The organism is Microbacterium testaceum (genome assembly GCF_001476285.1).
Taxonomy (GTDB): domain Bacteria; phylum Actinomycetota; class Actinomycetes; order Actinomycetales; family Microbacteriaceae; genus Microbacterium; species Microbacterium testaceum_B.
This window is the reverse complement of record NZ_LDRU01000054.1, coordinates 1-42,986: the sequence shown is the minus strand read 5'-3', so window position 1 is coordinate 42,986 and position 42,986 is coordinate 1. Positions and strand designations below refer to the sequence as shown.

The 42,986-nt window shown below is 70.0% G+C and carries 50 protein-coding genes; 31 read left to right on the top strand and 19 right to left on the bottom strand.

Translation table 11 applies throughout. The annotated features are described in order from the left end of the window. The first annotated feature begins 188 nt into the window (after window positions 1-188). On the top strand, window positions 189-701 hold the full coding sequence (locus NS283_RS09950) for a glycine cleavage system protein R (RefSeq protein WP_058596701.1): 513 nt from the start codon (window positions 189-191) through the stop codon (window positions 699-701). Window positions 702-729: 28 nt separating this feature from the next. On the opposite strand, the gene NS283_RS09945 is transcribed toward NS283_RS09950, so the two are convergent. After that, window positions 730-1,125: a DUF3054 domain-containing protein gene (locus NS283_RS09945; protein ID WP_058596700.1), complete on the bottom strand. Its 396-nt coding sequence runs from the start codon at window positions 1,123-1,125 to the stop codon at window positions 730-732. Between the two features lie 103 nt (window positions 1,126-1,228). Here NS283_RS09945 and NS283_RS09940 point away from each other — a divergent pair, with 103 nt between their 5' ends. Next, entirely contained in the window at window positions 1,229-1,681 is a 453-nt protein-coding gene (locus tag NS283_RS09940; protein WP_058596699.1) for a VanZ family protein, read from the top strand. A 19-nt stretch (window positions 1,682-1,700) separates the two neighbouring features. Here NS283_RS09940 and NS283_RS09935 read toward each other — a convergent pair whose 3' ends face one another. After that, window positions 1,701-2,816 (bottom strand): sensor histidine kinase, encoded by a 1,116-nt coding sequence (locus NS283_RS09935; protein ID WP_058596698.1) that lies wholly within the window; start codon window positions 2,814-2,816, stop codon window positions 1,701-1,703. After that, window positions 2,809-3,477 (bottom strand): response regulator transcription factor, encoded by a 669-nt coding sequence (locus NS283_RS09930; RefSeq protein ID WP_058596697.1) that lies wholly within the window; start codon window positions 3,475-3,477, stop codon window positions 2,809-2,811. Before NS283_RS09930 ends, NS283_RS09935 begins: the two co-directional genes overlap by 8 nt. A gap of 51 nt (window positions 3,478-3,528) precedes the next feature. On the opposite strand from NS283_RS09930, the gene NS283_RS09925 reads away from it, so the two are divergent. Both NS283_RS09925 and NS283_RS09920 read left to right on the top strand, forming a co-directional pair. Beyond that, a complete protein-coding gene (locus tag NS283_RS09925) occupies window positions 3,529-4,032 on the top strand; it encodes a metallophosphoesterase family protein (protein ID WP_081317362.1) in 504 nt (167 codons plus the stop codon). A gap of 67 nt (window positions 4,033-4,099) precedes the next feature. After that, on the top strand, window positions 4,100-4,702 hold the full coding sequence (locus NS283_RS09920; RefSeq protein WP_081317361.1) for a M15 family metallopeptidase: 603 nt from the start codon (window positions 4,100-4,102) through the stop codon (window positions 4,700-4,702). Window positions 4,703-4,764: 62 nt separating this feature from the next. Here NS283_RS09920 and NS283_RS09915 read toward each other — a convergent pair whose 3' ends face one another. Beyond that, window positions 4,765-5,859 carry a fatty acid desaturase family protein gene (locus tag NS283_RS09915; protein ID WP_440589444.1) on the bottom strand — a complete coding sequence of 365 codons (1,095 nt, stop codon included), beginning with the start codon at window positions 5,857-5,859 and terminating at the stop codon, window positions 4,765-4,767. Window positions 5,860-6,093: 234 nt separating this feature from the next. Beyond that, window positions 6,094-6,297: a cold-shock protein gene (locus NS283_RS09910; RefSeq protein WP_013583139.1), complete on the bottom strand. Its 204-nt coding sequence runs from the start codon at window positions 6,295-6,297 to the stop codon at window positions 6,094-6,096. Between the two features lie 530 nt (window positions 6,298-6,827). On the opposite strand from NS283_RS09910, the gene NS283_RS09900 reads away from it, so the two are divergent. Next, the gene (locus NS283_RS09900; protein ID WP_058596694.1) at window positions 6,828-7,178 is read left to right on the top strand and encodes a hypothetical protein; all 351 of its coding nucleotides are present in this window, start codon (window positions 6,828-6,830) and stop codon (window positions 7,176-7,178) included. Between the two features lie 53 nt (window positions 7,179-7,231). Then, entirely contained in the window at window positions 7,232-7,723 is a 492-nt protein-coding gene (locus NS283_RS09895; protein ID WP_058596693.1) for a pyridoxamine 5'-phosphate oxidase family protein, read from the top strand. Window positions 7,724-7,762: 39 nt separating this feature from the next. On the opposite strand, the gene NS283_RS19335 is transcribed toward NS283_RS09895, so the two are convergent. Continuing rightward, window positions 7,763-7,894 (bottom strand): hypothetical protein, encoded by a 132-nt coding sequence (locus NS283_RS19335; protein WP_275044576.1) that lies wholly within the window; start codon window positions 7,892-7,894, stop codon window positions 7,763-7,765. Between the two features lie 167 nt (window positions 7,895-8,061). Between NS283_RS19335 and NS283_RS19400 the strand changes: the two genes are divergently transcribed. Together NS283_RS19400 and NS283_RS09890 are read left to right on the top strand one after the other, a co-directional pair. Beyond that, a complete protein-coding gene (locus tag NS283_RS19400) occupies window positions 8,062-8,217 on the top strand; it encodes a DUF2256 domain-containing protein (RefSeq protein ID WP_081317363.1) in 156 nt (51 codons plus the stop codon). After that, on the top strand, window positions 8,214-9,653 hold the full coding sequence (locus tag NS283_RS09890) for a cryptochrome/photolyase family protein (protein ID WP_193752664.1): 1,440 nt from the start codon (window positions 8,214-8,216) through the stop codon (window positions 9,651-9,653). Before NS283_RS19400 ends, NS283_RS09890 begins: the two co-directional genes overlap by 4 nt. Before the next feature lie 114 nt (window positions 9,654-9,767). Here NS283_RS09890 and NS283_RS09885 read toward each other — a convergent pair whose 3' ends face one another. After that, window positions 9,768-9,983: a DUF2945 domain-containing protein gene (locus NS283_RS09885; protein WP_058596691.1), complete on the bottom strand. Its 216-nt coding sequence runs from the start codon at window positions 9,981-9,983 to the stop codon at window positions 9,768-9,770. A 182-nt stretch (window positions 9,984-10,165) separates the two neighbouring features. Here NS283_RS09885 and NS283_RS09880 point away from each other — a divergent pair, with 182 nt between their 5' ends. Then, window positions 10,166-11,695 carry a catalase gene (locus NS283_RS09880; RefSeq protein WP_058596690.1) on the top strand — a complete coding sequence of 510 codons (1,530 nt, stop codon included), beginning with the start codon at window positions 10,166-10,168 and terminating at the stop codon, window positions 11,693-11,695. Window positions 11,696-11,826: 131 nt separating this feature from the next. Here the strand turns inward: NS283_RS09880 and NS283_RS09875 are convergent, their stop codons facing one another. From NS283_RS09875 to NS283_RS09865, 3 genes are read right to left on the bottom strand one after another with little or no spacing between them, the layout of a single operon-like run. Then, entirely contained in the window at window positions 11,827-12,402 is a 576-nt protein-coding gene (locus tag NS283_RS09875) for a hypothetical protein (protein ID WP_058596689.1), read from the bottom strand. Between the two features lie 8 nt (window positions 12,403-12,410). Further along, the gene (locus NS283_RS09870; protein WP_153003327.1) at window positions 12,411-13,247 is read right to left on the bottom strand and encodes an endonuclease/exonuclease/phosphatase family protein; all 837 of its coding nucleotides are present in this window, start codon (window positions 13,245-13,247) and stop codon (window positions 12,411-12,413) included. Further along, window positions 13,247-14,020 carry a glycosyltransferase family 2 protein gene (locus NS283_RS09865; RefSeq protein ID WP_058596687.1) on the bottom strand — a complete coding sequence of 258 codons (774 nt, stop codon included), beginning with the start codon at window positions 14,018-14,020 and terminating at the stop codon, window positions 13,247-13,249. Before NS283_RS09865 ends, NS283_RS09870 begins: the two co-directional genes overlap by 1 nt. A gap of 87 nt (window positions 14,021-14,107) precedes the next feature. Between NS283_RS09865 and NS283_RS09860 the strand changes: the two genes are divergently transcribed. From NS283_RS09860 to NS283_RS09850, 3 genes are read left to right on the top strand one after another with little or no spacing between them, the layout of a single operon-like run. Beyond that, a complete protein-coding gene (locus tag NS283_RS09860) occupies window positions 14,108-14,854 on the top strand; it encodes a sulfurtransferase (RefSeq protein ID WP_058596686.1) in 747 nt (248 codons plus the stop codon). Then, window positions 14,854-15,807 (top strand): dipeptidase, encoded by a 954-nt coding sequence (locus NS283_RS09855; protein WP_058596685.1) that lies wholly within the window; start codon window positions 14,854-14,856, stop codon window positions 15,805-15,807. The genes NS283_RS09860 and NS283_RS09855 overlap by 1 nt, the downstream gene beginning before the upstream one ends. Then, a complete protein-coding gene (locus tag NS283_RS09850; protein ID WP_058596684.1) occupies window positions 15,804-16,310 on the top strand; it encodes a GNAT family N-acetyltransferase in 507 nt (168 codons plus the stop codon). The genes NS283_RS09855 and NS283_RS09850 overlap by 4 nt, the downstream gene beginning before the upstream one ends. Here the strand turns inward: NS283_RS09850 and NS283_RS09845 are convergent. Genes NS283_RS09845 through NS283_RS09835 form a run of 3 tightly spaced genes read right to left on the bottom strand, consistent with a single transcriptional unit; the run spans window position 16,307 to window position 18,350 of the window. Next, complete coding sequence (locus NS283_RS09845) at window positions 16,307-16,690, bottom strand: hypothetical protein (protein ID WP_058596683.1); 384 nt, start codon at window positions 16,688-16,690, stop codon at window positions 16,307-16,309. The genes NS283_RS09850 and NS283_RS09845 overlap by 4 nt on opposite strands. A gap of 24 nt (window positions 16,691-16,714) precedes the next feature. Continuing rightward, entirely contained in the window at window positions 16,715-17,950 is a 1,236-nt protein-coding gene (locus tag NS283_RS09840) for an NAD(P)/FAD-dependent oxidoreductase (protein WP_058596682.1), read from the bottom strand. Window positions 17,951-17,999: 49 nt separating this feature from the next. Continuing rightward, on the bottom strand, window positions 18,000-18,350 hold the full coding sequence (locus tag NS283_RS09835) for an ArsR/SmtB family transcription factor (protein ID WP_058596707.1): 351 nt from the start codon (window positions 18,348-18,350) through the stop codon (window positions 18,000-18,002). Window positions 18,351-18,450: 100 nt separating this feature from the next. Here NS283_RS09835 and NS283_RS09830 point away from each other — a divergent pair, with 100 nt between their 5' ends. Genes NS283_RS09830 through NS283_RS09820 form a run of 3 tightly spaced genes read left to right on the top strand, consistent with a single transcriptional unit; the run spans window position 18,451 to window position 20,644 of the window. Next, entirely contained in the window at window positions 18,451-18,858 is a 408-nt protein-coding gene (locus tag NS283_RS09830) for an arsenate reductase ArsC (protein WP_058596681.1), read from the top strand. After that, the gene (locus NS283_RS09825; protein ID WP_058596680.1) at window positions 18,855-20,153 is read left to right on the top strand and encodes an FAD-dependent oxidoreductase; all 1,299 of its coding nucleotides are present in this window, start codon (window positions 18,855-18,857) and stop codon (window positions 20,151-20,153) included. Before NS283_RS09830 ends, NS283_RS09825 begins: the two co-directional genes overlap by 4 nt. Then, window positions 20,120-20,644 (top strand): GNAT family N-acetyltransferase, encoded by a 525-nt coding sequence (locus NS283_RS09820; protein ID WP_241492225.1) that lies wholly within the window; start codon window positions 20,120-20,122, stop codon window positions 20,642-20,644. Before NS283_RS09825 ends, NS283_RS09820 begins: the two co-directional genes overlap by 34 nt. A 40-nt stretch (window positions 20,645-20,684) precedes the next feature. On the opposite strand, the gene msrA is transcribed toward NS283_RS09820, so the two are convergent. Then, window positions 20,685-21,239, bottom strand: coding sequence for a peptide-methionine (S)-S-oxide reductase MsrA (gene msrA / locus NS283_RS09815; protein ID WP_058596679.1), 555 nt, complete (start codon window positions 21,237-21,239; stop codon window positions 20,685-20,687). 41 nt (window positions 21,240-21,280) lie between these two features. Then, on the bottom strand, window positions 21,281-21,736 hold the full coding sequence (gene msrB, locus NS283_RS09810) for a peptide-methionine (R)-S-oxide reductase MsrB (RefSeq protein WP_058596678.1): 456 nt from the start codon (window positions 21,734-21,736) through the stop codon (window positions 21,281-21,283). Between the two features lie 188 nt (window positions 21,737-21,924). On the opposite strand from msrB, the gene NS283_RS09805 reads away from it, so the two are divergent. The 4 genes from NS283_RS09805 (at window position 21,925) to NS283_RS09790 (ending at window position 25,635) form a co-directional block, all read left to right on the top strand. Then, the gene (locus NS283_RS09805) at window positions 21,925-22,752 is read left to right on the top strand and encodes an SDR family NAD(P)-dependent oxidoreductase (RefSeq protein ID WP_058596677.1); all 828 of its coding nucleotides are present in this window, start codon (window positions 21,925-21,927) and stop codon (window positions 22,750-22,752) included. A gap of 104 nt (window positions 22,753-22,856) precedes the next feature. Further along, complete coding sequence (locus NS283_RS09800) at window positions 22,857-24,287, top strand: ferredoxin reductase family protein (protein WP_058596676.1); 1,431 nt, start codon at window positions 22,857-22,859, stop codon at window positions 24,285-24,287. Between the two features lie 11 nt (window positions 24,288-24,298). Continuing rightward, window positions 24,299-24,853, top strand: coding sequence for an FMN-binding protein (locus NS283_RS09795; protein ID WP_058596675.1), 555 nt, complete (start codon window positions 24,299-24,301; stop codon window positions 24,851-24,853). Then, complete coding sequence (locus NS283_RS09790; protein WP_058596674.1) at window positions 24,850-25,635, top strand: FAD:protein FMN transferase; 786 nt, start codon at window positions 24,850-24,852, stop codon at window positions 25,633-25,635. Before NS283_RS09795 ends, NS283_RS09790 begins: the two co-directional genes overlap by 4 nt. A gap of 37 nt (window positions 25,636-25,672) precedes the next feature. Here NS283_RS09790 and NS283_RS09785 read toward each other — a convergent pair whose 3' ends face one another. From NS283_RS09785 to NS283_RS09775, 3 genes are read right to left on the bottom strand one after another with little or no spacing between them, the layout of a single operon-like run. After that, on the bottom strand, window positions 25,673-26,641 hold the full coding sequence (locus tag NS283_RS09785; RefSeq protein WP_058596673.1) for a sensor histidine kinase: 969 nt from the start codon (window positions 26,639-26,641) through the stop codon (window positions 25,673-25,675). After that, on the bottom strand, window positions 26,638-27,315 hold the full coding sequence (locus tag NS283_RS09780; RefSeq protein WP_058596672.1) for a response regulator transcription factor: 678 nt from the start codon (window positions 27,313-27,315) through the stop codon (window positions 26,638-26,640). Before NS283_RS09780 ends, NS283_RS09785 begins: the two co-directional genes overlap by 4 nt. Beyond that, a complete protein-coding gene (locus tag NS283_RS09775; protein ID WP_058596671.1) occupies window positions 27,312-27,623 on the bottom strand; it encodes a hypothetical protein in 312 nt (103 codons plus the stop codon). The genes NS283_RS09780 and NS283_RS09775 overlap by 4 nt, the downstream gene beginning before the upstream one ends. A 167-nt stretch (window positions 27,624-27,790) precedes the next feature. On the opposite strand from NS283_RS09775, the gene NS283_RS09770 reads away from it, so the two are divergent. From NS283_RS09770 to NS283_RS09725, 10 genes are all read left to right on the top strand, one after another. Continuing rightward, window positions 27,791-28,783, top strand: coding sequence for a dioxygenase family protein (locus tag NS283_RS09770; RefSeq protein ID WP_058596705.1), 993 nt, complete (start codon window positions 27,791-27,793; stop codon window positions 28,781-28,783). Between the two features lie 25 nt (window positions 28,784-28,808). Beyond that, a complete protein-coding gene (gene tatA, locus NS283_RS09765; protein ID WP_058596670.1) occupies window positions 28,809-29,066 on the top strand; it encodes a twin-arginine translocase TatA/TatE family subunit in 258 nt (85 codons plus the stop codon). After that, window positions 29,063-29,878 carry a twin-arginine translocase subunit TatC gene (gene tatC / locus NS283_RS09760; RefSeq protein ID WP_193752663.1) on the top strand — a complete coding sequence of 272 codons (816 nt, stop codon included), beginning with the start codon at window positions 29,063-29,065 and terminating at the stop codon, window positions 29,876-29,878. The genes tatA and tatC overlap by 4 nt, the downstream gene beginning before the upstream one ends. After that, window positions 29,866-30,426 (top strand): hypothetical protein, encoded by a 561-nt coding sequence (locus NS283_RS18670; protein ID WP_058596669.1) that lies wholly within the window; start codon window positions 29,866-29,868, stop codon window positions 30,424-30,426. The genes tatC and NS283_RS18670 overlap by 13 nt, the downstream gene beginning before the upstream one ends. A gap of 9 nt (window positions 30,427-30,435) precedes the next feature. Beyond that, window positions 30,436-31,152, top strand: a complete 717-nt coding sequence (locus tag NS283_RS09750) for an NUDIX hydrolase (RefSeq protein ID WP_058596668.1) — start codon at window positions 30,436-30,438, stop codon at window positions 31,150-31,152. A 27-nt stretch (window positions 31,153-31,179) separates the two neighbouring features. Then, a complete protein-coding gene (gene pgi / locus NS283_RS09745) occupies window positions 31,180-32,895 on the top strand; it encodes a glucose-6-phosphate isomerase (protein ID WP_058596667.1) in 1,716 nt (571 codons plus the stop codon). A 350-nt stretch (window positions 32,896-33,245) separates the two neighbouring features. Further along, on the top strand, window positions 33,246-34,175 hold the full coding sequence (locus NS283_RS09740) for a hypothetical protein (RefSeq protein ID WP_058596666.1): 930 nt from the start codon (window positions 33,246-33,248) through the stop codon (window positions 34,173-34,175). Window positions 34,176-34,266: 91 nt separating this feature from the next. Continuing rightward, the gene (locus NS283_RS09735; protein ID WP_058596665.1) at window positions 34,267-34,845 is read left to right on the top strand and encodes a PadR family transcriptional regulator; all 579 of its coding nucleotides are present in this window, start codon (window positions 34,267-34,269) and stop codon (window positions 34,843-34,845) included. Between the two features lie 70 nt (window positions 34,846-34,915). Beyond that, the gene (locus tag NS283_RS09730; protein WP_058596703.1) at window positions 34,916-36,604 is read left to right on the top strand and encodes an ABC1 kinase family protein; all 1,689 of its coding nucleotides are present in this window, start codon (window positions 34,916-34,918) and stop codon (window positions 36,602-36,604) included. A 30-nt stretch (window positions 36,605-36,634) separates the two neighbouring features. Continuing rightward, window positions 36,635-39,523, top strand: coding sequence for a DEAD/DEAH box helicase family protein (locus tag NS283_RS09725; protein WP_058596664.1), 2,889 nt, complete (start codon window positions 36,635-36,637; stop codon window positions 39,521-39,523). Between the two features lie 3 nt (window positions 39,524-39,526). Here NS283_RS09725 and NS283_RS09720 read toward each other — a convergent pair whose 3' ends face one another. After that, on the bottom strand, window positions 39,527-40,519 hold the full coding sequence (locus tag NS283_RS09720) for a 16S rRNA pseudouridylate synthase (protein WP_081317358.1): 993 nt from the start codon (window positions 40,517-40,519) through the stop codon (window positions 39,527-39,529). Between the two features lie 401 nt (window positions 40,520-40,920). Between NS283_RS09720 and rpsA the strand changes: the two genes are divergently transcribed. Both rpsA and NS283_RS18905 read left to right on the top strand, forming a co-directional pair. After that, complete coding sequence (rpsA, locus tag NS283_RS09715; RefSeq protein ID WP_058596663.1) at window positions 40,921-42,375, top strand: 30S ribosomal protein S1; 1,455 nt, start codon at window positions 40,921-40,923, stop codon at window positions 42,373-42,375. A gap of 101 nt (window positions 42,376-42,476) precedes the next feature. Beyond that, window positions 42,477-42,650 carry a hypothetical protein gene (locus NS283_RS18905; protein ID WP_193751236.1) on the top strand — a complete coding sequence of 58 codons (174 nt, stop codon included), beginning with the start codon at window positions 42,477-42,479 and terminating at the stop codon, window positions 42,648-42,650. Window positions 42,651-42,986: the final 336 nt, after the last annotated feature.

Below are 42,986 nucleotides of genomic sequence, written 5' to 3'. Positions count from 1 at the left end.
ATCGCGACGGTGACGACGACGGCCGCGGCGAGGACCACGGCGAGCAGGGGAGCCCCGGTGCCGGGCGTGAGAGCGAGCTCGGCGGTCGCGAGGAGCAGGTTCAGCAGGGCGATCAGCGATGCGATCACGTGCGGCCTCCTCTCGACGTCTCTCCCACGCTAGCAGGGGCCGCTCGCTACGCTGGGGCCATGACCACCCTCGTTCTGACCATCGTCGGTGACGACCGCGCGGGCCTGGTGTCGTCCGTCGCCGACATCATCGACGCCCACGGCGGCAACTGGGAGAACAGCGAGCTCGCCGAACTCGCGGGAGCCTTCGCCGGCATCGTCGAGGTGTCGGTCGCCGCCGATCGGGCCGATGCCCTCCGCGGCGCCCTCGAGGGGCTGGCGGGTACCCTCGCGGTCACGGTTCACCTCGGTTCACCCGAAGGCACGGCATCCGCTCCGCACAGTGTCACCCTCGACGTCATCGGCAACGACCGTTCGGGCATCGTGCGTGAGATCACGTCGGCCCTCAGCGCGCGCGGAGTGAGCATCGAGCGCATGTCGACGCAGACGACGGATGCCGCGATGGCGGGCGGCCGTCTGTTCGAGGCGTCCATCACGGTGACGCTCGTCGCGGGCGTCGAGATCGATGACCTGGTCACCGAGCTGGAGCGCCTCGCGGCGGAGATCCAGGTCGACGTGTCGCTCGCGGACTGAGTCCCACGTCCGCGGGTGAATGCGTGCCTCAGGCCGCCCGGCGGCGACGTGACGCCAGCCGCGCGATCGCGCGCCAGCCCACGAGGAAGAGCGCGAGCGTGATCGCCGCGACGATCACGAAGGCGACAGCGACCCCCTGACCGCTCACCGCGCGCAGCACCATGCCGACGGCGACGGTCACCACCCAGACGATGAGTCCCGTGCGCACCGGAGCGAGGGGAGCGCGCCACCCGCGGCTGATCAACCACCCGAGGCCCAGCGCGACGACGAACGGCCACGCCGTGGTCGCCAGCCCCGATCCGGCGGGGCCGAGGACGTCACCGTCGTGGGTCGCGCGCCCGATCGCGGCGAAGACGACGACGAAGACGAGGTCGACGAGCAGGACGAGCGCGGAATGGATGCGGGAGGAGGTCACGGCATCCATTGTCCTCGTCCGGGCGCGGCATATCGTCCGCGTATCGGAAGGCGCAGACGCGCCGGCAACACCGCGGCGTGTGGGCTGGAGGCTCGATCATCCAGGAGACTCCATGCCGAACGCCCCGGTCCTCACCCCCGCCCGTGTCCTCGTCGCCGCCGCAGCGCTCGCCGTCGTCGGGGCGCTCACGCTCGCGCCGCGGGCGCTCATCCGTCCGTTCCAGGAGAGGGCGATCGACGCGTTCTTCCTCGTGACCGAGCGATGGGGCGGCTTCGCCCTGGCGTACGACAGCGATGTCGTGATGAACGTGGCCCTGTTCGTGCCGCTCGGGATCGCGGTGGCGGCGCTGCTTCCCCTGCGGTTCGCACCCGCCGCCGTGCTCTTCGGGGCCGCCGTCTCACTCGCGGTCGAGACTGCTCAGTCGTTCATCCCCGGTCGGGTGCCCGACGCCGACGACGTTCTTCACAACACCATGGGCGCGGGCGTGGGCACGGTGATCGTGATCGTTTCGCGGTTGGTGACGCTCGCAGCCGTCCGCGCGGGGGAATTGGCAGCGCGCGGGTGAGGAGCCTCGCGCGGATGGGTCACCGCTCGTGAACAGCGATCGGCCGGGGCAGGCGCACGCGCGCGTGCAGTCCGCCGCCCTCGCGCGGCCAGAGCTCGAGCGAGCCCTCGTGCACGCGCACGATCGCGACGGCGATGGCGAGACCGAGGCCCGTGCCGCCGTCCGCGGGGCGGGCACGCCCGGCCGCACGGACGAAGGGCTCGGGGAGCGTGGCCACCGTTTCACGGGACAGCACGGCGCCGGTGTTCGCGACGTCGATCACGACGCTGCGCGCGTCCGTCCGCACGGCGATCTGCACCTCGCGCGCAAGCTCGCCGTCGGGTGTGCTGTGGACGATCGCGTTGTGCACCAGATTCGTGAGCATCTGGCGGGCGAGCGTCTCGTCCGCGATCGCGACGGCGGGCGACGCGATGCGCGTGGTGAGCCGTGCAGACGTCCTCGTCGCGAGCGGAGCGAGCTCGCCGCACACCTCGGCGGCGAGGGTGTCGATCTCGACCTCGGTGCGCGCCACCACGCCGCCGTTCGAGGCGCGCGAGAGGGCGAGGATCGCCTCCGTCAGCCGGATCGCCCGCTCGTTCGTGTCGTCGAGGCGGGCGAGCAGCCGCTCGACGTCGACGCCCTCGGGATCGGCTTTCGCGACCTCGAGCATCGTGCGCATCGTCGCGTGCGGGGTGCGCAGCTCGTGCGACGCGTTCGCCGCGAAACGCCGCTGCTCCTGGACGGTTTCGGCGATGCGCGCGAGCATCGCGTCGAAGGTGTCGGCGAGGTCGGTCAGCTCGTCGCGTCGGCCGGGGAGGTCGACCCGGCGGTCCAGGCTTCCGTCGCGCACCGCCCGTGCGGCGTCGGTGATGCGGGTCAGCGGCCGGAGCATGAGACCCGCGACGATCCAGCCCCCGCCCAGGCCGATGACGGCGAGCCCGGCGACGGTGAACCACGCGTACTTGACGAAGACGTCGGCGAGGTCGCGCCGCGCGGGGGTGAAGAGGCCGCTCGTGGCGTAGAGGGTTCCCTCGGGCAGGAACCGCAGGACGAGGAACCCCACCGTGAACAGGGCGATCCCGACGATCACGACGAAGACCGCGTAGCTGAGCGTCAGTTTGATCCGGACCGACAGCCCGGTCGGGCGCTCACGCATCCGCGGGACCGATGCGGTACCCGACGCCGGCGACGGTCTGGATCAGCCACGGCTCGCCGAGGCGCTTGCGCAGCGTCGAGATCGTGATGCGGACGGCGTTAGTGAACGGGTCGGCGTTCTCGTCCCACGCGCGCTCGAGGAGGACCTCGGCGCTGACCACGCCGCCGCCCGCGGACATGAGTACCTCGAGCACGGCGAACTGCTTGCGGGTCAGCGAGACGTATCGGCCGTCGCGGTAGACCTCGCGCCGGAACGGATCGAGACGGATGCCGTCGAGCTCGAGGATCGGGGGAGCTCCGGTCGCGGGCCGCCGCGCAAGCGCACGCAGTCGCAGCACGAGCTCCTTCAAGACGAACGGCTTGGTGAGGTAGTCGTCGGCACCGCTCTCGAAGCCGGAGGCCTTGTCGTCGAGGCGGTCGGCGGCGGTGAGCATGAGCACGCGGGGAGCGGCCGGCTGGACCGCGAGGTGGCGGGCGATCTCGTCGCCGTTGGGTCCGGGGATGTCGCGATCCAGGACGACGACGTCGTACGCGGTGTAGCCGAGCTGCTCGAGCGCGGAGTCACCGTCGCCGGCGATGTCCGCCGCGATCGCCTCCAGGCGGAGTCCGTCGCGGATCGCCTCGGCGAGATAGGGCTCGTCCTCGACGATCAGCACGCGCATCCCGTCATCGTAGGCGGGCCGGTGTATCGCGAGCGTATGTAGCGTGGAGTGATGGCGATCCGACTGCTGCTCGTGGCCGATACGCACGTGCCGAAGAGAGCCCGGACGATTCCGGATGCCGTGCGGCGAGCGGCATCCGAGGTCGATCTGATCGTTCATGCGGGGGATTGGGTGAGCGAGGCGGTGCTGGACGAGTTCCTCGCCCTCGGGCCCGTGCTGGGGGTGTGGGGGAACAACGACGGTGCCGACCTGCGCGCTCGGCTGCCCGAGATCGCGCGCGCCGAGATCGAGGGGGTCCGCGTCGCCGTGGTCCACGAGACCGGTGCCGCGACCGGTCGGGAGAGACGGATGGATGCCGCGTTCCCGGACACCGACGTGCTCGTGTTCGGGCACAGCCACATCCCGTGGGACACCACGACCCCGGCGGGTCTGCGTCTGCTGAACCCCGGATCGCCGACGGACCGCCGACGACAGCCGCGGTGCACGATGATGACACTCACGCTGGCCGAGGGGACGATCCGCGATCTCGCCCTGCACGAGGTCGTTCGCGACTGACGGCGTATCGTCCGCGTATGCGTCGCGCGATACGGCATGGCAACGGCCGGCGCACTGGACTGCTGCCATGGCCGTCCCGTCGCACCCCCTGTCCCGTCAACGCCGGCTCGTCTCCCTGTTCGCGGTGGCCGGCGTCGTCGTCCTGCTGCTCGCAGCCGTCGTCACCCTGGCGGTGACGCTGACCTTCTCGTCCTTCGCGACGGCCGTCCGGCCCGCGGGGATCTTCGTCCCGACCGAGGCGGACGGACTCATCGCGGCCGATACGCCGTTGACCGTCGACGACGACACCCATCCCGCCCTGCAGCGGTTGGATCCCGCCCTCCTCGAGGCGTTGCGTTCCGCACAGGTCGCGGCCGAGGCCGATGGCATCCGGTTCGACATCACCAGCGGGTGGCGCAGCGTCGACCTCCAACGTCGCCTCCTCGCCGACGCGGTGCGCACCTACGGCAGCGAAGAGCTGGCGCGCGAGTACGTGGCGACGCCGGAGACGTCGAGCCACGTGACCGGTCGGGCGGTCGACATCGGAACGCTCGACGCCCAGTTGTGGATCATGGAGCACGGTCGCGAGTGGGGGCTGTGCCAGACGTACGCGAACGAGAGGTGGCACTTCGAACGTGCGACCGAGCCCGGAGGCGAATGCCCCGTGCAGAAGCTCGACGCCCGCGGCTGAGAGAGACGACAAGGGCGTTGCAACCGGCCTTCCGGTGCGACGCCCCTCCCGTGTGTCAGGTCTCAGACGCGGCGGGCCGCCGAGGTCAGCGGGCACTCGAACGGGTCGCGGGCGGCGAGGCCCACGCGGTTCAGGTACTGGATCACGATGCCGTACGACTGCAGCAGCGTCGTCTCGACGTAGGGCACGCCGAGGGTCTGGCAGTGCTCGATGACGATCTCTCGCGCGCGGCTCAGGTGCGGCCGCGGCATATTCGGGAACAGGTGGTGCTCGATCTGGTAGTTCAGTCCGCCCATGAGCCAGGTGGCCCACCAGCCGCCGGAGATGTTGCGCGAGGTCCGCACCTGCTTGCTGAAGAAGTCGAGCTTCGCGCCGGGAGCGATCACCGCCATGCCCTTGTGGTTGGGCGCGAACGAGGCGCCCATGTACACGCCGAAAACCGCGAGCTGGACACCGAGGAACGCGAAGGCCATGCCGAGGGGGAGGAACACGAAGACCGGGGCCACGAAGACCGTGAAGCGCAGGGCGATGAGTCCCAGCTCGGTCCAGCGACCCTTGACCTCGCCGCGCGAGAGCAGGTGGCGGATGGCCAGCACGTGCAGGTTGAGGCCCTCCAGCGTCAGCAGGGGGAAGAAGAGCCAGCCCTGCCGCTGGGTGATCCAGCGCTGGATGCCGCGGGCCTTGGCCGCGTCCTCGTCGAGGAACGAGATGGTGTCGATCTCGATGTCGGGGTCTTTGCCGACGCGGTTGGGGTTGGCGTGGTGACGGGTGTGCTTCGAGGCCCACCACGACTGGCTCATGCCGACGACGCCGTTGCCGATCCACAGCGCCAGACGATCGTTCGCGGGGCCCGAGGCGAAGATCTGACGGTGGTTCGCCTCGTGGGCGAGGAACGCCACCTGCGTGAACAGGATGCCAAGGGCTGCGGCGATCAGCAGCTGGAACCAGCTGTCGCCGAGGAGCACGAACCCGGCGATGCAGCCGGCGAAGGCCAGGACGAGGGCGGAGCCGACGAGAGCGTAGAACACGCGGGTGCGGACGAGGAGTCCGCTCTCGCGAACGACCTGGGACAGCTCTGTGTAGGCCTTCGCGATCGGGGGGAATTCAGTGGTGCCGGAGTAGGTCTGACGAACGGGGCCGAGACGGGACTCGACGATGGTGGAGGCGATGAACTGCTCCTCGTTTGAGGTGACCGGAGTCGGGATCCCGGGAGGTATCCTCGGGTTCGGCCAACCCTACGTGCCGACGTATGAGGGCTCCGGTATACGTCCACATGTGCAGGAGCCTCACGGGGAATACACATCTGCCGGACCCTCTCCGTTCACCTGCGAGCACAACGAAAGCCGGGCCGCCGCACGTGCGGCAGACCCGGCCTTCGGGTGTTGCGGAGCTTAGAGGGGGCGGATGTTCGCCGCCTGCATGCCCTTGGGGCCCTGCTCGGCGTCGAATTCGACCTTCTGCGCTTCCGTCAGCTCCTTGAAGCCGTTGCCCTGGATCGCGCTGAAGTGCGCGAACAGGTCGGCGGAGCCGTCATCGGGAGCGATGAAGCCGTAGCCCTTTTCGGAGTTGAACCATTTCACGGTGCCAGTGGCCATCGTGTTCTTCCTTTATTCATGTTGGGCCGCATAAGCGACCGTGGGCGCCGTTCCGACGAACGCGGAGCGGACGGGGACGCCGCGACACCGAGGTGGTGCCGCGTACGCGATGCCCGTCGACAGCGGCCTGAGCCGCCCCGACGGACGTGTGAATGCCGAGGTTCTCGCCGAGCGGACCCTGGGCTTCGAAGCCCGAGGTGGCCGCGCCGACGAAACCGGCATAGTCGGATCCGGCCGTCGCGACGAAGACGTCGAGATCGGCCTGGCGCCACGACAGTGGCGAAGGGTGAAGCGAAGACACAGAAACTTTCCGCGGGAGGCAGGCGATGACCGATGTCATCGAGCGTGCCGTGCGACGATGTAAGGAGGGACCACGGTGGTGAACGGCTCGGTGCCGTCCGCCCGACATCTCATCGATGAGGCGGGCGTCCATGAAGCAAATCCCAGAATTGATGATTCAACGGTAGCACGGATGCCCACGGGACGCCCGGGAGATTTTCGCGGACGTCGCCGGACGGTGGACTGGGGGCATGGCATCCGGGATCGACGACTCCACCGACGATGAACGCTGGCTCGTGATCGACGGTCGTCGATGGCGCCGCACGGATCCGGCGTTGCCGGCAGACCTCGCCGATCGGCTGAGATCCCACCTCGGACGCGCCCGCTCCGCGGTGCGGACGACGAAACGTGCGGGGGATGCCGACGGAACGGCCCAGGCCCGCCGCCGCGTCGGACTGGCCAAGGCGGGGCTCGGTGAGCGGGGCCCGCGGTGGTGGGAGGACGACGTGGTCGCCCGCATCGAGCGCGCCCGCGCCGCGATCGAGGAGCTCGACCGGCTCGCCCCGCCGAGAGCAGACCTCGGGCCCGACGTCAACGCGTAGCGCTCGTCGCGGCGACCCGGTGGGCTGGGGGTTCGTCAGAAAGAGGGAGTGTCATGACATCCACCGACACCGAGCTGGACACGCTCAACGACCTACTGAAGAAGTTCCGCTTCGCCATGGTCACCACGCGGGCCGAGGACGGCGCGCTCCACGCTCACCCGTTGACAGTCCAGGAGCGGGAGTCCGACGGCGACCTGTGGTTCATCGTCGGTACGCACGCCTCGGCCGTCGAGCATGTGCGGCGGGACCCGAAGGTCGGACTGTCGTTCAGCTCGGACAGCACGTGGCTGTCGCTCGCCGGTCACGCCGAGGTCGTCGACGACCTCGCGAAGCTCAAGGAGCTGTGGTCGACGACGGTCGAGGCGTGGTTCCCGGACGGCCCCGAGTCCCCGGGGGTCACGCTGCTGAAGGTCTCCGCGCTGACCGGCGAGTACTGGGGGAGTGCAGGAGGGCGCCTCGCGACGGCGATCGCCCTGGTCACGTCGAAAGTGACCGGCGAGCGTCCGAAGGGCGGCGAGAACGAGAAGTTCGATCTGACCGACTGATGCGACGAAGGGCCCCGCGCGCGGGGCCCTTCGTGTGCGTCATCCTCCGGAGGGGTTGTCGACGGGCTCGCCGTCGTCGTCGGTCGTGTCGGGAATCTCTGGCGCGTCGGCGGTCTCGAGCTCGTCGGGCTCGTCGGCGGTGTCGTTCGTACGGTCCGGTGTCGTGTCCATCGGGCGACCCGATCACGGACTCCCGCGATTGCGTGCGGGCCTTGCGCGTGCTCCCCGTGTGTGTCAGCGCTGCGGACGTCAGCGCCGGGCGGGAGCGCTTGTGTGAGCGCCCCGCGTGCCAGCGCAAGCCCCCGAGCGCGGGCGGTGCGATTTGCAACGATGACGCCATGTCACGACCCGAGGTGCGCTCCAAGCCGTGCGCTTACTGCGGACGCCCGTTCACCGATCGCAAGCGGTGGAGCGGACGTGACCAGTGGGACGAGGTCCTCTACTGCTCGCGTGGGTGTCGCGCCAACGCCGCGAGACAGAGGCGGCGCGCGTGAGGGCCGCACTGATCCTCGCGACGCAGCAGTTCGCCGAGCACCCCGCCTACGCCGACGACGATGTCGAGGAGTTCTTCTTCATCGAGTCGGCGCCCCGCTTCCGCAAGCTCCCGTACCACCGGCACAAGATCGTGCTGTTGATCTCGGCGATGCGGCACACCGCCGCCCGGCTCGAGGCCGAGGGGCGGACGGTGCGTCGGATCACCCTCTCCGACGACCTCGGCTTCAAGGCGGGTCTGGAACACCTGCTGCGGGAGCACCGCGTCACCGAGTTGACGTGGATGAGCGATCCGAATCGCCCGGTCGACGAACGGATCTCCCGCATCTGCGCCGATCACGACGTCGAGACCGACGTCCTCCCGGACGGGCTCTTCCTCACCCCCGAAGAAGAGGTCGACGGGTGGTTCGCCGAGCATCCGACCCCGCTCATGGAGGACTTCTACCACTGGCAGCGCCGGCGCACCGGCATCCTGATGGACGGGGGCAAGCCCGCGGGCCGGCGCTGGAACTTCGACGCCGACAACCGCAAGGCCCTGCCGAAGAAAGGTGTGGAGATCCCGCCCCTGCCTCAGCTCGAACCCGACGACATCACGCGCACGGTCATCGCCGAGGTCGACGAGCTGTTCCCCGAGCACCCGGGAAAGGCGGAGGAGTTCTGGCTTCCGGTCACCCCCGAGGACTCGCGCGACTGGCTCGACGTCTTCGTCGCCGAGCGGCTGCACGACTTCGGGCGCTACGAGGACGCGATGAAGGCCGACGAGCCGTTCCTCTTCCACGCGATCATCTCGCCGATGCTGAACATCGGGCTGCTCACCGTCGAGGAGGTGGTCGCCGCCGCGACCCGCACGGATGCCCCTTTGGCATCCGTCGAGGGGTTCATCCGTCAGGTGATCGGGTGGCGCGAATACATGCGCGGGATGTACCGGGCGCACCCGAAGCTCGAGCACGTCAACGCGCTGCATCTCGAGAAGCGGATCCAGAAGTACTGGTACTCCGGAGAACGGATGCCGAGCGACCTGCCCATCCCGGTGCGCACCGTGCTGGAGCGGGTGCACCGCTGGGGCTACGCGCATCACATCGAGCGACTGATGGTGCTGGGCAACTGGTTCCTGCTGCAGGGGTACGCGCCGCGTCAGGTGAACGCGTGGTTCCTGGCGCTGTTCGTCGACGCGTACGACTGGGTGATGGTGCCGAACGTCATGGGCATGAGCCAGTTCGCCGACGGCGGCTTCGTGGCCACCAAGCCCTACGTCTCGGGCGGGGCGTACCTGCAGAAGATGGGCTCGTGGTGGCCCTCGGCTCAGGATGCCAAGGAGTCGGTGTTCACCGACGCGTACTGGGAGTTCCTCGAGCGTCACGAGGACGTGCTGGCGGGCAACCACCGGCTGGGGCTTGCCCTGGCGCAGATGCGGAAGCGGCGGGACGCGCGGGCGTAGCCGTGGTCTCCGCGCGGCGCGGGCGAAACTCCTGAGAAAACCGCTCCGTCGTGGTGGCGCGCTCGGCTGAGACCGCGACGCCGCGGAGAAGTCAGGAGTTTCGCCCGGGAGGCGTCAACTCTTCAGCTTGTTCAGCGCCGACCCCTTGTGAGCCGCGGTCGACCCCGACTTCTCCGACTTCACGATGTAGGCCGGGTCGTCGTCGGATGCGGTGAACTTCTGGCTGTCGTGCTGGAAGTCCTTCGTCTTCTTCTCGACGACTTCGCCCTGCGTGCGCCCCTGCGGGGTGTCCCAGCTGACGCGGTCGCCCTTCGACAGATCCTTCGACATGTGCGGTTCCTCTCGTTCGGTCCCGCCATGCTCCCGACCCGGCCGGCCGGGGATCGGGGGATTGACAGGCTCTGGCCCCTACGTGGTCCGAGGACGAACCGCAATGCCTCGGCGATGTCGGAGCCCGTGCGTAGCGTCGTCCCTGGGTCTTTCGTTTCCCGGCCCACGACGTGAGGAGAGCCATGACCGAGCCGACCACCACGAACGGCGGCGCCCCCGTCGCCAGCGACGAGCACTCGCAGAGCGTCGGAGCCGACGGCTCCATCGCCCTGACCGACCACTATCTGATCGAGAAGCTCGCGCAGTTCAATCGCGAGCGGGTTCCCGAGCGCGTGGTGCACGCCAAGGGCGGCGGGGCGTTCGGCACGTTCCGCACGACCGGTGACGTCTCGGCCTACACGCGCGCGGCGCTGTTCCAGCCCGGCGTCGAGACCGAGATGCTCGCACGTTTCTCGTCGGTCGCGGGCGAGCAGGGGAGCCCCGACACCTGGCGCGACCCGCGCGGATTCTCGCTGAAGTTCTACACGACCGAGGGAAACTACGACCTCGTCGGCAACAACACCCCCGTCTTCTTCGTCAAGGACGGCATCAAGTTCCCCGACTTCATCCGCTCGCAGAAGCGCTTACCCGGCAGCCACCTGCGCGACAACACCATGCAGTGGGACTTCTGGACGCTGTCGCCCGAGAGCGCCCACCAGGTGACCTGGCTCATGGGCGACCGTGGCATCCCGGCCTCCTGGCGCCACATGAACGGCTACGGCTCGCACACCTACCAGTGGATCAACGCCGACGGCGAGCGCTTCTGGGTGAAGTACCACTTCCACACCGACCTCGGTCACAAGACCCTCACGCAGGACGAGGCCGACCAGATCGCGGGTCAGGACGCCGACTTCCACATCCGCGACCTGTACGCGGCGATCGAGCGGGGCGAGTTCCCGACGTGGACACTCAAGGTGCAGATCATGCCCTACGACGATGCGAAGACCTACCGCTTCAATCCCTTCGACCTGACCAAGGTGTGGCCGCACAGCGACTACCCCGAAATCGAGGTCGGCACGATGGAGCTCAACCGCAACCCGGGCAACTACTTCGCCGAGATCGAGCAGGCCGCGTTCGAACCGTCGAACTTCGTGCCCGGCATCGACGGCAGCCCCGACAAGATGCTGCAGGCGCGCATCTTCAGCTACGCCGACGCGCACCGCTACCGCGTGGGCACGAACTACCAGCAGCTGCCGGTCAACCGTCCGCACACCGAGGTGCACTCGTACTCGAAGGAGGGCGCGATGCGCTACGAGTACAACCCGCCCGAGGTGCCCGTCTACGCTCCCAACTCGGCGGGTGGCCCCGCGGCCGATCCTCGTCGTGCCGGTGACGGCGGATGGCAGAGCGACGGCGAGCTCGTGCGGTCGGCGGCGACCCTGCACCCCGAAGACGACGACTGGGGACAGGCCGGTGCTCTGGTGCGCGAGGTGATGTCAGCCGAGGAGCGCGATCGTCTCGTCGAGACCATCACCGGACACGTGGGCGGCGTGACGCGCAAGGACGTCCGCGATCGTGCCGTGCAGTACTGGAAGAACGTGGATGCCGAGATCGGCTCTCGCGTGGAAGACGGGCTTCCGCCGCTCGAGGAGACGACCTCTCCCGGCGAGCAGCTCAGCGAGCCGAATCCGGACGGCGACCTCGTGGGCCGCGACGTCGCGGGCAAGATCTGACGGCTGCCCCACGGGGCGGGGAGTGCCGGTTCCGGTACGCCCGCCTCGTCGGGGCCGGTTCCGGCACGTCCGCCCCGTGGGGGCGCTTCGGCGGGGAACGCATCCGTCTCGGCGGGGAACGCGTCGCGGGTCTACAGCCGCGCGCGGTCGGTTCGGGTCAGGCGGAACCGGGATGCCAGCACCCCGGCCACGAGTGCTCCCGCGCCGCCGGCCATCATGTCGCCGATCGTGTCGTCGTAAGTCACGAAGATGGCATCCGTGATGAAGCGATAGCCGAACCACTCGACCATCTCCCACGCGGCGCTCAACGCGAGCCCGGTGATCGTCGCGATGACGATCGGGATGCGGCGGCGGCCCGTGGGGGCGATCACGCGCGCATCCTCGAGGAGAACCAGCGCGACAGCGGCGAGCACGCCCGTGCACGCGAGGTGCACGACGAGGTCCCAGCCCGTCCAGGCGCGGTACAGGTCGATGACGTTGCTGCCGGCGGCGACGAACACCGTGACGCAGGTGATGAGGTCGAGACCCGAGCGCAGTCCGATCATCCGCGACAGCATGACCGCGGGCAGCGACATCGACAGCACCGCGAAATCCGTGAACGGCAGGGTGAACAGGGACACGATGACGACGACGATCGCGACCGCCCGCACGAGGTCGGCCAGCCAATCGGTCACGCTGCGCGGGGGACGCTGGAGATTCGCGTACATGGCCCGGATCATCGCGGGCCCCCCGACGGGTGGATGCGCAGCACGGCCTGCACCGGCAGGTGATCGCTCGGCCACTGCGTGCCCGTCGGGCGCGGGTCGATGCCGACCGCGCGCACGCCCACGTCGGGGGTGACGAGGAGCGCGTCGATGCGCCGTGCGCCGACACGAGGGGCCGCGTAGTTGTTGAACGTCCCCCACTCGGCGGTCCGGCGCGCCGGGGCGTACGACCAGGTGTCCACCAGGAGGCCGTCGGCCAACATGCCCGCGAGCTCGGCCGAGCGGATGTGCGCGTTGACGTCGGCGGTGAAGACGAGCGGGAGTTCGCGCCGGGCGACGAGGTCGTGCAGCCAGGTCGCCGAGCGGCGCCGCGCCCGCCGAGAGAAGGCGTCGAAGTGCGTGTTGACGAACGTGAACCGCGCGTCCGTCGCCCGATCGCGCAGTCGGGCGATGACCGCGACGCGGGGGATCGTATTGCCCCAGCCCGTCGACCCCGGGACGTCGGGGGTGTCCGACAGCATGACCTGCTCCCAGTCCTCGACCTCGATCCGGTCACGGTCGTAGAACAGGGGAGTCCCCTCGCCGTCGCGGTTCTTTCCCCGGCCGAGTCCGATCCGGCCGTACTGCGACCCGAGGGACGCCTGCACCCAGGAGGCCTGATCGGGCATCGCCTCCTGCGACCCGAGCAGGTGCGGGCGATTCGCGCCGAGGAAGGTGCGCAGCCGCTGCTTTCGCATCGGCCACCGATCGGCGGGCGGCCAGGTGATCCGGTCGAAGCGTCGTCGGATGTTGAAGCTCATCACGTGCAGGTCCGGCGCCTCGACGTGGGGGAAGAGGATGCCGGCCATCAGCGCCCGGCCCCGATCCGGGCGGCGCGGCGTCGCGCTCGCGCCACCCGTGCCCACCGCACGGGCGGGACATCCGCGGGCCAGTGCGCGAAGACGGTCCCCGCCCCGCGGCGGAAGCAGCGCGCGAACCGCCGCGGCTCCACCGTGCGGGAAGAGACCCGCATGTGCCGCCCCGGCACGTACCGGATGCGGTGGTCGACTCCCAGGTGATAGGCGAGGTCGAGGTCATCGTGCAGTTCGGGGTCGAGGTGGACGCGGTCGCGCACCGCCTCCCACGCCGCGCGGCGGAACGCCATGTTCGATCCCCACAGCGGCGTGTGCCCGAGCGCGGGGAACGCGAACGTGTTGTACGTGCCGAGGAACACGCGGGCCATCAGCACACGCCGGGAAGCGGGACCGTCATGGAACACCGCACCGCCGGTCACGGCATCCACCTCCGGATCGGCGAGGGCTTGGACCATGCTTGCGATCCAGGTGGGAGCAGGAAGGCTGTCGGCATCGAGACGCAGGATGAGCTCCCCGCGCGCGGCGTCGTATCCGGTCGAGGCCGCGGCGGGAATGCCGCGCTCGCCGCAGAAAACCACGCGAGCTCCGGTGGCGCGCGCGATGTCGGCGCTGTCATCGGTCGAGCCGTTGTCGACGACCACGATCTCGTCGGCCGCGAGGGTCTGCGCGGCCAACGCCCGCAGGCATCGCCAGAGGTGCGGCCCGTCGTTCCGCACCGGGATGACGACCGACACGCCGACGACCGGATGAGGGGGTCTTTCGGGCACGACGAACTCCAGACGACGAGTGATCCTCCACGCTAGGCGATCGCTTCCCCGACGCTCGGAGGCTTGACGCTTTCGTACGCTGGAGACATGGCATCCGTCCTCAACGTCTCGGCGTATCTGTTCACGCGCATCGACGACCCCGCCGCCCTCCGCGTCACGCTGCGCGAGCGGGCGCTCGCGGCGGCTCTGCGCGGAACGATCCTTCTCGCCGAAGAGGGCATCAACCTCTTCCTCGCGGGAGAGACCGACGACCTGCGCGGCTTCGTGGAGGAGCTGCGCGCCGACCCGCGCTTCGCCGCGCTCGAAACGAAGGACAGTTGGTCGGATGCCGTGCCCTTCGGCAAGCTCCTGGTGAAGGTGAAGCGCGAGATCATCCGCATGGACCGGCCCGAGGTGCGCCCTCAGGACGGCCGGGCTCCCGCCGTGAGTCCCGACACCCTGCGCCGCTGGCTCGATCGCGGCACCGACGACGAGGGACGCGAGGTCGTGCTCGTCGACACCCGCAACGCTTTCGAGGTCGATTACGGCACCTTCGCCGGCGCGAAGGACTGGCGCATCGAGCGGTTCACGCAGTTCCCGGATGCCGCGAGCTCTCACCTAGATGAACTCGCCGGGAAGACGGTCGTGAGTTTCTGCACGGGCGGGATCCGCTGCGAGAAGGCCGCGCTCTACCTTCGCGGCGAAGGCGTCGACGCGTACCAGCTCGACGGGGGGATCCTGGGGTGGTTCGCGGCCCAGGGCGACGCGCACTGGCAGGGTGACTGTTTCGTGTTCGACGGGCGCGAAGCGCTCGACGCGGGGCTCGCGCCGGCGGGCTCCGCTGCGGGCGCCTGATGCTCTGGGACCAGCACGCGTGCGTCGAGCTCGTCGAGACCGCCGACATCGGCGACCTGCGTCGCTATCGCGATGCCGGAGGCGGCTTCGTGTCGCTCAACGTCGGCTACGCCCCGCACGGGCCTGAGCTCACGGCATCCCTTCTGCGTTCCTTCCGCGCACAGGTGGACGCGATCGAGGGCGTCGAGCTGGCCTCGACGGTCGCGGACATCGACCGCATCGCCGCCCGCGGCGACACCGCCGTCGCCTTCGACCTCGAGGATTGTGCGCCTCTCGGAGGAGATCTGGATGCCGTCGGCCTGCTCGTCGCGCAGGGCGTGCGGACGCTCGGGCCGACGTACAACCACGCCAACCGCGCCGGCGGGGGCTGTCTCGACGCGACCGACGACGGACTCACCCCCTGGGGGCGAGATCTCGTGGCCGAGATGAACCGGCGCGGGATGGTGCCGGACGGCTCGCACGTCGGCGCCCGCACGACGCTCGACATGTGCGCCGTATCGACCCGGCCCGTGGTGTTCAGCCACTCGAACATGCGCGCGGTGTGGGATCACCCCCGCAACATCACCGACGACCAGGCGCGAGCGGTCGCCGACACCGGGGGAGTCGTCGGCATCACCGGTGTCGGCATCTTCCTCGGACCCAACACGCCCACGCTGGATGCCATGGTTCGGCACCTCGAATGCGCCGTCGAGGTCGTCGGCATCCGGCACGTCGGGGTCAGCACCGACTTCTCGTTCGACTGGCCCACGTTCCGCGACACCGTCGCCGCGTCTCCCGAGCTGTACGACGACAGCTACACGCGGTGGGGACCCATGGAATGGATGCCGCCCGAGACCTTCGTCGGCCTCGGCCCCGCGCTCGCCGCGAGAGGATGGACCGACGCCGACGCCGCCGCAGTGCTCGGCGGGAATTTCCGCCGTGTGGCGGCCGAGAGCTGGGAGCCCCTGCAATGACCGATCTCCGAGACGGGGCCGTTCTGCGCCCCGCCCGTGCGGGCGACGAAGAGGGCATCCTCGCGTGCATCCAGGCGCTCGCCGACTACGAGAGAGAACCGGATGCCGTGGACAACACGGCCGAGATGATCCGCGCCACGCTGTTCGGCGACGATCCCCGCGCGTTCGCGTTCGTCGTGGAGCGGGAGGGGGAGATCCGCGCGGTCGCCATCTGGTTCCTCACGTACTCGACATGGACCGGCCGTCACGGCATCTGGCTCGAAGACCTCTACGTGCACGAGCAGTACCGGTCGTCCGGCTACGGCGTGGCCCTGTTGGCCGCGCTCGCCGCCGAATGCATCGACAAGGACTACTCGCGCCTGGAGTGGACGGTGCTCGACTGGAACGAGCCTGCGATCGGCTTCTATCGCGCGCTCGGCGCCGAGGCGATGGACGAGTGGACGACGAGGCGCGTGACCGGCGACGCCCTGACCGCGCTCGCCGCCCGCGGCGCGAGCCGCTAGTCCGCGACGACCTCGACCTTGAAACCGGCCGTGTTCTCGAGCCACCCCGCGTAGTGCTGCGGGCCGCCGGCGTGCGGATAGCGGTCGACGTACAGCGGTCCCCACCCGTGCGCGGGGGCGTCGGTCATCAGCCGGTCGACCTCGGCCGGTGCTCCGCCCTCGAACGCGAGATGATTCACGCCGGGTCGGCGGCGGTCGTGTGGGGCGTCGATCGTGTTCGGGGTCGTCGTCACCGAGATGTACGCGCCGCCCGCGGTGAAGGTCGAGCCTCCCGGCCACTCGGCCTCGGTGGTCCATCCGAGGCGGGTGAGGAGCCAGATCCAGTCGGTCAGGTCGTCGGGGTGGGCGATCCAGATGTCGAGGTGGTGGAGGCCGGGCATTCGTCCAGTCTGCCGGGAGTCCGCTCAGCGCGCGAGGTCGGCGAGCACCGCTTCCGCCGCGCGCTGGCCCGAGACCAGGGCGCCCTGGATCGACGCGGTGTCTCGGTGATCACCCGCGATGTAGCGCCCGTCACCCAGGCGAACGGGCCGTCGCAGGCGCAGCGGCGGGTCCTGCGCGGGGAGAGCGTGGGCGATGTCGTCGCGCCGGAGGAGTCGCCACGGTCGGGTATCGGTCTCCCAGATCTCGGCGAGCTGGCTCCGGATGCCATCCTCCGTCGCCGCGGAGGGCATCACGCAGGTCGCCTGGACGAGGTGCTGTCCCCGCGGAGCGTAGGTCGGGGCGGTGTTCGTCATGATCGCGGTGTTCACGATCGGGCCGCGTCGTCGCCCGTCGATGCGGAGCGCAGCGTCCTCGCTCGGTGCGTCGTCGGTGGCGAACCACCACGTCTGCAGCCCTCGGGGCCGGGGGAGCGGGACGTCGAGCGCCGGGTCGAGCCCGGTCGCGATCACCACGGCGCGGGCGGTGACGGCATCCCGTCCCTCGATGCCCACGTGCCAACCGGACGCCCGGGGCCGGGTGGAAACCACCCGATGACCGACCCGGATGCCGGCCCCGGCGCGGCGCGCCGTGTCGGCGAGCTGCGCGGGAAGAGCGCCGATCCCCGCGGCGGGGACCCCCGGACGGCCGATGGCGAAGCTCCGGACGAGCAGCCGCACGAACGCGTCGGAGGTCTCCTGCCGGTCGTCTGCGAGCACGCCGGCGAGAAACGGCTCGAGCACGCTCTCGCGGAGGGGCCCGCGTAGACCCGCGCGATCCCACGCTTCTTCGAGCGTGCGGTCGGTGCCGGCCTTCGCCGCGCGGGCCGAGACCACGGTCGGCGCCGCCCAACGGGCGAGCGCGGCGAGATCGGCGGGCCGCACGAGCCCGCTGGCCAGTGTCTCGGGGAGAGAGAAGGGGTGTCGCACGGGATGGGTCAGACGGACGACCCGGTCCTCGAGCCGCACGCCGACCGCGACGGGGAAGCGCCGGAGCGCGAGCGCGTCGACATCGACCCACCGACGGATGGCCGGGTACGCCGGATTGAGCACGTGGAAGCCGAGGTCGAGGCGGAAGCCGTCCACGATGTCGGTCCGCTCACGTCCGCCGACGGTCTCGCCCGCCTCGAGGACCACGACATCGCGGCCGGCGTGGGCGAGGCGGGTCGCGCAGCGTAGCCCCGCGAGCCCCGCGCCGATGACGATGACGTCGTACGCGCTCATGGGGCGAGCCTAGGCATCGCCCTGCCGGCGGAAGCGGGGGTTGCGCGCGTCAGGGCCGGGGCGCGATGGCCGCGGCGACGCGGTCGAGCGCACCCGGCACGAGGGAGAAGTACGCCCAGGTGCCGCGCTTTTCGCGGGTCAGGATGCCGGCATCCACCAGCACCTTGGTGTGGTGAGACACCGTCGGCTGCGACAGGCCGAGCGGCTCCTGCAGGTCGCACGCGCACGTGGCGCCAGCATCCTGAGCGGCGATGATCGACACGATCCGCAGGCGGGCGGGATCGGCCAGCGCCTTGAGCGTCTTCGCGAGGGTCTCCGCCTCTGCCGGTGCCATCGCGGCATCGCCCGACGACACGCAGCACGGGGCGTCGAGCAGGGGCAGGGCGGTACCGGGAGTCATGGCATCCATCATTCTCAGAATATCGAGGAACGTCAATATTGACGTGCGTCGATGTTCTGCGTCATGCTGTTCCCGTTCGTCCCGACCCGAAGGAAAAGCAATGTCCGACACCGCCACGATCCTCTTCGTCTGCGTGCACAATGCCGGGCGCTCGCAGATGGCCGCCGGCTACGCCCGAGCCCTCGGGGGCGAGCGGGTGCGCGTGCTCTCCGGTGGCAGCGCCCCAGGTGACGCCCTCAATCCGATGGCTGTCGCGGCAATGGCTGAGGAGGGCATCGATATCAGCGCGGAAGTGCCGCAGCTCCTGCTCACCGACGACGTGCGTGCGTCCGACGCGGTCATCACGATGGGCTGCGGAGACGCGTGCCCGATCTTCCCCGGCAAGCGCTACGAGGACTGGGAACTGACCGATCCGGCGGGCAAGGGCCTCGACGACGTTCGCCCGATCCGCGACGACATCAAGGCGCGTGTCACCACGCTGCTGCGTGAGCTGGGGGTCGAGGCGTGAGCCTCACCCTCACGGTCCCGCCGCGGCCGGAGGTCGACCGTCGCGCGGGCCTTCCGATCGCGGTCATCGGTGCGGGCCCGGTCGGCCTCGCCGCGGCCTCCCACCTCATCGAGCGCGGGCTCCCGGTCGTCGTCTTCGAGGCGGGCGACACCGTCGGCGCGGCCGTCCGCGAATGGGGTCACACCCGACTGTTCTCGCCGTGGCGCTACGTCGTCGACTCGGCAGCGCAGCGGCTGCTCGAGGCCGAGGGGTGGACCGCTCCGGATGCCGAGGGCCTGCCCACCGGGGACGAGCTGATCGACCTCTACCTCCAGCCGCTCGCTCGCACCGCCGCCCTGGCATCCGTCCTCCGATACGGGGCGCGCGTCGAGGCCGTTTCCCGCCAGGGGATGGACCGCACGCGCTCGGTCGGCCGTGCGGCCGCCCCCTTCGTCCTTCGACTGCGCACGGCGGAGGGGACCACGGATGTCATGGCCCGGGCCGTCATCGACACCTCGGGCACGACGAACTCGCCGCGCTCACTGCTGTCGTCCGGCCTCGCCCCGGAGGGCGACCTCGGCGATCGGGTGACGACAGCGCTCCCCGACGTGGGGCGGCGGGACCGCGCGCGCTTCGCCGGTCGTCGGGTGCTCGTCGTCGGCGCGGGCCACTCGGCGGCCAACACCCTCATCGCCCTCGCCGCGCTCGCCGAGGAAGAGCCGACGACACGCGTTTCGTGGGCTGTCCGCAACGAGGGAACCGCGCGCCTCGCCGCCGACGCGGCCGACGACCTCGCCGCCCGCGGGCGCCTCGGTGCGGCGGTCCACGGCCTGGTGACCGCGGGCCGTGTCGAGCAGATCGCCTCGTTCGAGATCGATGATGTTCGGCTGTCCGACGCCGGAGTTCGCGTGAGCGGTCGACGCGCAGGCGAGGCGTTCGCGGTCGCGGTGGACGTGATCGTCAATGCCACCGGATTTCGCCCCGACCTGTCGATGCTGGCCGAGATCCGCCTCGGTCTCGACGAGATCGTGGAGGCGCCGCGTGCCCTCGCCCCGCTCATCGACCCGAACGTGCACTCGTGCGGGTCGGTGCCGCCGCACGGCGTCGCCGAGCTCACCCACCCCGAGCCCGACTTCTACCTCGCGGGCATGAAGTCGTACGGTCGAGCGCCCACATTCCTGCTGCTCACCGGGTACGAGCAAGTGCGATCGATAGCCGCCGAGCTCGCAGGTGACCGGGTGGCGGCGCGGCAGGTCGATCTCGTGCTGCCCGAGACGGGCGTGTGCACGACCGACGCGGGGTCCTGCTGCGCGTGAGCACGACGGTGCGCCCGTTGGCCGAGGCGGATTGGCCGGAGGTGCATCGCATCTACGCGGAGGGCATCGCGACCGGTCACGCCACGTTCGAAGCGGCACCCCCGGCGACCTGGGTCGACTTCGCGACGGGAAAGCTCGACGCGCACCGCTTCGTCGCGCTCATCGACGGTCGAATCACGGGCTGGGCGGCTGTGTCGGCCGTGTCGTCACGGCCGGTCTACCGCGGGGTCGTCGAGCACTCCGTCTATGTCGAGGCCGACGGTCGAGGACAGGGAATCGGGCATGCACTGCTCGACGCGGTCATCGATTCGACCGAGGCCGACGGTATCTGGACGATCCAGGCGTCGATCTTTCCTGAGAACACCGCGTCGCTCGCTCTTCACGCCCGCCACGGCTTCCGCACGGTCGGAACGCGCGAGCGGATCGGTCGAGACGTGGCCGGCCGCTGGCGCGACACCGTGCTCATCGAGAGGCGCAGCCACCGGGTATGACAAGGGCCCGGATGCCATGGCATCCGGGCCCCGGAAACGCTTACGCGGAGGCTTCCTCGCGCTTGGGCAGCACCCAGCCGGGGCGCACGAAGTGGCACGTGTACCCGTTCGGGATCCGCACGAGGTAGTCCTGGTGCTCGGGCTCGGCCTCCCAGAAGGGAGCCTCGGGCTCGATCGTCGTGACGACTTTGGCGGGCCAGATGCCGGACGCGTCGACGTCGGCGATCGTGTCGCGCGCGACCTTCTCCTGCTCGGGGGAGAGCGGGAAGATGGCCGAGCGGTAGCTCGTGCCGATGTCGTTGCCCTGACGGTTCAGCGTCGAAGGGTCGTGGATCTGGAAGAAGAACGCCAGGATGTCGCGGTACGACGTCCGGGTCGGGTCGAAGACGATCTCGACGGCCTCCGCGTGACCGGGGTGGTTGCGGTAGGTGGCGTGGTCGTTCTGTCCGCCGGTGTAGCCGACGCGCGTGTCGAGCACGCCGGGCTGACGGCGGATCAGGTCTTCGACGCCCCAGAAGCAGCCGCCGGCGAGGACGGCGGTCTCGGTGCCGGGGCGGCGGGTGATCTCGCCGGTGTCGGTGGGTCCGCTGGTCATGGTGTGGCTCCTTTTGCGGTTGCGGAAAGAGAAGAGGTTCATCAGGCGCGGCTCCCCGGGAACAGCGCACGGTAGGCGCCGTATCCCTGCGCCTCGAGCTCGGCGACGGGCACGAATCGGAGGGCGGCCGAGTTCATGCAGTATCTCAGCCCGCCGGCCTGTCGAGGGCCGTCGTCGAAGAGGTGGCCCAGGTGGCTGTCGGCCCCCGCCGAGCGCACCTCGGTGCGCGTCATCCACAGACTCCGATCCGTCTTGGTCACGACGGCGGCATCGTCGATCGGCTTGGTGAAGCTCGGCCAGCCCGAGCCGCTCTCGAACTTGTCGGTCGAGGAGAACAGCGGCTGTCCTGATACGACATCGACGTAGATGCCGTCCTCGTGGTTGTCCCAGTACTCGTTGCGGAACGGCGGCTCGGTGGCGTCGTCCTGCGTGACGGCGAACTGGCGGTCGGTGAGGCGGCCCAGCGCCTCCGACGTCTTCCGGTACTCCGTGCTCACGGTTCGTATCCTCTCGTCTCGACACTCCGAAGCGGGCGTCACAGGAGAGAACGCGGCGCCCGCGCTTTTTGGTCCCGCGGGGCTGGGAGCGGGCTGTGAGTTCTCAGGAGTCCCGGATGCCGAGGGCAAGCCCCGCTGTTCTCATCGGCGTGCGCATTAGCGTTCAGCTCATCGACCAGGAGGTACGCATGACCCGCACCATCGTCATCACCGGCGCCAGCGACGGCATCGGTGCCGCGTCGGCGAAGCAGCTGAACGATCTCGGCGAAGAGGTGGTGGTCGTCGGCCGCAATCCCGAGAAGACCGCCCGGGTCGCGCGGACTCTCGGTGTCGATTCCTTCGTCGCGGACTTCACCGACCTGTCGCAGGTGCGGGAGCTCGCGGCATCCCTTCTCGAGCGATACCCGCGCATCGACGTGCTGGCGAACAACGCCGGGGGAGTGTTCGGCCGGCGTACCCTCACGGCCGACGGGTACGAGACGACGTTCCAGGTGAACCACCTCGCTCCGTTCCTGCTCACGAACCTGCTGCGGGAGCGCCTCATCGAATCCGGCGCCTCGGTGATCCAGACCTCGAGCGCCGCGGCCAAGCTCTTCCCGCGCTTCGATCTGAACGATCTGCAGGGAGCGAATCACTTCTCCTCGACGACGGCCTACGGCAACGCGAAGCTCGCGAACGTTCTCTTCACGAAGGAGCTCAACCGACGCTTCGGCGATCGGGGGCTGTCCGCGGTGGCCTTCCACCCCGGCGTGATCGCCTCGAACTTCGGATCGACGAGCGACGGGCCGTGGAAGTTCCTGTACGGCGGCCCGCTCGCTCAGCGTCTGATGACCTCGACCGCGGTCGGCGGTGCACGGCTCACCTGGCTCGCCCTGGGCAAGCCCGGGGTCGACTGGCAACCGGGCGGGTTCTACGCGAACAACAAGCCGGCGCGGACCAACCGTCTCGCGGACGATCCGGCGGTCGCGAAGGCGCTCTGGGAGCGCAGCGCCGTGCTGGCGGGTGTCGACGACTGACCGCGGGCCGAAAAAGCTTGGTCTTTCCTTTGGATCGACCATGGAGGTGACCACCACGCGGTTTTCTTGGAGCCGTCTGGGGAGCGCCTGGGCATCGTGAGGGCATGACCGCAGCACCCGCCCTCTCCGCCCCGCCCGTGGCAGCCATGCGCCGCGCTCGCTCCTCCCCGCGGAGCGCGGCGCGCACCCGATCGCTCTGGAACCTCGCGGCGATCGTCGTCGTCTGGGCGACGAGTCTCATCGTCGTGGCCGTCTGGATCGCGGGCGGAGAGATCCAGTCGTTGCTCGGCGGGGGAGCGGACTCGCTCAACGCCCTCGGTCGCGCCGCGGGGCTGGCATCCGCGAACCTCCTCTTCTACCAGGTGCTGCTCATGGCTCGTGTGCCGCTGTTCGAGCGCGGGTTCGGGCGCGACGGCATCACCCGCATGCACCGGATCGTCGGCTTCTGGTCGTTCGCCCTGTTCACGGCGCACATCGGCTTGCAGATCCTCGGCTACGCGGTCGCCGCGGACGTCAATCCGATCGAGCAGGCGTGGCAGTTCATCTGGGACTACCCGGGAATGCTCCTGGCGACCGCGGGTACCGCGCTGTTGCTGCTCGTCGTGGTGACCTCGGTGCGCAAGGCCCGAAAACGACTCCGATACGAGTCGTGGCACCTCCTCCACCTCTACGGCTATCTCGGGGTGGGCCTCGCTGTCCCGCACATGCTGTGGACCGGCGCCGACTTCATCGTCTCCCGCTCGGCCACGGTGTATTGGTGGGCCATGTGGGCGGTGACGATGGCCGCGGTGATCGTGTTCCGGCTCGGGGTTCCGCTCGCGCGGTCGCTTCGCCATGGCATCCGGGTCAGTGCCGTCGAGCCCGATGGCCGCAGCGGCGTCTCGGTGCGCATGACCGGACGCCGAATCGATGCGCTGAAGGCACGCGGCGGGCAGTTCTTCGTCTGGCGCTTCCTGGACGGTCCGGGCTGGTCGCGTGGACACCCCTTCTCGCTCGCCGCGGACCCGTCGGGTGGAGAACTCGTGATCTCGGCTCGCTTCGTGGGCGACGGCACCCACCGACTCGCTGCTCTGCGCCCGGGCACGCGGGTTCTCGTCGAGGGTCCCTACGGCACGATGACAGCCGATGAGCGTCGCGGCGGACACCTGCTGATGATCGGTGCCGGTGCGGGAGTGGCGCCCCTCGTCGCGATCCTGGACGAGGCCGACTGGCAGCCGGGCGGCGCGACGCTCCTCGTCCGCGACCACACGGCCGCCGACGCCCTGCGCACCGATGCCATCGACCGCCTCGTGCGGGAGCGGGGGCTGCGCCACGCGCCTCTTCCCGGCCCCCGCGCCCACACGACCTCGTCGTGGCTGCCGGCCTCGCACGCGCGATGGGCGGGTGCCGATCTCGTCCGCTACGTGTCGCCGCGACCCGCGGACACCGACGTGTTCCTCTGCGGACCCCCGACCTGGATGGATGCCGTGCGCGCAGACCTCCGCCGCGCCGGCGTCGCCGCCGACCGCATCCACCTCGAAGCCTTCACCGTCTGAGGAGACCGCTCATGAAGAAGATCGTCTACGCCCTCATGGCGACCGTCACCGGCCTCGTCCTGTTGTTCAGCTACCGCACCTCGCTGGTCTCCGAGTCGGCGAGCGCTCTCGCGGAGACCTCCTCCACGGGGGTGACCTCCGGCGCGAACGCAGCCACGGGAACCACGACGGCCAAGCCGAGCCCCTCGGCATCCGGCTCCGCCGCGAGCGGGTCTTCCGGGTCGAGCGGGTCTTCCGGATCGAGCGGGTCGTCGGGGTCGACCGCGCAGACGTCGTCGAGCGGCCTCGCCGATGGCACGTACACCGGTCAGACGGCCAGCACGCGCTTCGGTCCCGTGCAGGTGCAGATCACCGTGTCGGGAGGGGCGATCACCGACGTCCAGGTGCCGCAGTACCCCTCTGAGAACGGACGCGACCAGCAGATCAACTCGCGCGCGCTGCCGATCCTCGTGAAAGAGACCGTGCAGGCGCAGAGCGCCCAGGTCGACATGGTCTCGGGCGCCACGTACACGAGCACCGGGTACCGCACCTCCCTGCAGTCCGCGCTCGACCGGGCCCGCGCATGACCGGCGCGTTCACGGTCGTCGAGCCCGTGATGGGGACCGTCGCCTCGATCACCGTCCTCGGCGAGCGCACCGTGGCCGTGGAGCACGCGATCGCCGCGTGCGTGGCGCGTCTTCGCGACGACGAGCGGGTGTTCTCGACCTACCGCGACGACTCCGACATCTCGCGGTTGCGCGACGACGCCCTCGAGCTCGGCGACCTCGATCCGCGGGTGACCGAGGTGGCGGAGCTGTGTCGTGATCTGCGCGAGCGCAGCGGCGGGCGCTTCGACGCGCACTGGCGCGGTTGGTTCGACCCGACCGGCATCGTCAAGGGATGGTCGACGGATGCCGCGGCCCGGGCCTTCGACGATCTCCTCGCCCGCGGCGGGATCGAGGCCGTCGGCGTCAACGTGGGCGGTGACATGCGTCTGCGCACCGCTCCGACGAGCGACCACGTCTGGCGCATCGGCGTCGCGCACCCGACCCACGAGGGCGAGCTGCTGGCCACCGTCCGATTCGTCGACGGGGCCGTGGCCACCTCGGGGACGTCCGAGCGCGGCGCCCACCTCATCGACCCGCGCACGGGCGTGCATCTCTCCGGTCCCGTGAGTGCGACGGTCATCGCCGACGACCTCACCACCGCCGATGCATGGGCGACCGTGGCGGCCATCGCCGGGATCGACGATCTCGACTGGATGCCGGTCGCACCCGTGGCATCCGGTCTCGTCTGGGAGCACGGACGCACCCGGCGCTTCGCCGGTCGGATGGAGGTGTCGGCGTTCCGGGACGCGCTGCTCGACTGAGTCGGTGCGCGCGTGGGCGACGTTGAGCCCGACGCCCTCAGCGGGCGCGGGGCAGGCGCAGGGCGAACACCGTTCCCGACGGCGAGGTGCGCTCGACCTCGACGCTCCCGCCGTACCGGGTCGCCGCCTCGCGAACCAGGGAGAGTCCGAGCCCGAAGCCGCGCCGCCGACCCGACTCGGCCCCACGGGCGAACCGTTCGAAGATGCGGGGCAGATCGTCATCCCGGATGCCGCTGCCTTCGTCCTCCACGCGGACGACGACGTCGTGCTCATCGGCATCGGCGCTGATCGTCACCTCGGAGTCCACCGGCGCGTGCCCGATGGCATTGTCGAGCAGGGCGGTGCACATGCGCACCACGGTGACCGCGGGCACCGCGACGGTCGCGTCGGTCAGCCGCGTCGGCTGCAGACGCACTCCGGCCTCGGCGGCGAGAGAGGCGAGGGTCGCGGTCGCCACCCGCACGCTGTCGTCGACTCGCGCGGTGCCCGTGCGGACATCGCCTTCGGCGGTCAGGAGCATGTCGGCCAGCACGTCGTCCATGATCTGCGCGTCGCGCCGCAGCTGGTCGAGGGAGTCATCGGGCGATTCGCCGCGCCGTAGGCGTCGCTGCACGATCTGGATGCGGCTGGTCAGCGCGGTCAGGGGCGTGCGCAGCTCGTGGCTCGCGTCCGAGACGAACGCGCGCTGCCGACGAAGAGCCTCGTCCAGCGGACGCACCGACCAGCGGGCCGCGGCCCATCCCACGAGACCGAGCACCACGACGCCGACCAGACCCAGGCCGACCACCCAGGGCAGCACGTCATCGAGGTCGACGACGAACCGATCGCCCAGGGGCGCGCCACCCGGGCCGTGCCGACCCCCGCCCTCGGTGCGGGCCTGCGCGATCAGAACGATGACCAGGATGCCGACTCCCACGGCGATCGCGACCGCCGAGGCTCCCGCGACGAGCGTGCCGACCCGCAGGGCGGCGCGGCGCACGACGCGGCGATCGTCGTCGACGCTCACCGCGCGGCCCCCGCTCGATAGCCACGCCCGCGCACGGTCTCGACGAGGTCGGTCGCGGTCTTGCGGCGCAGGTAGTGCACGTAGGTGTCGACGGTGGTCACGGCATCCGGAGACGAGAACACCGCGCGGGCGATCTCTTCGCGCGAGAAGACGTGGTCGGGGCTGCGGCTCAACAGCTCGAGAACGGCGTTCTCGGTCGAGGTGAGGGCGACGCGCTCGCCGAAGGGGCCGTAGACCACGGCCGTGTCGGGGAGGTGAGTCCACTCGGCGACCGCTCGGCGGCGCCCTTCGGCTCGGAACGCGCGCCGCAGGGCTCGCAGGCGCGCCAGCAGCTCCTCGAAGTCGAACGGCTTGAGGAGGTAGTCGTTCGCTCCCGCATCGAGCCCTTCGACGCGGTCGGCGACGGCTCCGAGTGCGGTGAGCATGAGGACGGGGGTGGTGATGTGGGCGGTTCGGAGGTCGCGCACGATCTCGGCTCCGTCGCGGCCGGGCAGGCGCCGATCGAGGAGGATCACCTCGAAGCTGTCGCGCAGCGCCCGGTCTCGGCCGGCCACGCCGTCGTTCTCGTGCACGACGTCGTAGATCTCGCCGAGCACCTCGATCGTCATCGCGGCGATCTCGGCGTCGTCCTCGACGTAGAGCAGACGCGGCCTTGGCTCGGCGGTCTCGCTCACTGCACCCCCGCGTGGGGCGGGCTCACGTCCCACCCGAACCGCTCGAGCGCGGCGAACAGTCGTCGAGCCTGAGCCCACGCCACCGCGCCCGACACGTCGGAGTAGATGTCGATCGCGAACGGCGGGGGATCGGCGAACTTCGGGATCTCGACCTCGGCCCACGCGTGCGGGGCGAGCCAGACGCGCGGGCTCGTCGTGCCGGCACCTTCCACACCTCCGTCGGCGGCGAAGGCGATCGTGTCGAGAGCGTCGATCTTGGTGATCGGCATGTTCACAACGAGCGTCACGGCGTGCAGGTGTTCCGGCATCGCGATCCTCCCGCCCTCATCCTCACACGAGTACCACAGCAGTGGGGCGATCGTCAGCGTCCGGGGCTCCAACGTTCATAGGCGGCGCACAGGATCGGTGAGGGGCCCGAGAGGGTCCACCGGCGATCCTCGATCCATCGACCCCGCCCCGACCGATGGAGGACACCATGAGCAGGATCCCCGAAACCGAGATGACCCCCGACGGCCCCGCCTACGAGGGCCGACTCCTCGACCGCGCCGACGAACCCGTCGTCGACCAGGGGGCGCCCTTCGACATCCGCACCCTCGTCTCTCGCCGCGGCATCCTGGGTCTCGTCGTGCTCGGCGCGGGCACCGCGACGCTCGCCGCGTGCGCCCCGGCCGCGTCCAGCGCCACCCCCACGAAGACCGCGACGGCAACCGCGTCGGCCAGCCCCACGGCGACCGCCTCCGCCACGCCGACCGCCGGCGCGTCGAGCGTCGCGGCGGCCCTGCCCGCCGGGGAGATCCCCGACGAGACCGCCGGCCCCTACCCCGGCGACGGGTCCAACGGTGCCGACGTCCTGGAGCAGTCCGGGATCATCCGCAGCGATCTGCGCTCGAGCCTCGACGGCGGCGCGACCGCGTCGGGCACTCCCATGACCCTGAACCTGACGATCTTCGACGACGCCAACGGCGATACCCCGATGACCGGTGCGGCTGTGTACGTGTGGCACTGCGACACCGAGGGCAATTACTCGATGTACTCGTCCGGCATCGAGAACGAGACGTACCTCCGCGGCGTCCAGATCGTCGGCGACGACGGCGTCGTGTCGTTCACCTCGATCTTCCCCGGCTGCTACGACGGCCGGTGGCCGCATATCCACTTCGAGGTCTACCCGAGCGCCGACTCCATCACCGACGCGTCCAACGCGATCGCCACCTCTCAGGTCGCCCTGCCCAAGGACACCTGCGACGTCGTCTACGCCGACACGAGCCTGTACCCGTCGTCCGCGTCCAACTTGTCCCGGGTCTCGCTCGACAGCGACAACGTCTTCGGCGACGACGGCGGAGTCCTCCAGCTCGCCACCACCTCCGGCGACAACGCCTCGGGCTGGACCGTCTCCCTCGGCGTCCGCGTCGACACCACCACCACCCCGACCGCGGGCGCCGCCCCCGGCGGAGCGCCCGGCGGGCGCTGACCCGAACCGAAAGGAAACCCTCCTCATGCTGCAGAACCTCACCGGATGGCACGCCCTCATCGTGCTGGCGGTCATCGTCCTCATCTTCGGAGCCGCCAAGCTACCGGCGCTCGCCCGCAGCCTCGGCCAGTCCGTGCGCATCCTCAAGTCCGAGGTCGGCGAATCCCGGACCGAGGCGTCCGCCGCCCCCGCCGATCACGCCGCCGCCGCGGCTGATCGCGTCGACGACCGCATCCCGCTGACGACGGCCGTGCCCGTCTCCTCCCCGCCGAGCACGACATGACCACCGCCGCCCCCGCTGTCGCGCCGACTCGACCCGAGGCGCCGCGGTCGGCCCCCATGCCCGTCGCCGCCCACCTCCACGAGGCGACACGGCGCGCGGTGCGGGCGGCGGTGGCCGTCGCGGTCTGCGCCGTCGTCGGCTGGTTCCTGTACGAACCGGTCATGGATCTGGTCCGTGCCCCGATCGCGCAGATCGCGGCCGATCGCAACGCGAGTCTCAACTTCGACAGCGTCACCGGAGCCTTCGATCTGCGCCTGCGGGTGTCCCTGGTCGCGGGCTTCGTGCTGTCGAGCCCGGTGTGGCTGTACCAGCTGTTCGCCTTCGTGCTCCCCGGTCTCACCCGCCGGGAGCGCAGGTACGTCCTGGGCTCGGTGGGAGCCGCGGCTCCTCTCTTCGCCGCGGGATGCGCGACCGGCCTGCTGCTCTTCCCCCACATGGTGTCGGTGCTCGCGGGGGTCGCCTCGAGCGAGGACTCCACGATCCTCGACGCGAGCGCCTACATCGACTTCATCCTGAAGATCGTCGTGGCCACGGGTGTCGCCTTCGTGCTGCCGGTCGTCCTGGTCGTGCTCAACCTCGCCGGAATGGTCTCCGCCCGCACCTTCGCGCGTAGCTGGCGGTATGTGGTCGTCGCCATCGTCTTGTTCAGCGCCCTCGCGACGCCGTCGGCCGACGTGATGTCGATGTTCTTGATCGCGATCCCCATGACCGCTCTCTTCGCCGCGGCGCTCGCCATCGCTGCCCTGCACGATCGCTCCCTCGCCCGGTCAGCGACGGCCTCGATCCCGGAGGAGACACCGTGTTCGGTCTGACGTTCGAGAAGCTCCTGGTCGTGGGACTCATCGCCGCGGTCGTGATCGGCCCGCACCGGCTCCCCGGGGTCGTCGCGCGCCTCGCGTCGCTCGTGCGGGGGCTCCGCCGGACGGTGGATGCCGCCCGCGAGCGCGCCGCGATCGAGCTCGGAGTCCCCACCGATGCGACGGAATGGCGCGCGCTCGACCCACGGCGATACGACCCGCGGCGGATCATCTCCGAGGCTCTCGCGGCGCCGCCGGTCGCGGCATCCGTCCCCACCGACGCGGGCGGGGGAGAGTCCGCGCCGGTCCGGCCCGAGTCGGTCGCGAAGACGGTACAGGACACCGCGGATCCTTCCTCGGGTCCCGTCACGGCACCGCCGAGTGTGCCGACGCGCCGCATCCGGGTCGGAACCTCGGCGCACCCGCGGTGGATCGAGGTCCCCCTCGAGCCTTCCCCCGACGCGGACACTGCAGACCCGGGCCCGGCCGAGGACCGCGCCGCGGACTCCGTTGCGGCCACCGGTGCGGAGGACGCGACCACGCGCATCCCCGTCACGGCATAGCCTCGACGTATGTCCTCGCCCCGCGCCCAGCTCGAAGCCCTCCTCGCGCGGGGGCCCGGTGACCTCTCGCCCGCCCTCCGGGCGCTGCCCGTCGAGGGTGAGGTGCGAGCCGCCGCGGTGCTCATCCTGTTCGGTGTCCTCGACGGCATCCCGAGCCTCCGCGAGGCGGCGCACGTGCCGAGCGACCTGGACGTCCTCCTTCTGGCGCGCGCCTCCACCCTGCGGGCGCACCCGGGCCAGGTCGCGTTCCCGGGCGGCCGTGTCGATCCCGGGGACGCGGATGCCGTGGCGGCGGCGTTGCGCGAAGCGCGCGAGGAGACGGGGCTCGATCCCGACGGGGTCGATGTGCTGGGGACGCTTCCGGCCGTGCCGCTCGCGTTCTCGCGGCACGAGGTGACCCCGGTGATCGGCTGGTGGTCGCGCCCGACACCGGTTCGCGCGGTCGACAGGGCTGAGTCGGCCGAGGTGTTCCGCGCCCCCGTGGCGGATCTGCTCGATCCGCGCCGTCGAGGGTCGACGGTCATCCGACGCGAGGGGCGGGTGTGGCGGGGGCCCGCGTTCGCGCTCGAGACGGTCGGTGGGCCGCAGACGGTCTGGGGCTTCACCGCGATGGTGCTGGACGGTCTGTTCGACCTGCTCGGCTGGACCGAACCATGGGATGCCGCTCGCGAGATCGCGCTGCCCGAGCAGGCGCCGACATCTCCTCCCCAGCCCGCGGATCTTTAGCGTCTTCCCCGGGCTTCGTCATCCGCGATGTGCACGGGCGCGGGGATCGCTAGCGTGGACACCGTGACTGCGCCTATCGACCCCACCACCACCGCCGCCTGGTCCCGCCTCTCCGCGTTGCGCGACTCATTCCAGCCCGACCTCCGCGGCTGGTTCTCCGCCGACGCCGACCGGGTCCGCGACCTCACCCGCACGGTCGGCGACCTGCACGTCGACCTCTCGAAGAACCTCGTGACCCCCGAGGTGCTCGACGCCCTCATCGACCTCGCCGGCGAGACCGGCGTGCGCGAACGCTTCGCCGAGATGCTGCGCGGTGCCCACCTGAACACCAGCGAGGACCGCGCGGTCCTGCACACGGCGCTCCGCCGACCCGCCGGCGCCGAGCCGGCGCTGGTCGTCGACGGGCAGCAGGTCGACCACGATGTGCACGAGGTGCTCGACCGTCTCAGCGCCTTCGCTGACCGCGTGCGCTCGGGGGAGTGGCGCGGCGTGACCGGCAAGAAGGTCACGACCGTCGTCAACATCGGCATCGGCGGCAGCGACCTCGGACCTGTCATGGTCTACGAGGCACTCCTCCCTTACGCCGACGCCGGCATCCGTGCGCGCTTCGTGTCGAACATCGACCCCACCGACATCGCCCAGAAGACCGCCGACCTCGACCCCGAGACGACGCTCTTCATCGTCGCCTCCAAGACCTTCACCACGCTCGAGACGCTGACGAACGCTCGGCTCGCCCGCGATTGGCTGTGGGAGAAGCTCGCCGCGGCGGGGGCGATCGACGACACCGACGCCGCACGCACCGACGCCGTGGCGCACCACTTCGTCGCCGTTTCGACCGCGCTCGACAAGGTGGCGGCCTTCGGGATCGACCCCGCGAACGCCTTCGGATTCTGGGACTGGGTCGGCGGCCGCTACTCCGTCGACTCCGCGATCGGTCTGTCGCTGGCGATCACACTCGGCCCCGACGCCTTCCGCGAGCTGCTCGCCGGTTTCCACACCGTCGACGAGCACGTGGCATCCACCCCGGTCGAGCAGAACGTGCCCGTCCTCATGGGGCTGCTCAACGTCTGGTACACGAACTTCCTCGGCGCGCAGTCGCACGCCGTGCTGCCGTACGCGCAGCAGCTGCACCGTTTCGCCGCGTACCTCCAGCAGCTCACGATGGAGTCGAACGGCAAGTCCGTGCGCTGGGACGGCACCCCGGTGACCACCGACACCGGCGAAGTGTTCTGGGGAGAGCCCGGTACCAACGGTCAGCACGCGTTCTACCAGTTGATCCACCAAGGCACGCGTCTCATCCCCGCCGACTTCATCGCCTTCGTCAACCCGGCCTACCCCCTGGCCGACGACGGCCGCGATGTGCACGGCCTGTTCCTCGCGAACTTCCTCGCCCAGACCAAGGCATTGGCGTTCGGAAAGACGGCTGAAGAGGTCGAGGCCGAAGGGACGACGGGTGCCCTCGTCGCCGCTCGGACCTTCCCGGGCAATCGGCCGACCACGTCGATCTTCGCGCCCTCGCTCACGCCTGCCGTTCTCGGTCAGTTGATCGCCCTGTACGAGCACATCACCTTCACGCAGGGCACGATCTGGGGCATCAACTCGTTCGACCAGTGGGGTGTGGAGTTGGGCAAGCAGCTCGCCCTGCAGATCGCCCCGGCGATCGAGGGCGACGACGACGCCCTCGCGGCCCAGGATGCTTCGACGGCCGCGCTCCTCGCGTACTACCGCGACCACCGCGCCTGAGAAATCGGGCTGATCCGCGATTTTTTTCCGTCGCGGATCAGCCCGCGTTCCTCACGTTTCGGGGCCTGAGACGCGTCGCTGACGAGCCGTTCAACCCTCACTCTAAGGTTTGTGAAGAAATACCCGGTCAGGGGCGTGAAATTTTCGGAGCTTCGCACGCGATCCGAGAAGCCTCGCGACGTCTCGACCCTCAACGAGGCGCGGTCTCTCGCGCCTGCCCCCTCCCACGACCCTCCCAGGTAACGAAGAGATAACGCTCAGAACAGCCACCCACACTCGGGGACTTGTGTCGACCCGACGGCACACATCCGCGCTCCACCCGAGAGCGCGCCCCCGACGAAAGTGCTCTCTTGCTGCGTTCCGACCTCAAGCTCGTTCCCGTCCATCGCGCCCGTCGTACGCTCGCCACCGCGGCGACCTGCGCGGGCCTCGCCCTCGGCATGATCGCCACCACCGGTCTCGCCGTCGCGGCACCCCTTTCCATGCCAGACGCTTCGGCGTCCGCGTTCAGTGCCCCCGCGGCGACGGCCTCGCCCGCGACCGTGCCGCTGGCGACGCTCGGCTCGACGCCGACGCTGCAGGCGGTCTCGGCATCGGCCGACACCGCCGCTGCCGACGCGCAGTCGGCGCTGTCCGGTGCCGCGTCCGTGCAGGCCGACATCGCGACGGCGGGTCTGCCGCTGTCGGTCGGCGACACGAGCGTCGACACCGCCGCGCTGAACGATGCGGTCGATCGTCTGTCGACCTCGGATCTGCTTCCCACGGTGCTCCTGCCGGCGCTCAGTCAGAACGCCGAGGTCGAGACGCAGCGCGTGAACGATCGCGTCGCCGTTCTGCGCGGCAGTCTGAACGACGCGGTCGCGGCCAAGGCGGCGGCGGATGCCGCGGCTGAGGCGCAGCGCAAGGCGGAGGCGGCGGCTGCCGCCGAAGCCCAGCGGAAGGCCGATGAGGCCGCGGCCCTCGCGCGCGTCAACACGCCCGACGGTGCCAAGGAGTACGCCGCCCAGCTCGCCGCGCAGCAGTACGGCTGGGGCGACGACCAGTTCTCCTGCCTCTCCTCGCTGTGGACCAAGGAGTCGGGCTGGAACTACCAGGCCTACAACCCCAGCGGTGCGACGGGTATCCCGCAGTCGCTCCCCGGTGACAAGATGGCGACCTTCGGCGACGACTGGCAGACCAACGCCGCGACGCAGATCAAGTGGGGTCTGGACTACATCTCCCGCGGATACGGCACCCCGTGCGCCGCGTGGGGTCACTCGCAGGCGACCAACTGGTACTGAGAAAAAGCTCCGTGGTCGACCTCGACCGCTCCATAACGATATATCGTTATGTATCGCTGACTCAGATCGGGTCCGCGCGAAGGAGGTCGTCATGAGTGGTTCATTCCTGGGAGACGCGTTCGGCGGGCGCGGCGGCAGCGGTACCCCCGGCTGGCCGATGTCCAACATCCTCGAGGCCATGGAACAGCTGCGGGCGCAGTTCGAGCAGAAGACGAGCAGCGCCCCTCGCATGAACAAGGGAGACGTGCGCTCCGCCGTCCTCTCCCTTCTCCTCGAGCAGCCGATGCACGGCTACCAGATCATCCGCGAGATCGAGGAGCGCAGCGGCGGCTCGTGGAAGCCCAGCCCGGGCTCCGTGTACCCGACCCTGCAGTTGCTGACCGATGAAGGACTCGTCCGCGCCGAGGAGTCCAACGGTCGCAAGACGTATTCGCTCACCGAAGAGGGCCGCGCCGCGGCCGGTGACGAGACCACGGAGCGCAGCGCCCCCTGGGAGTCCGCGGGATCCCGTGACGGCGGTCGTATGACCGCTCTGCCGAAGGCGGGCGTCGAGCTCGCCCAGGCTGCCGCTCAGGTGGCCCGCACGGGTGACAAGGAGCAGGTCGCGCAGGCCGTCGAGATCCTCGACGACGCCCGTCGCAAGCTCTACTCCATCCTCGCCCAGGGCTGAGGTTGCCCGTACTCGGCGCGTGCCCTCGGCACGTCGGCATCCAGGAGTCCCGTTGACCGACGACGCCCTCATGCGCGCGCGCTACCGGCGCATCACGCGCTTCGCCGCACGCTACCTCGTGCAGGCGTGGTGGTACGAGCTGTTCCTTCCGCGTTTCGGCCTCGGGTGGATCTCCGCCCGGGGCCGGACCCGGCGGCTCCTGCGGATCGCCCAGCGCTTCCACGTCCTCGCCGTCGATCTCGGCGGACTGATGATCAAGGTCGGGCAGTTCATGTCGTCGCGCCTCGACGTGCTCCCGCCGATCATCACGAAAGAACTCGAGGGCCTGCAGGACGAGGTGCCCGCCGTGCCGTTCGCCGAGATGCGCGAGCGCATCGAAGAAGAGCTCGGGATGCCACTGACCCGCGCCTTCGCCTTCGTCGATGAGCGTCCGCTCGCGGCTGCATCGCTCGGGCAGGCGCACCGGGCGACGCTCACCGACGCGATGGCGGACGAGAGCGGGCTCCGCGACGTCGTCGTCAAGGTCCAGCGCCCCGGGATCGACCGCATCGTCGACGTCGACCTCCGCGCCCTCCGCAAGGTCGGGCGGTGGCTCAGCAAGGTCTCGATCGTGTCGGATCGCGTCGACATGCCGGCCCTCGTCGAGGAGTTCGCGGTCACGAGCCTCGAAGAGATCGACTACCTCCACGAGGCGGCGAACTCCGAGCGTTTCGCCGCCGATTTCGCTCGGAACCCCGGCGTCGCCGTTCCCGTCGTGGCGTGGGAACGCACGACACGACGCGTGCTGACCCTCGAGGACGTCTCGGCGATCAAGATCAACGACGTCGAGGCGCTCCGTGCCGCCGGCATCGACCCCTCGGAAGTGGCCGCACGCTTCGCGTCGGTGATGTTCGACCAGCTCTTCGAAGACGGGTTCTTCCACGCCGACCCGCATCCCGGCAACGTGTTCGTGACCCCGCTGTCGACTCCGGACTCCGATGCGGCCCCCGGCGCCCCGGCGTGGCGATTCACGTTCATCGACTTCGGCATGATGGGCGAGGTCCCGCCCGGACTCCGGCGCGGTCTCCGGCGCGTCCTGATCGCCGCGGCCTCGCGCGACGGCAAGGGCCTGGTCGACGGCATCCGTGACATCGGCGTCCTCCTTCCCTCCGCCGACACCGTGCAGCTCGAGCGGGCGATGACCCAGCTGTTCTCCCGCTTCGGCGGCATGGGCTTCGCCGAGCTGCAAGAGGTCGACCCGCGGGAGTTCCGCGCTTTCGCCGTCGAGTTCGGCGACGTGGTGCGCACGCTCCCGTTCCAGCTGCCCGAGAACTTCCTCTTGATCGTCCGCGCGATGTCGCTCACGAGCGGCATGTGCAGCGCTCTCGACCCTGCTTTCAACATCTGGGATGCCGTCGAGCCCTACGCGCAACGCCTCATCCGTGAAGAGAGCGGCAACACCGCCCAAGCGCTCGTGCGCGAGGTCGGAGCGGTAGCCGCCGTGACGGCGCGCCTCCCGCGCCGTCTCGACACGTTGATCTCGCGGTTCGAAGAGGGGGCCGTCTCGGTGCAGACACCGCGCATCGAGCGCCGGTTGCGCGATCTCGAGCGGATGATCCGCCGCGTCGTCTCCGCGGTCCTGTTCACCGGGCTCTTGATCGGCGGCATCCTGCTGCAGTCCGACCAGGGCTTCTGGGGCACGATCCTCGTTATCGCCTCTCTCGCGCCGCTGTCGCATGCTCTCCTCGCGGGGATCATCGCTCGCCGCAACGGCGCCTGACGGAGCGGTCGTCCTCTTTAGACTGTCCGGGTGCGCCCCGACCCTGCACGCCCGCTCGCGGGGTGGACCTTCGACGGAACGCTTCGTGCCTACCAGGCGGCGGCGTTGCGGCGGGTCGACGTCGACGCGGGGGAGCCGCTGCACCTCGTCGCACCGCCCGGGTCCGGCAAGACCCTCGTGGGGCTGTTGCTGGCCGCTCGTCGGGGCAAGAAGACGGTGGTCTTCGCGCCGACGCTCGCGATCAGAGACCAATGGGTCACCGCGGCGCGAGCTCTCGCGCACGACGACGCGGCGGTCTCGGGCGATCCGACCGCTCCGGCCGACCTCACCGCGCTGACCTACCAGTCGATCAGCGTGCTCGACTCCGCCTCGCCGTTCGCGGGTCTTGCGCGGGGCAGGTGGCTCGAGGAGCTCGAGGCCGACGACCGGTCGCCCGACGCCGCGATCGTCTGGCTCGACGCGCTGGCCGAGAGCAATCCCGCCGCGTACCGGCGAGGTATCCGCGCCCGTGCCCGGGCGGTCCGCCGGACGCTGTCGCGACAGGATGCCACCGTCCTCACCGCCGCGCTCCATCCCAACGCGCGCGACCTCATCGATCGCCTCGTGGCGGGCGGGGTTGAGACGATCGTGCTCGACGAGTGCCACCATCTCCTCGACCACTGGGCGCTCGTCGTCGCGGCCCTGATCGCGCGGCTCCGGGCCGCCGGCCGCGAACCGCTGGTGATCGGTCTCACCGCGACTCTGCCGACTCCCGACGACGCCGACGAGTACGACAACTACATCTCGCTGCTCGGCGAGGTCGATCTCGAGGTGCCCGTGCCGGCGGTGGTTCGCGAGGGCGACCTCGCCCCGTACCGCGAGCTCGTCCATGTCGTCGAGCCCACCGCCGAGGAGCGGCTGTTCTTGAGCGCCCACGCCGAGGCTCTCGGGGTCGCCCTGCGCACGAGCTTCGCCGTCGGTTCCGGACGCGCGAGTCTGCTCGGCATCCTGCAACCGGCGGTCGACGGCGCGCGCGTCGACGACATCGACGGCGGGCTCGCCGCGGCGTTCGTCGCTGATTTCGCGGGCGCCGAGGCGGCCGCCGCGATGCTCTTCCTCGTCGCCCCGGACGACCCGGTGACGGCGCACCTGCCGGAGTTCGCGCGTCGCCCGCCGACCACCGATGAGACGCTGCGCCTCCTCGGCCGTTTCGCCCTCGACCAGGTGCTTCCCGACCCCGCTCGCGCGCAGGAATGGCAGCGTCTGCGTGCGCTCCTCGCCGACTTCGGGTACGCCCTCACCGACAAGGGCGTGCGTCGCACGCGCGATCCCATCGATTCGGTTCTGACGTCGTCACTCGCCAAGGACCAGGGGGCATGCGACATCATCGCCGCCGAGCATGCCGTCATGGGCGAGCGTCTCTGCGCTCTCGTCGTGACGGACTTCGCGCGACACGGCAACGTGCACGGCGGCCTGCTCGGCGCCGCGGGAGCCGTGCGGACCTTCTCGGTGCTGGCGGCCGATGCCGCCACCGCAGCGCTTCCGGCGATGCTCGTGACCTCGTCCACCGTGCGCCTCTCGCGCCGTCACGCGCCCGCTGTCCTGCCCGCTCTCGTCTCCCAGTTCGGCGTCGAGGTGACGGCGGTCCCCGTGGACGACGATCCGTCCGTGCTCGAGGTGCGCGGCATCGCCGGGGCGGGCATCGTCAGCGCCGCCGCCCGGCTGTTGTCCGCGGGAAGGCTTCAGGTCGTCGTCGGGACGCGCGGGCTGTTCGGCGAGGGCTGGGACTGCCCCCGCGTGAACACCCTCGTCGACCTCACCGCCGCGGCCGGCGACGCGGCGATGCAGCAGCTGCGGGGCCGCACTCTGCGCCTTGACCCGTCGTGGGCTGAGAAGACCGCGCACAACTGGACGGTGACCGCGCTCATCCCGACCCATCTGTCTGTCGAGGCGCAACCGGATGCCACCCGCCTCCGCCGCAAGCACGCGAGGCTCTGGGGGGTCGATGTCGATGACCCGGCGCGGGTGGTCTGTGGCCTGAGCGGTGCTCTCGACCACGCTCGACGACGAGCCTTGACCGACGTCCTGGCGAAGGTCCAGGGAGCCTCCCCGGCGGCGATCGGCAGCCTTCGCTCGATCCCGTCGCGCGCCGAGACCCGCGACCTCTGGCGGATCGGCGACCCCTATGACGACATCGAAGAAGAGACGTTCGTCGTCGAGCACCGACCAGGCTTCGCGCTGTTCCCGACCTCGGTGTCGGCCACGCGAACCGTAGCCACGGCGTTCCTCGGCACGGTCGGCGCGACGGGCGTCGCGGTGTCCGGGGCCATTGCACTCGTCCCCGATGCGGCGCCGCCGTTCGCGGGCGCCGCGCTTCTGGCCGGTGGTCTCGCGGCGCTACCCCTGGGCGGCGCCTGGAGCCAGGGGCGACGTCGCGTTCACGACCCCGCCGCGACAGTGCAGCGCATGGCCGAGGTGCTGTGGGCGGCGCTCGGCGACGCCGGTCGCGTCGCTGTGGGGGAGGGCGCGCCCCTGGTCGTCCCCTCCCATCCCCTCGCCGTCGTTCAGCGTTTCGACGTGTCCATCCCTCACGCGGATCCTGCCGATCGCGCCGCATTCGGACAAGCGCTGATCGAGCTGTGCGCGCCCGTGCGCGCGCCGCGGTTCGTTCTCGAGATCGATCGCGGTGGTCGGTCGGCTCCGGTTCGCGCTGTGCTCGGACTCACGGGTGGGCTTCGTCCGCGTCGATTCCTCGCGGTGCCGGCGGATGTCGGTCGCCGGCGTGAGGTCGCCCACCGCTTCGCTCAGGAGTGGCAGCGCCGCATCGGCCCGGCGACCCTGCACGAGGTCGGACTCACGACGAGGGACCCCGTGATCAGCGAAGCGCGCCGCGCCGGAGCGTTCTCCGGCGCGGCGCGCTCGATGGTGCGGTGGAGCTGAGGCTCAGTACCAACCGGTCGACTGTGAGTGGTCCCACGCGCCGCACGGGCTGCCGTATCGACCCGAGATGTACCCGAGACCCCAGGCGATCTGGGTGCCGGCGTTGGTCTGCCAGTCGGCACCGGCAGAGCTCATCTTGCTTCCGGGAAGAGCCTGCGGGATGCCATAGGCACCGCTTCCGGCGTTGTAGGCCTGGTAGTTCCATCCCGACTCGCGGTTCCAGAGCGAGACGAGGCACGAGAACTGGTCATCGCCCCATCCGTAGCCGGACAGCATGCCGCGCGCGGTGGCCTGCGCTCCCGCCGGGCTGTTGTCTCCCGAGCCGCCGCCCGACGACGGTGCGGGCGTCCAGTCGCCGCCGCCGGAAGAACTGCCCGACGAAGTGTTCGCGGCCGCCTCCGCGTCGGCCTTCGCCTGGGCGGCCGCTGCCGCCTCGGCCTCCTGGCGCGCCTTCTCCGCAGCCTCTTCCTCCTGCTTCTTCGCGATCGCCGCGTCCAGGCTGCCGCGAAGAGCGCTGACGCGCTGGTCGACGGCCGTCGCCTCAGTTTTCACGTCGCCGGTCACGCCGGGGAGGAAGGTCGACGGCAGCACCTGCGCCGCGGTCAGGTGATCCGCGGCCGCCTGGAGTGCGGTGGTGTCGACGGTGGCAGGCTGGCCGATGTCCAGTCCGGATGCCGCGATGTCGTTCTGGACCGTCGTCGCGGCTTGCAGCGAGGCTGCCGCGGTCTGCTCGGCGGCTCGGGCGTCTGCCCGGTCGGGGTCCGACGTCGTGCCGGGCGCGACAGGGGCGCTGTAGGAGGCGAGCTGCATGCTCGAGGCCGAGAGGAGCGAGGATCCCGCGTTGGCCTGAGCGAGGGGAGCGGTCCCGGTGAGGGTCACCGTCGCCGCGAGTCCCAGAGCCACGACCCCTGCGGTGATCGCGGGGCGGCGAGTGGAGCGGCGGGCCGCCAGTCGGCGGGCGCGGCGGTTGTGTGTGGGCGTCGAATCAGAACTCATAAAACCGGTTTCGTATCGCGAGGACGGTGGAAAACAGCACGTCCTGCCCGTGATCGACGGGCACGGAACGGGGAGCCTGGCACGGCAGTCTGGACGCAAGCTGGGCGAGAACACCCCGACGGACCCTGTTCGAGAGGCCCTATCGGCCCGACCGAGCGTCCCGCGGACCGCGGTCTCGTCGATATCCGGGGTCGCGGATGCGTTAGGCTTGAGTGTCACTCGTCTGGCTACCCCGCACCGCGGGTGTGAGCGGGTGGCATCGCACGAAACAATCCGCTTCGCTTCGGCTCGTGGTTCTCGTTCGCCCTCCGGCGAGTGGTGCCCGGCCGGTTCGACCTCATCCGGGGCCGTGCCGCAGGAGCCGAAGCCCGACACCAAACCCAACTAGGACAACCCACTACATGACTACCGCAACGACCGCCCCGGCTACCAAGCAGGTCGCGATCAACGACATCGGCTCCGCCGAAGACTTCTTGGCCGCGGTCGAGAAGACCCTCAAGTTCTTCAACGACGGCGACCTCATCGAGGGCACCGTGGTGAAGATCGACCGCGACGAGGTCCTCCTCGACGTCGGTTACAAGACCGAGGGTGTCATCCCCTCCCGCGAGCTTTCGATCAAGCACGACGTCGACCCCAACGAGGTCGTCAACGTCGGCGATCACGTCGAGGCCCTCGTTCTCCAGAAGGAGGACAAGGAAGGTCGCCTCATCCTGTCCAAGAAGCGTGCGCAGTACGAGCGCGCGTGGGGCGACGTCGAGAAGATCAAGGAGAACGACGGTGTCGTCACCGGCTCCGTGATCGAGGTCGTCAAGGGTGGCCTCATCGTCGACATCGGCCTCCGCGGCTTCCTCCCGGCCTCGCTCATCGAGCTGCGCCGGGTCCGCGACCTCACGCCGTACCTCGGCCAGGAGATCGAGGCGAAGATCCTCGAGCTCGACAAGAACCGCAACAACGTCGTTCTGTCGCGCCGCGCCCTGCTCGAGCAGACGCAGTCCGAGTCGCGTACCACGTTCCTCAACAACCTCCACAAGGGCCAGGTCCGCAAGGGCACGGTCTCGTCGATCGTCAACTTCGGTGCGTTCGTCGACCTGGGCGGCGTGGACGGTCTCGTGCACGTCTCCGAGCTCTCCTGGAAGCACATCGAGCACGCCTCCGAGGTCGTCGAGGTGGGCCAGGAGGTCACCGTCGAGATCCTCGAGGTCGACCTCGACCGTGAGCGCGTGTCGCTCTCGCTCAAGGCCACCCAGGAAGACCCGTGGCAGGTGTTCGCCCGTACCCACGCGATCGGTCAGATCGCTCCGGGCAAGGTCACCAAGCTCGTTCCGTTCGGTGCCTTCGTCCGCGTGGCGGATGGCATCGAGGGCCTCGTGCACATCTCCGAGCTGTCCGGCAAGCACGTCGAGCTCGCCGAGCAGGTCGTGTCGGTCGGCGAAGAGGTCTTCGTCAAGATCATCGACATCGACCTCGAGCGTCGTCGCATCTCGCTGTCGCTGAAGCAGGCCAACGAGTCCGTCGACCCCAACGGCACCGAGTTCGACCCGGCGCTGTACGGCATGGCAACCGAATACGACGAGCGTGGCGAGTACAAGTACCCCGAGGGCTTCGACCCCGAGTCGGGTGCCTGGCTCGAGGGCTTCGACGCTCAGCGCGAGCAGTGGGAGCAGGAGTACGCCGCGGCCCAGGGTCGCTGGGAGGCCCACAAGGCTGCCGTCGCCAAGGCCCTTGAGGCCGAGGCTGCGAACCCCACCGACACCGGTTCGTTCGGTGGCTCGTTCTCGTCGGAGTCGCCCGCTCAGGGCACCCTCGCCGACGACGAGTCGCTGGCTGCGCTTCGCGAGAAGCTCTCCGGTCGCTGATCGGTTCCTCATCGAAGGCCGGTACCCCTCGGGGTGCCGGCCTTCCGTCGTTCCTGCGCAACCCCTGGAGATCCCCGTGGACGTCGGGGCAGGATCGTCGCATGGCAAATCGACTCCCGCTCCTGATCGCCCTCGCCGGTTCGGCCGTGCTGTTCCTGTCCATCGCGTTCGTCTTCGCTCTGGTCATCGGTGCCATGTTCTTCGGTGGCATCGAGTTCACCGGCGGACACACGGATGCCACGGCCTCGCTGGCATCGATCCCGTCGCTTATCTGACCCTCCGGGGCCACAGCTCGGGCTGTGCGGCCCGAACTCGCGAAAACCGCGGATTTCCGCGGTTTCGGGGGTGCGACACGCCCGGGCGGTGGTGTGGATTGGACGCGTGCGCGGGATCCGCGTAACTTATTACTTGTTCGCCCCACAGGGGAGAGCGGAGCGGCCGAAAGGCCCCGCGTCCTCTCAAGCGGAGAACAACCCAAAACCCCCCACCACATGGTGTAGAGTTTTGGTTCTGGTCCTCGACCGGTTCTCACGACGTTGATCTCTTAGATAGGTCCCACTGTGAGATCCACAAGGTTCGAGTGACAAAATCTAGAAGTGAACTGCCTCACG

Excerpts from the sequence above, each read along its gene's own strand:
- NS283_RS09830 (WP_058596681.1), top strand. The coding sequence starts at position 18,451 with ATGTCCGACACCGCCACGATCCTCTTCGTCTGCGTGCACAATGCCGGG.
- NS283_RS09805 (WP_058596677.1), top strand. The coding sequence starts at position 21,925 with ATGACCCGCACCATCGTCATCACCGGCGCCAGCGACGGCATCGGTGCC.
- NS283_RS09770 (WP_058596705.1), top strand. The coding sequence starts at position 27,791 with ATGAGCAGGATCCCCGAAACCGAGATGACCCCCGACGGCCCCGCCTAC.
- NS283_RS09775 (WP_058596671.1), bottom strand. The coding sequence starts at position 27,623 with ATGCCGGAACACCTGCACGCCGTGACGCTCGTTGTGAACATGCCGATC.
- NS283_RS09720 (WP_081317358.1), bottom strand. The coding sequence starts at position 40,519 with ATGAGTTCTGATTCGACGCCCACACACAACCGCCGCGCCCGCCGACTG.
- NS283_RS09795 (WP_058596675.1), top strand. The coding sequence starts at position 24,299 with ATGAAGAAGATCGTCTACGCCCTCATGGCGACCGTCACCGGCCTCGTC.
- NS283_RS19400 (WP_081317363.1), top strand. The coding sequence starts at position 8,062 with ATGTCACGACCCGAGGTGCGCTCCAAGCCGTGCGCTTACTGCGGACGC.
- NS283_RS09735 (WP_058596665.1), top strand. The coding sequence starts at position 34,267 with ATGAGTGGTTCATTCCTGGGAGACGCGTTCGGCGGGCGCGGCGGCAGC.
- NS283_RS09790 (WP_058596674.1), top strand. The coding sequence starts at position 24,850 with ATGACCGGCGCGTTCACGGTCGTCGAGCCCGTGATGGGGACCGTCGCC.
- NS283_RS09870 (WP_153003327.1), bottom strand. The coding sequence starts at position 13,247 with ATGGCCGGCATCCTCTTCCCCCACGTCGAGGCGCCGGACCTGCACGTG.
- NS283_RS09920 (WP_081317361.1), top strand. The coding sequence starts at position 4,100 with ATGGCCGTCCCGTCGCACCCCCTGTCCCGTCAACGCCGGCTCGTCTCC.
- NS283_RS09945 (WP_058596700.1), bottom strand. The coding sequence starts at position 1,125 with ATGGATGCCGTGACCTCCTCCCGCATCCATTCCGCGCTCGTCCTGCTC.
- NS283_RS09935 (WP_058596698.1), bottom strand. The coding sequence starts at position 2,816 with ATGCGTGAGCGCCCGACCGGGCTGTCGGTCCGGATCAAACTGACGCTC.
- NS283_RS19335 (WP_275044576.1), bottom strand. The coding sequence starts at position 7,894 with ATGGACACGACACCGGACCGTACGAACGACACCGCCGACGAGCCCGAC.
- NS283_RS09840 (WP_058596682.1), bottom strand. The coding sequence starts at position 17,950 with ATGAGCGCGTACGACGTCATCGTCATCGGCGCGGGGCTCGCGGGGCTA.
- NS283_RS09845 (WP_058596683.1), bottom strand. The coding sequence starts at position 16,690 with ATGCCCGGCCTCCACCACCTCGACATCTGGATCGCCCACCCCGACGAC.
- NS283_RS09835 (WP_058596707.1), bottom strand. The coding sequence starts at position 18,350 with ATGACTCCCGGTACCGCCCTGCCCCTGCTCGACGCCCCGTGCTGCGTG.
- NS283_RS09910 (WP_013583139.1), bottom strand. The coding sequence starts at position 6,297 with ATGGCCACTGGCACCGTGAAATGGTTCAACTCCGAAAAGGGCTACGGC.
- NS283_RS09930 (WP_058596697.1), bottom strand. The coding sequence starts at position 3,477 with ATGCGCGTGCTGATCGTCGAGGACGAGCCCTATCTCGCCGAGGCGATC.
- rpsA (WP_058596663.1), top strand. The coding sequence starts at position 40,921 with ATGACTACCGCAACGACCGCCCCGGCTACCAAGCAGGTCGCGATCAAC.
- NS283_RS09940 (WP_058596699.1), top strand. The coding sequence starts at position 1,229 with ATGCCGAACGCCCCGGTCCTCACCCCCGCCCGTGTCCTCGTCGCCGCC.
- NS283_RS09895 (WP_058596693.1), top strand. The coding sequence starts at position 7,232 with ATGACATCCACCGACACCGAGCTGGACACGCTCAACGACCTACTGAAG.
- NS283_RS09855 (WP_058596685.1), top strand. The coding sequence starts at position 14,854 with ATGCTCTGGGACCAGCACGCGTGCGTCGAGCTCGTCGAGACCGCCGAC.
- tatA (WP_058596670.1), top strand. The coding sequence starts at position 28,809 with ATGCTGCAGAACCTCACCGGATGGCACGCCCTCATCGTGCTGGCGGTC.
- NS283_RS09860 (WP_058596686.1), top strand. The coding sequence starts at position 14,108 with ATGGCATCCGTCCTCAACGTCTCGGCGTATCTGTTCACGCGCATCGAC.
- NS283_RS09925 (WP_081317362.1), top strand. The coding sequence starts at position 3,529 with ATGGCGATCCGACTGCTGCTCGTGGCCGATACGCACGTGCCGAAGAGA.
- NS283_RS09875 (WP_058596689.1), bottom strand. The coding sequence starts at position 12,402 with ATGTACGCGAATCTCCAGCGTCCCCCGCGCAGCGTGACCGATTGGCTG.
- NS283_RS09750 (WP_058596668.1), top strand. The coding sequence starts at position 30,436 with ATGTCCTCGCCCCGCGCCCAGCTCGAAGCCCTCCTCGCGCGGGGGCCC.
- NS283_RS18905 (WP_193751236.1), top strand. The coding sequence starts at position 42,477 with ATGGCAAATCGACTCCCGCTCCTGATCGCCCTCGCCGGTTCGGCCGTG.
- NS283_RS09880 (WP_058596690.1), top strand. The coding sequence starts at position 10,166 with ATGACCGAGCCGACCACCACGAACGGCGGCGCCCCCGTCGCCAGCGAC.
- NS283_RS09800 (WP_058596676.1), top strand. The coding sequence starts at position 22,857 with ATGACCGCAGCACCCGCCCTCTCCGCCCCGCCCGTGGCAGCCATGCGC.
- NS283_RS09850 (WP_058596684.1), top strand. The coding sequence starts at position 15,804 with ATGACCGATCTCCGAGACGGGGCCGTTCTGCGCCCCGCCCGTGCGGGC.
- msrA (WP_058596679.1), bottom strand. The coding sequence starts at position 21,239 with ATGACCAGCGGACCCACCGACACCGGCGAGATCACCCGCCGCCCCGGC.
- NS283_RS09900 (WP_058596694.1), top strand. The coding sequence starts at position 6,828 with ATGGCATCCGGGATCGACGACTCCACCGACGATGAACGCTGGCTCGTG.
- pgi (WP_058596667.1), top strand. The coding sequence starts at position 31,180 with ATGTGCACGGGCGCGGGGATCGCTAGCGTGGACACCGTGACTGCGCCT.
- tatC (WP_193752663.1), top strand. The coding sequence starts at position 29,063 with ATGACCACCGCCGCCCCCGCTGTCGCGCCGACTCGACCCGAGGCGCCG.
- NS283_RS09950 (WP_058596701.1), top strand. The coding sequence starts at position 189 with ATGACCACCCTCGTTCTGACCATCGTCGGTGACGACCGCGCGGGCCTG.
- NS283_RS09730 (WP_058596703.1), top strand. The coding sequence starts at position 34,916 with ATGCGCGCGCGCTACCGGCGCATCACGCGCTTCGCCGCACGCTACCTC.
- NS283_RS09885 (WP_058596691.1), bottom strand. The coding sequence starts at position 9,983 with ATGTCGAAGGATCTGTCGAAGGGCGACCGCGTCAGCTGGGACACCCCG.